At 36.4% G+C, this 57671-nt stretch carries 45 protein-coding genes and 1 pseudogene (2 of these 46 cut by a window edge); 21 read left to right on the forward strand and 25 right to left on the reverse strand.

Annotation, left to right across the window (positions count from 1 at the left end; genetic code table 11):
* A protein-coding gene (gene rfbB, locus APB85_RS11280; RefSeq protein WP_057481621.1) for a dTDP-glucose 4,6-dehydratase crosses the window boundary here: on the reverse strand, positions 1–648 show its 5' portion. The gene continues 417 nt to the left of window position 1, outside the view; 648 of the gene's 1065 nt are visible here — the first part of the coding sequence; its start codon is at positions 646–648; its stop codon lies off the left edge, out of view.
* Between the two features lie 72 nt (positions 649–720).
* A complete protein-coding gene (locus APB85_RS11285; protein WP_057481620.1) occupies positions 721–1728 on the reverse strand; it encodes a LacI family DNA-binding transcriptional regulator in 1008 nt (335 codons plus the stop codon).
* 413 nt (positions 1729–2141) lie between these two features.
* On the opposite strand from APB85_RS11285, the gene APB85_RS17345 reads away from it, so the two are divergent.
* The 4 genes from APB85_RS17345 (at position 2142) to APB85_RS11300 (ending at position 4252) form a co-directional block, all read left to right on the forward strand.
* On the forward strand, positions 2142–2291 hold the full coding sequence (locus APB85_RS17345; protein ID WP_169929158.1) for a hypothetical protein: 150 nt from the start codon (positions 2142–2144) through the stop codon (positions 2289–2291).
* Between the two features lie 158 nt (positions 2292–2449).
* Positions 2450–2770 carry a hypothetical protein gene (locus tag APB85_RS11290; protein ID WP_057481619.1) on the forward strand — a complete coding sequence of 107 codons (321 nt, stop codon included), beginning with the start codon at positions 2450–2452 and terminating at the stop codon, positions 2768–2770.
* 98 nt (positions 2771–2868) lie between these two features.
* Entirely contained in the window at positions 2869–3360 is a 492-nt protein-coding gene (locus APB85_RS11295; RefSeq protein WP_057481618.1) for a Dps family protein, read from the forward strand.
* A gap of 10 nt (positions 3361–3370) precedes the next feature.
* Positions 3371–4252 (forward strand): mechanosensitive ion channel family protein, encoded by an 882-nt coding sequence (locus APB85_RS11300; protein ID WP_057481617.1) that lies wholly within the window; start codon positions 3371–3373, stop codon positions 4250–4252.
* Positions 4253–4647: 395 nt separating this feature from the next.
* Here APB85_RS11300 and APB85_RS11305 read toward each other — a convergent pair whose 3' ends face one another.
* The gene (locus APB85_RS11305) at positions 4648–8367 is read right to left on the reverse strand and encodes a metallophosphoesterase (RefSeq protein ID WP_057481616.1); all 3720 of its coding nucleotides are present in this window, start codon (positions 8365–8367) and stop codon (positions 4648–4650) included.
* A gap of 54 nt (positions 8368–8421) precedes the next feature.
* On the opposite strand from APB85_RS11305, the gene APB85_RS11310 reads away from it, so the two are divergent.
* Positions 8422–9606, forward strand: coding sequence for a Pycsar system effector family protein (locus tag APB85_RS11310; protein ID WP_057481615.1), 1185 nt, complete (start codon positions 8422–8424; stop codon positions 9604–9606).
* On the opposite strand, the gene APB85_RS11315 is transcribed toward APB85_RS11310, so the two are convergent.
* Positions 9598–11967 carry a GAF domain-containing protein gene (locus tag APB85_RS11315; RefSeq protein ID WP_057481614.1) on the reverse strand — a complete coding sequence of 790 codons (2370 nt, stop codon included), beginning with the start codon at positions 11965–11967 and terminating at the stop codon, positions 9598–9600. The genes APB85_RS11310 and APB85_RS11315 overlap by 9 nt on opposite strands.
* A gap of 136 nt (positions 11968–12103) precedes the next feature.
* On the opposite strand from APB85_RS11315, the gene APB85_RS11320 reads away from it, so the two are divergent.
* On the forward strand, positions 12104–13225 hold the full coding sequence (locus APB85_RS11320; RefSeq protein ID WP_057481852.1) for a TlpA disulfide reductase family protein: 1122 nt from the start codon (positions 12104–12106) through the stop codon (positions 13223–13225).
* 68 nt (positions 13226–13293) lie between these two features.
* On the opposite strand, the gene APB85_RS11325 is transcribed toward APB85_RS11320, so the two are convergent.
* Together APB85_RS11325 and APB85_RS11330 are read right to left on the reverse strand one after the other, a co-directional pair.
* Complete coding sequence (locus tag APB85_RS11325) at positions 13294–13986, reverse strand: SIMPL domain-containing protein (RefSeq protein ID WP_057481613.1); 693 nt, start codon at positions 13984–13986, stop codon at positions 13294–13296.
* 51 nt (positions 13987–14037) lie between these two features.
* Positions 14038–14685, reverse strand: a complete 648-nt coding sequence (locus APB85_RS11330) for a rhomboid family intramembrane serine protease (RefSeq protein WP_057481612.1) — start codon at positions 14683–14685, stop codon at positions 14038–14040.
* A 52-nt stretch (positions 14686–14737) separates the two neighbouring features.
* Here APB85_RS11330 and APB85_RS11335 point away from each other — a divergent pair, with 52 nt between their 5' ends.
* Positions 14738–15640 carry a lysophospholipid acyltransferase family protein gene (locus APB85_RS11335; RefSeq protein WP_057481611.1) on the forward strand — a complete coding sequence of 301 codons (903 nt, stop codon included), beginning with the start codon at positions 14738–14740 and terminating at the stop codon, positions 15638–15640.
* Here the strand turns inward: APB85_RS11335 and glmM are convergent.
* The gene (gene glmM, locus APB85_RS11340) at positions 15637–17022 is read right to left on the reverse strand and encodes a phosphoglucosamine mutase (protein WP_057481610.1); all 1386 of its coding nucleotides are present in this window, start codon (positions 17020–17022) and stop codon (positions 15637–15639) included. The genes APB85_RS11335 and glmM overlap by 4 nt on opposite strands.
* Before the next feature lie 132 nt (positions 17023–17154).
* Here glmM and APB85_RS11345 point away from each other — a divergent pair, with 132 nt between their 5' ends.
* A complete protein-coding gene (locus APB85_RS11345) occupies positions 17155–17748 on the forward strand; it encodes an acyl carrier protein phosphodiesterase (RefSeq protein ID WP_057481609.1) in 594 nt (197 codons plus the stop codon).
* A 136-nt stretch (positions 17749–17884) separates the two neighbouring features.
* On the opposite strand, the gene APB85_RS11350 is transcribed toward APB85_RS11345, so the two are convergent.
* From APB85_RS11350 to APB85_RS11370, 5 genes are all read right to left on the reverse strand, one after another.
* Positions 17885–18907 carry a M12 family metallopeptidase gene (locus APB85_RS11350; protein WP_057481608.1) on the reverse strand — a complete coding sequence of 341 codons (1023 nt, stop codon included), beginning with the start codon at positions 18905–18907 and terminating at the stop codon, positions 17885–17887.
* Between the two features lie 420 nt (positions 18908–19327).
* Positions 19328–20887: a thrombospondin type 3 repeat-containing protein gene (locus APB85_RS17670; RefSeq protein WP_057481607.1), complete on the reverse strand. Its 1560-nt coding sequence runs from the start codon at positions 20885–20887 to the stop codon at positions 19328–19330.
* Positions 20888–20976: 89 nt separating this feature from the next.
* A complete protein-coding gene (locus APB85_RS17630; RefSeq protein ID WP_057481606.1) occupies positions 20977–22713 on the reverse strand; it encodes a thrombospondin type 3 repeat-containing protein in 1737 nt (578 codons plus the stop codon).
* A gap of 69 nt (positions 22714–22782) precedes the next feature.
* Positions 22783–24147: a hypothetical protein gene (locus APB85_RS11365; RefSeq protein ID WP_057481605.1), complete on the reverse strand. Its 1365-nt coding sequence runs from the start codon at positions 24145–24147 to the stop codon at positions 22783–22785.
* A gap of 228 nt (positions 24148–24375) precedes the next feature.
* Positions 24376–25395: a response regulator transcription factor gene (locus APB85_RS11370; RefSeq protein ID WP_057481604.1), complete on the reverse strand. Its 1020-nt coding sequence runs from the start codon at positions 25393–25395 to the stop codon at positions 24376–24378.
* 493 nt (positions 25396–25888) lie between these two features.
* Between APB85_RS11370 and uvrA the strand changes: the two genes are divergently transcribed.
* The 4 genes from uvrA to APB85_RS11390 all read left to right on the forward strand — a co-directional run bounded on the left by uvrA (position 25889) and on the right by APB85_RS11390 (position 35018).
* Complete coding sequence (uvrA, locus tag APB85_RS11375; RefSeq protein WP_057481603.1) at positions 25889–28720, forward strand: excinuclease ABC subunit UvrA; 2832 nt, start codon at positions 25889–25891, stop codon at positions 28718–28720.
* A gap of 17 nt (positions 28721–28737) precedes the next feature.
* Positions 28738–29427, forward strand: coding sequence for an LOG family protein (locus APB85_RS11380; RefSeq protein ID WP_057481602.1), 690 nt, complete (start codon positions 28738–28740; stop codon positions 29425–29427).
* A 75-nt stretch (positions 29428–29502) separates the two neighbouring features.
* Positions 29503–32316, forward strand: coding sequence for a gluzincin family metallopeptidase (locus tag APB85_RS11385; protein WP_057481601.1), 2814 nt, complete (start codon positions 29503–29505; stop codon positions 32314–32316).
* 299 nt (positions 32317–32615) lie between these two features.
* A complete protein-coding gene (locus APB85_RS11390) occupies positions 32616–35018 on the forward strand; it encodes an alpha-ketoacid dehydrogenase subunit alpha/beta (protein WP_057481851.1) in 2403 nt (800 codons plus the stop codon).
* A gap of 121 nt (positions 35019–35139) precedes the next feature.
* Here the strand turns inward: APB85_RS11390 and APB85_RS11395 are convergent, their stop codons facing one another.
* The 4 genes from APB85_RS11395 to APB85_RS11410 all read right to left on the reverse strand — a co-directional run bounded on the left by APB85_RS11395 (position 35140) and on the right by APB85_RS11410 (position 38647).
* Complete coding sequence (locus APB85_RS11395; RefSeq protein ID WP_057481600.1) at positions 35140–35688, reverse strand: hypothetical protein; 549 nt, start codon at positions 35686–35688, stop codon at positions 35140–35142.
* A gap of 97 nt (positions 35689–35785) precedes the next feature.
* Entirely contained in the window at positions 35786–37303 is a 1518-nt protein-coding gene (locus tag APB85_RS11400; RefSeq protein ID WP_057481599.1) for a PH domain-containing protein, read from the reverse strand.
* On the reverse strand, positions 37293–37820 hold the full coding sequence (locus APB85_RS11405) for a PH domain-containing protein (protein ID WP_057481598.1): 528 nt from the start codon (positions 37818–37820) through the stop codon (positions 37293–37295). Before APB85_RS11405 ends, APB85_RS11400 begins: the two co-directional genes overlap by 11 nt.
* The gene (locus APB85_RS11410) at positions 37808–38647 is read right to left on the reverse strand and encodes a 1,4-dihydroxy-2-naphthoyl-CoA synthase (RefSeq protein WP_057481597.1); all 840 of its coding nucleotides are present in this window, start codon (positions 38645–38647) and stop codon (positions 37808–37810) included. The genes APB85_RS11405 and APB85_RS11410 overlap by 13 nt, the downstream gene beginning before the upstream one ends.
* Positions 38648–38753: 106 nt before the next feature.
* Here APB85_RS11410 and APB85_RS11415 point away from each other — a divergent pair, with 106 nt between their 5' ends.
* Complete coding sequence (locus APB85_RS11415) at positions 38754–39242, forward strand: hypothetical protein (RefSeq protein ID WP_057481596.1); 489 nt, start codon at positions 38754–38756, stop codon at positions 39240–39242.
* On the opposite strand, the gene APB85_RS11420 is transcribed toward APB85_RS11415, so the two are convergent.
* From APB85_RS11420 to APB85_RS11445, 6 genes are all read right to left on the reverse strand, one after another.
* Positions 39239–40078 (reverse strand): CvfB family protein, encoded by an 840-nt coding sequence (locus tag APB85_RS11420; RefSeq protein ID WP_057481595.1) that lies wholly within the window; start codon positions 40076–40078, stop codon positions 39239–39241. The genes APB85_RS11415 and APB85_RS11420 overlap by 4 nt on opposite strands.
* A 112-nt stretch (positions 40079–40190) precedes the next feature.
* A complete protein-coding gene (locus tag APB85_RS11425) occupies positions 40191–40535 on the reverse strand; it encodes a DUF2853 family protein (protein WP_057481594.1) in 345 nt (114 codons plus the stop codon).
* Between the two features lie 67 nt (positions 40536–40602).
* Positions 40603–42336 (reverse strand): 2-succinyl-5-enolpyruvyl-6-hydroxy-3-cyclohexene-1-carboxylic-acid synthase, encoded by a 1734-nt coding sequence (gene menD, locus APB85_RS11430; RefSeq protein ID WP_057481593.1) that lies wholly within the window; start codon positions 42334–42336, stop codon positions 40603–40605.
* 236 nt (positions 42337–42572) lie between these two features.
* Positions 42573–43718 (reverse strand): chorismate-binding protein, encoded by a 1146-nt coding sequence (locus APB85_RS11435; RefSeq protein WP_057481592.1) that lies wholly within the window; start codon positions 43716–43718, stop codon positions 42573–42575.
* Between the two features lie 3 nt (positions 43719–43721).
* Positions 43722–44141 carry a PaaI family thioesterase gene (locus APB85_RS11440; RefSeq protein ID WP_057481591.1) on the reverse strand — a complete coding sequence of 140 codons (420 nt, stop codon included), beginning with the start codon at positions 44139–44141 and terminating at the stop codon, positions 43722–43724.
* 130 nt (positions 44142–44271) lie between these two features.
* A complete protein-coding gene (locus APB85_RS11445; protein ID WP_057481590.1) occupies positions 44272–46122 on the reverse strand; it encodes a motility-associated ABC transporter substrate-binding family protein in 1851 nt (616 codons plus the stop codon).
* A gap of 314 nt (positions 46123–46436) precedes the next feature.
* Between APB85_RS11445 and APB85_RS11450 the strand changes: the two genes are divergently transcribed.
* Positions 46437–47072 carry an alpha/beta hydrolase gene (locus APB85_RS11450; protein WP_057481589.1) on the forward strand — a complete coding sequence of 212 codons (636 nt, stop codon included), beginning with the start codon at positions 46437–46439 and terminating at the stop codon, positions 47070–47072.
* Between the two features lie 45 nt (positions 47073–47117).
* Positions 47118–48389 (forward strand): NRAMP family divalent metal transporter, encoded by a 1272-nt coding sequence (locus tag APB85_RS11455; protein ID WP_057481588.1) that lies wholly within the window; start codon positions 47118–47120, stop codon positions 48387–48389.
* 42 nt (positions 48390–48431) lie between these two features.
* On the opposite strand, the gene APB85_RS11460 is transcribed toward APB85_RS11455, so the two are convergent.
* Entirely contained in the window at positions 48432–48821 is a 390-nt protein-coding gene (locus APB85_RS11460) for a hypothetical protein (RefSeq protein WP_057481587.1), read from the reverse strand.
* A gap of 193 nt (positions 48822–49014) precedes the next feature.
* Positions 49015–50943: a molecular chaperone DnaK gene (gene dnaK, locus APB85_RS11465; RefSeq protein ID WP_057481586.1), complete on the reverse strand. Its 1929-nt coding sequence runs from the start codon at positions 50941–50943 to the stop codon at positions 49015–49017.
* Between the two features lie 250 nt (positions 50944–51193).
* Here dnaK and APB85_RS11470 point away from each other — a divergent pair, with 250 nt between their 5' ends.
* The 4 genes and pseudogenes from APB85_RS11470 (at position 51194) to APB85_RS11485 (ending at position 55904) form a co-directional block, all read left to right on the forward strand.
* On the forward strand, positions 51194–52627 hold the full coding sequence (locus tag APB85_RS11470; protein WP_057481585.1) for an L-serine ammonia-lyase: 1434 nt from the start codon (positions 51194–51196) through the stop codon (positions 52625–52627).
* A gap of 299 nt (positions 52628–52926) precedes the next feature.
* Positions 52927–53547: a CPBP family glutamic-type intramembrane protease gene (locus APB85_RS11475; protein WP_057481584.1), complete on the forward strand. Its 621-nt coding sequence runs from the start codon at positions 52927–52929 to the stop codon at positions 53545–53547.
* A 73-nt stretch (positions 53548–53620) separates the two neighbouring features.
* Positions 53621–54625 carry an alcohol dehydrogenase gene (locus APB85_RS11480; RefSeq protein ID WP_057481583.1) on the forward strand — a complete coding sequence of 335 codons (1005 nt, stop codon included), beginning with the start codon at positions 53621–53623 and terminating at the stop codon, positions 54623–54625.
* A gap of 394 nt (positions 54626–55019) precedes the next feature.
* Positions 55020–55904: pseudogene (locus tag APB85_RS11485) on the forward strand (formylglycine-generating enzyme family protein).
* 4 nt (positions 55905–55908) lie between these two features.
* Here APB85_RS11485 and APB85_RS11490 read toward each other — a convergent pair.
* Complete coding sequence (locus APB85_RS11490; protein ID WP_057481580.1) at positions 55909–56367, reverse strand: nuclear transport factor 2 family protein; 459 nt, start codon at positions 56365–56367, stop codon at positions 55909–55911.
* Positions 56368–56429: 62 nt separating this feature from the next.
* Between APB85_RS11490 and APB85_RS11495 the strand changes: the two genes are divergently transcribed.
* Positions 56430–57560 (forward strand): glycoside hydrolase family 18 protein, encoded by a 1131-nt coding sequence (locus APB85_RS11495; RefSeq protein ID WP_057481579.1) that lies wholly within the window; start codon positions 56430–56432, stop codon positions 57558–57560.
* A gap of 60 nt (positions 57561–57620) precedes the next feature.
* Positions 57621–57671, forward strand: partial view of a 3-methyl-2-oxobutanoate hydroxymethyltransferase gene (gene panB / locus APB85_RS11500; protein WP_057481578.1) — the start only. It continues 768 nt past the right edge of the window; only the first 51 of its 819 coding nucleotides appear in the window; its start codon is at positions 57621–57623; its stop codon lies off the right edge, out of view.

A 57671-nucleotide genomic window follows, 5' to 3' on the forward strand; every position in this document is an offset into this window, starting at 1 on the left:
AAGATCTTTATTCTCTATTATATTATTGATAAAAAGAGGAATCAATTTTTCAGGAAATTGATTTGGACCGTAGTTATTCGAACAATTAGAAATTACATATGGTAACTTATAAGTTTCACCGTAAGCTCTTACAAAATGATTCGAAGCTGCTTTTGAAGCCGAATAAGGGGAGTTAGGTGCATAAGAAGTAGTTTCGGTAAACAATCCCGTTTCTCCCAACGTGCCATACACTTCGTCTGTACTAATATGGTAGAATAATTTATTCTCAAAATTACCCCGCCACGTTTCCAGGGCCGCCTCCATTAAATTAAGCGTACCGGTCACATTGGTGTCTACAAAAATTTTGGGATTAGAAATAGAACGATCTACATGAGACTCTGCAGCAAGATGGATAACACTATCAAACTGATGCTTTTGAAATAAAGTTTTTATTGTTTTAGCATCGGTAATATCAGCTTTTAAAAAATGATAATTCGGAGCGTTTTCAATATCTTTAATATTTTCAAGGTTGCCAGCATAGGTTAATGCGTCTAAATTGAATATCTTATAATTTGGATATTTATTTACAAAAAGTCGGATCACGTGAGATCCAATAAACCCAGCACCGCCGGTAATAAGTATGTTTTTTTCTGAAGGATTATCTTTCATTTACAAAATATAAAATACCTTTCAAAGATAGTTTTTCTAGTTATTTCTGGAAAAAATCTGAAATTTTTAAATTTAAAACCCTGTAGATTCCATATGAATCAGCTTAGTACGTATGGTCTTGTTAATCGGAGGTTTTCCTGCGACTCTATTTTCTATGCGGTCTACTAATAGTTCAACGGCTTCTTCTCCAATCTCTCCCGGAAACTGCTCCACATAACTTATTGAAGGAGTTAAATAACGAGCCACATCACCATTTATAAAACCGATAACTTTCAGATCATCGGGAATCTTGATTTTATTCTCATAAGCCATTCGGTAAACCAACATTGTACTTTCAAAATCTGAGCAAAGAATGGCTTCTACTTTATCCTCCACCAGAAGTTTCCTGGTTTTTTCTCTTAAAGTATCAGGCTTTGAAGAGTTGGCAATATAAAAGTCCTTTTCATCTTTCAACGCATTCCTGTAACCGGTAATCCTAAGTTTCCCGACCCCTAAATGATGAATTGAGGTTGCAATTCCTATTTTTTCTATGCCACGGGTTTGCAATAAACGAGTAGCATCTTCAAAACTATGTTCATCGTCTATTCCAATTTTATCAACGGGAAGATCCAGGTTAACCCTATCGTAAAGCACCACCGGAATATCATAATCTACCAAATTAAAAAGATGTTCATATTCTTTTTTACGCTGGGTTTCTTCTGAAATAGCTATAAGTACACCATCAACAAAGCCCGAAGTTAACATTTCGGTAATTTGTTGCTCTCGTGCTAAACTTTCATTAGAAATATAAGTGATAACCTGCAATCCTGCTTTTTGCGCCCTGGCCTCAATTCCTGATAAAACGTTGGCAAAAAAAGTGTTAGCGATATTTGGTATAATTACACCAATAGTTCCACTTTTGCTACTCTTTAAATTCACCGCTACAGGGTTTGGGCGGTATTTATGTAGCTTTGCCAGTTCCTTAACCCTTTCCACAGTTTTGGGGCTTATTTCGGGACTATCGTGCAGCGCCTTGGAAACTGTAGAAACCGATACATTAAGCAATTTCGCCAGTTCCTTTAAAGTGATTTTGTTTTTCATCTATTTATTATTTAATCCTGCCCGGGGAATTTATGGCAGACTTATAATCATCTCCTTTTTGTTAGCATTTATTGCGCTCCGCACTACGCTTGTTTCAATTACTGAATTGTTAGAAATTAATTATTTCCCCATTAATTTCTCTTAGAAAAATCGCTAATCTGCAAATATCCAATAAATTCGTGAGCTTTTAAACCCTCGAATTCATAAATCTTATTTAGAAAGCTAAGGATTAAAAATATAATTATAGACTAATTAAAACTTCAAAACTCACCTCCGCAAGTTAACTTTCTCAAGGATAAAAGCTTTTTTTTAAACTGAAAACTCAATCAAAATCTCCCCGATAATTGTTTCAGATTTATTATAATAAAAGTCTATTTTATTAAGTTTGCATCTAGTTTTCAATTTATCAAACAATGAAATTTCATACCTCTTACTGGTTTTATTTTATTGCTGCAATTATTACAATTATTGGATTAGTTACAGGATGGTATTTTTTCTTTTTACTCGTTTTTCCTCTCGGACTTTTCAACCTGGGAAAGAATAAAAATGACGAGGATAATTAAGTCTATTTTCTGCTTTTTAAAAACAATTAAAATCCTTGTGAGCCTTTTAAAAACGCGGCTTCTTTTAGGAGTTAAACTTATCCTAAACAGGTTTTATTATTTGCATATCAGGGCATGGCAACGTAATTTAACATTATTAATCAGTCAAACAATTTAAAATGAAAGATTACGGAACGCTTTCTCAAGCGATAAACAAATTAAAATTAGAAGAAGGTTATGAACACGACTTCAACCTTCTGGATGAAGAAATAGAGCTTAAAGCTGAAAATGAAACCTTTGGGGTTGAAGATTTTGATGTTGATAAAGTTCTTAGATTTGAAGGAATGAGTAATCCCGATGATAATGCTATTCTTTATGCTATTACCACTTCTAAAGGTTACAAAGGCGTATTAGTTGATGGCTACGGTGTTTCCAGTGGTCAGGTTTCAAAAGAAATGATCAAAAAGCTTGATTTAAAAGACAATCGTCCTATTAATTAAGCTTCGTTAAACTTCTATTAAATCAGCTGAATTTATTGGCTGAATCAGGAAACTATCATATTTTTGTATTGAATTTCAAAAAACAATAAAATAAAACTATGAGCTATTTAGGACTCGATAAAGAAAAGACAGGTAAAACCGTAGACGAATTGAACGTTCTTCTTGCAGATTACCACTTGTATTATCAAAAACTTAGAAATTTTCACTGGAATGTAATCGGTAAGAATTTCTTTGATCTACACGAAAAATTTGAGGAATTATATGATGAAGCCAAATTAAAAGTAGATGAAATTGCGGAGCGTATTCTTACTCTAAGATACACTCCTATTAGTAATCTAACCGATTATTTAGAGGCTTCAAACCTTAAAGAATCTAAGGCAGATTTAACCGATTATGAAATGATCGAAACCCTGCTTGAAGACCACGGAACATTACTAAAACAAATGCGTTCTGTAGTAGAAACTGCAGATAAAGCTGGAGATGAAGGTACCATAGACCTTATTGGAGCTTATATTAGAGAACTTGAAAAAACCAGTTGGATGCTAGATGCCTGGAAAATGAAAACAACAGATTCTCATAAACCCAGCTAAAATATAAGTATTGGAAGAAGAATTTAACCTAAAAGAATCCCTGGAGGGAATTAGCACTAAATTAATAAGTTGGCTTGATTCATTGATATTGAATTTGCCAAACTTCTTATTAGCTATTCTTGTTTTTGTAATTTTTGTATTTCTCGCGAAATACATCGGACAATTACTTAACAAACTTCTGGGAAAAAGGGTAAAGCAGGATTCCATTAGACAAATAACCGTTAAGGTGAGCAAGGCAATTGTGATCCTTATCGGTTTTTTTATTGCCCTTGGTATTCTAGATCTTAATAAGGTACTCACCTCTGTGCTTGCCGGTGCGGGTGTAGTTGGTTTGGCTATAGGTCTAGCACTACAAGGAACTTTAAATAACACTTTTTCAGGAATTATCTTAAGTTTTCTACCCGAACTTCAAATTGGAGATTGGATAGAAACGAATTCCTATGCAGGAGAAGTTACCGAAATTAATCTTCGAAATATTGTTGTAAAACAATCTGACAATAACTACGTGGTAATTCCCAATTCTAAAATTGTGGAAGAGCCTTTCAAAAATTTTTCCAGGACTACCCGGTCCCGGGTGATGTTAAATTGCGGTGTAGGTTACTCTTCCAACCTTGAAAAGGTTAAAGAAATGACTATTGAAACCATTTCTGAACATTTCCCTTCCCGTGGAAACGAAGAGGTAGAATTTATGTTCACCGAATTTGGTGATAGTTCTATCAATTTTGTAGTGCGCTTCTGGGCTGATGCTACTAAGAACAGGGATCTACTAATCGCTAGAGATATCGCTATTATTGAAATCAAGAAAACTTTCGACAAGAATGGTATCAACATCCCATTCCCTATTCGAACTATCGATTTCTCGAACACTCTTAATATGAAGAAGCCAGACTAGGCCGAATTATTCAGCATTTCATTTTTACTTTGAATTGATTTTCCTTTAGCATCCTAGTTTGAGACTAACTTTTATTCGACTTTTTAATCAAGATAAAGTCCTTCTTGTACGATCTAAATTTAGCGATTGCGATTGGCAGATAAATAGCTCCCATTAAACCTAAGCTTTTTTTATTATCAACTTCAGCAGTAATGTTTTGGTATTATAATCTATTCCAGGGAGTCAATTTAAAACTAAATAACCTTAAAAGATTGGATAGAAATACAGGAAGTGAGGAATAAGACCATTCGAAATCAAAAGAAATAAAACTCTACTGGAGTTACTGAAAAATAAAAAAGCTCCTAGCAAAAGAAATTCCCAGGAGCTTTTTTTAAATGTATATTTCTTATTATCTATTAAAATTCAAATCCGAAACCAAAGGAAAATCTATAGCCTTCGCTTCCTTTAAATAAACTGAAAGTTCCATTCACAGCTTCTGCACTATTTACCCAAAATCCTACACCATAGCTATCGTGCCATTTACTACTGTCCTCAAAATCGTTCCAGACTCTACCTAAATCGTAACCGGTAAAAACACCAATTTGTAATGGCAGGAATCTGGTGGTAAATTGGTCGAAACCATACCTTAGATCGGCACCTGTGGCAAAAGCACTTTTACCGGTGAAACGTTGCAAACGATAACCTCTTAAGCCGGTATTTCCTCCTAGCTGAGCAGCCTGGTAAAACTCATAATCATCTCCCATATTTAAATGAGCCTGTACGCGAGTTTTTAAAACCAGTTTTCTATTCCTGGTTAGCGCATTATAAAAGCCCCAATAAGGTTTAAAATATCCATAAACCTGTGAAGTTTCAGCGGTATTCATCTGTCCTCCCAGGTTCAATTCAAACTTCATTCCCCTACTCGGGTTTAGGCTATTATCATAACTTTCATAACGATATAAAGCATCTAAGCCGGCAAAATATTTTCTGTCAAAGAATTCCTGATCATCGGTGGTAAAATCTTCAGTAATAAACCTTCCATCGGTAGGGTCAACTTGGTTTCCTTCAAAACTAGCCATATACCTAAACATACTACCAAATGGCGTTTGGTTTTCAAAACCTGCTTTTACCCCAAAACGACTAATTTTCACCCTATTGTAATCAAAGTCCAGAGTTTCGTCAAAATTTGAAGTTTCATTACCGTAGCCAAAAAAGTTACTCGCAAAATTAGGACTGGCATAATTAGCTCCAACTTTTAGATTATACTCCCCAAGGATAAGTGCAAATTCACCTTCATAATATAAATCAAAACCGTTGGTGGCAAAATAATACCCACCACCAAAGGTATGTTGTGTAGTAAACGGATTTCTTTTAAAAGCATTTTTTGTGGTAACCATCTCCAGGCCAATCTTAAACCCGTCGTCTGGATTAAAACCAAAGGCCGGCACAATGGCCCCGCCGGTAAAGATCTTCTTATCTTTATCGTAAGTATTTATCTCATAATTATCCCGTAATCTAAATTTAGCATCTCCGGCTTCTTTTACAGTATTGGGTTTGGATTTATGATCGTATATCTTTAGCCTGTTGCCATTTTTAATAGTATAGACATCATTATTCTGTCCACCAATTATTCTAAGGAAAATATAATCATCACCTTCTCCTTCAACCAAAATTTCATCATCATCATCTAGCGCGTATAGCCAGATTTCATCCGTTTCATCTTTATGGTAAACTTTTTCGCTTACCACCTCGCCTCTCTCACCATCTTTATTCCTGCTGATTTTAATTTTAGTCTTCCCGCCTTTCATTCGGGTAACATCTACAAAATCGTCTTTATCTGTTCCAGTAATAATAGCAAGATCTGCAAAGTGATCGTAATACCTTAAAGCGATATCTACAATATTATCTCTTCTTGCTTTTACTTTTTCAATTAATTCTTCTGTTGTTTCATTATAAGTTTCCGGGGGAAGTTTTTGGAAAGCTTTTTCAATAACCTCATCGGTCATATTTTCTTTAATGAATTCGGCCTGTTCCTTCCAGGTTTCTTTTCCTACATTTTGAAGTAGTGAACGGTCTAAACCGGTTGCCGAAACATTAAACCACTCTACATCATTAATATCATCATCGTAGACGGCAAATTGCGAGGCAAAACCTGTTAGAGCTCTTAAAGTTCCGAAAAATGCACCATCAAAATTTGAAAATACCTGGTCTCTATCTCTCGGAATTGGCTCGAATGTGCGATTACCTTCTTCATCTTCAATTTCAGCCCAACGCCATTGATCCTGGTGCCTGTCCCAGTCACCAATGAGCATATCAAATATCCTGGCTTTAACATAAGCAGGTTCATCTAAAGAATACTTCTCATCCCGGCGCAAACGATCAAACATTCCAGCAGTACTTTGAATATCGTGATTAGGAGAGCCAAAGCTTTCTGCTCCCAACCAATGATCTTCAGGTCTTTCCTCTATCATATAGATAGCATCTCCATGCTCTTCGTTGTATTTCCCTAACTTAGGTTGTTTGGGCAAATAATAGATTTCTGGATTGGTATGATAAACCCCAATAGCATCTGCCATAGTTGGAATGGCTAAAAAAGCATAAGGGTGGGCAGCAGTATAAAAATCTGATATAATATCTTCAGCTACCGTATTTTCCAGTTGCGTCTCTATTGGTGTATCCTTAAATGCCACCGTTTGTAAAAATTGAACAGCCTTCTTTTTAATCCTTCTAATGTTATACTCTCTATTTAAACTGTCTTTTAACCTAATAGAAATTGTTTGGTGACCACCACCGGCACGCATTGGAGTAAGCCCACCATAAAGCGTATCAAGATCTGCGATTTTCACCTTAATATCTGTCCCGTAAAGTTCTCGATATCTTTGTCCCCAAACAGTTCGATGTACCGTTCCTTTTTCGGTTTCATCTTTTGGGTAAACTGAGGTTGTAATTTTTTCATCAAATTCCTCCTTGAAATCTGAAACATCATATTCCTTTGGTGCTTTAAAAATTTCTTTCTGATATAGTAGTTTTGGTTTATTGTTTTCATTTCCATAAAAACTGGCCCAGGAAGAACCATCTTTAAACACATCATAAACTACAAATCCCTGCTCGGGATAAGCAAAAAGGCCATCGTTGCTTAAGGTTGCGTAAGTTGCTTTAGAAGCAGAGCCCGAAACAATTTGATTTATTTTGCCGTGCTGAATATATTGTAAAGAATGTTCGTGACCACTCACAAAAAGTAAACGATCTGAATCCTGTCCCAAAGTTTCCAGACGTTTAACCAGGGATTTATACCGCTCGTTTTGCGCATCCTGGATAGAAACGCCACCGGTGGTTCTAATTAGTGTGGCTAGAGATCCTAAAATTGGTATTGGAATTTTCTTTTGTGAAGGATAAATATGACTATCAAAATTATATTGCCCTCCGTGAATTCCATTAGTAAATAATGGATGGTGAAGTGCTACGATAACCGTTTTGTTCTGGCTTTTCTTAAGTTCGGTTTCAACTTCAAGAAACATTGCCTCACGCGTTTTAATTTCAGCGCAGTTATCATTTATTGTTGGATTATTATTCCAATCTTCAAGATACCATTGAGAGTCTATTACAATTAAAGTAATTTCTTCACCAATATCCATAATTTCCAATCCGCAACCTGTTTTTGGACTCCAGATCAAATCTTCACCAAACTTTTCCTTTAAATACTCCTCTTCCCGCTCGAGTCCGTCAATACGTTCACTATACCAATCGTGGTTTCCGGGGATAAAGAGTACATTGCCGTCATAATCTTCAATAGCATCTAATTGTGCGTCTATTCTATATTCCGCAGCTTCTCTATCTGGAGAATCCTTTTTAGGCATTCCATCGGGATAAATATTGTCGCCAAGAAAAATAGTGTAATTTCCTGGTTGTTTTACCGAATCTAAATAGCTTTTAAACGCGATAAGACCATCGGAACTTCCTCCAATAGGAGAATAGCCACCGTCTCCCAGTAGGTAGAAAGACTTCTCTATTTCTTTGTTTTCAGGATATCCAAAATTGGAAGTAGGCTCACCTTCGCGATATTTTGGATCTGTAGATACACACGAAAAAATCACTAACAGGGCAGTTAGTGATATAAAGATGTTAGTTTTTTTCATAAGGGGTATTGAACATTTTTTGTACTTTGGCTCAACAAAAACAAGCTAAAATATATGAATAATCTCATTGAGAAAGCAGATGATTTTGTTTTAAATCTTTTTAAGGAAAAATTACCGAACACGTATATATACCACAACTATAAGCATACGCAACGCGTCGTTAAAAGTACTAAAGAATTAATATCCAAATCTGAAATTAATGTTAAACAAGAGGAAGCACTATTGCTTGCCGCCTGGTTACACGATACTGGCTACACTCGCACTTTTAATGGACACGAAGAGGAAAGTGTAAATATTGCCAGAGATTTCTTGAAGCAGAATAATGCCACTCCAGAATTAATTGAAGACGTAGTAAAAAATATTAAAGCTACCAAGTTTGATTCTGTACCAGAGACAATTTCTGAGAAAATTATAAAAGATGCAGATTCTTCTCATTTTGCAAAAGATTACTTTGAAGAAACCAGTGAGCTTTTAAGGCAGGAATTGGAACTTCATAATATTAAGAATTTTACTACTGCAGAGTGGATACAGGAAAACATAAGAATGTTTACCGAAGAACATCGATTTTACACAGATTATGCAATCGAGGAATGGGGACCGGCAAAAGAAGAAAATTTGCTGGAACTTATTGAAGATAAAAATAAACAACAGAAAAAACTTAAGAAAGAGGAAGCTAAAGCGCGAATGAAGGCGCGTTATAAAAACGATAATCCCGAGAGAAGTATCCAAACTCTTTTTCGGGTAACGCTTAGAAATCACATAAAGCTAAGTGATATTGCCGATACTAAAGCCAACATATTGCTTTCGGTAAACGCTATTATTATTTCACTGGCGCTTGCCAACATGATTCCAAAACTGGATGCTGCCAGTAATAAGCATTTATTGATCCCAACTCTAATCCTAATTTTATTTAGTGTAGCTTCAATTATTCTTTCAGTATTATCAACACGACCACAGGTTACCAGTGGGGAGTTTACAAAAGAGCAGGTAAAAAATCGGGAAGTAAACCTTTTATTCTTTGGAAATAGCCATAAAATGCCGTTTGAGCAGTTTAAATGGGGAATGAAAGAAATAATAAAAGATAAAGATTACGTTTACGAATCCTTAATGCTAGACCTCCATTTACTCGGTAAGGTGCTGCATAAAAAATACAAAATACTTAGGATAACTTACACGGTATTTATGATAGGAATCATTATTTCAGTAATCGCATTTGTAGGCGCATTTTACTTAATGTAATTCTTCCATTAAATTTTCATAATTAATAGTTCTATCGGGTTCATTGCTATTTGGCGTATATAAAACTTCTACCCTAATAGCTTTGAGCCCAACTACTCCCTGAACATCTTCAAGATCTAACAATTCCACCTCTTCTCCAACATAGTTTTTGGTCTGTAAATATTTAATATATCTTAAATACTCTTTTTCATCGGCTCGCTGGCTATAGACTATTGCGATTTTACCTTTTTGAGTCACACGCTCCTCAGTTCCTTTTATAAACGATTTATCTATACGCTTTTTGATAATTTCGTAACGCGCATTATAAGTACCATCTACATCAAACTTCTTTTCGTCCATTCGGTATCGAATAGACATCGTGGAATTATAAACCAAAATTAGAGAAGCGGCGTCTAGCTTAATAGGTGTAGTTTGTTGCAGCTGGTAAAAACGGTTTTCCATTTCACACATTGTACTCAACTGCCAAAGCCTTAAGTTATAAAGATAAACCTTATTGAAAGGTCTATCCTTTACCATAGAAGCACCAATGTAAATATTGTGGTCTACCCCATCTGTCTTATAGCGTTCAAAATAATGAGGATATATCTTTTGTGCATCAATCTGCTTCCTATCTAAAAAACGTGACATCGTACGGTTTATCTGTTGTACGGTTTTGTCGTAATCTTTACGATGATTATAGATTATTCCTGTTTCTGGATTGAGCTTATTTTGATATTCTTCTACGAGATCTTTTAACTCTGAAGACTGCTTCCTTAAATGGCTCATTATGGGATTTACTTCCTTCTGAAGTAGATTAAATACCTTCTGTTCACTGGAAGCATTCAGGCTACTTTCCAGGTCTTCCATAAAATCGGAAATTCTAAATTTTACCTGTTCATAAATGGGAAGCTCTTCCAGTTTATAGGCTTTATCAATTATAGATTGAATTTCTTGCAATTGATGTAACAAATCTTTTTGAATCGCCTCGTTTCTGGCATCTGAAGAAGCCACCACATCTATTTGTCCGTAAAGCGGATAAATATCTTTAAAAACAATATCTTTAAAAGAAGCGAGCCCGTCTTCATCATAGTCTCTAATATATTTTTTCGCTTCCTTCTCAAATACCCATAAAACGCTAGGATGTATAGAGGTACACTCACTTTGGATAACAGCTTTCACCCTATTTTCAAAATCGCTTCTATTTCTATCTACCGCAGTGGCGATATATGGTAAAATTTCATCTAACTTAATGGTATTAATACTGTTAAGTTGATTTTTCTTCTTTGCTACCAATTCTAAAACCCCCAATAAACGATTGTTTTTTACCACCGGGGCCAGGATACAACTTTTCACATCACTTTCCTTTAACCGTCGGGAAAGAATATTATTTTTAGTTTTTTTGGCATATTCTTCAACATTAGCAATACTAAAGAAACTATAATCTTTAAAAATATTATTGAAACCTTCTTCACAAACCCCTTCCCTGCACTCGCTCACCAATTCATCATTAAGAATATAACTATTAGCATCTTTATATTCCATTTTTTCAAACATCTCATCCTGCGGATTGTAAACGGTAAAGCCTACTCTTAGGTCGGGAATTTTATAAATAGATCGGAAGATTTCTTCGAGTTTTAAGAGTTCATCCTCTTCAGAAGATTTTTCGAAAAGTAAGGCAGTTTTCAATTCAGATATTGCATCATCCATAGTAACATCAGTAAGATTTACTATGGTAAAGCCTTTAAAAACCCAGCTCTGAGGCGGAAATTTTTCTTTCCACAAATCTATATTCTCAACATTCTGCAATAATTCATCTACATCGTCATCAGTGATCTCTTTGGCTTTATCTTTAGGAAAAATATCTATAAAATCACCATTCAATGCAATACGATAACGCCTTATTATGCCCTGCTCATCGGGAATATCGAAATATAAAGGCCTGGAATAATCAATATCATACCCGTAATAATCGTTTAGGATATTAATGCATTCCTGTACATAAATAGTTTTATTATCCAGGTTTCTTATTTCCAGTTCAAAATTCTCTGGAGTGGCCTCCATTATTTTTTTTAAACGCTTAGATCTATTAAATAAGAAATTTTGAAAAGGTATAGACGCAGCTTTTATTTCGTTATTGGTAAGCACACTGGGAAAAAGATCGTCCAGTAAAACCCTTACCGGTTCTTTGTATTTTTTGAGCTCATCAAAATTCTTAACTCCTTCGGTTAATGCAGGAAAAGATTTTACATGCTCTAAGATGCTTTTTATATAATTGCGAGCAACCTCACTTTCTTCATGCTCCAGTTGCTTCTTATATTGTTCAACAACTTTATGAAAACTAATCTGGATTTCAAAAGGTAAATCTTCTTTCTGTTCTGTCATAAAAGCTAATATCAGTTAAAATTACATAATCCCCAATGCTTACAAATTAACAGGGTTGAAATTAACAATTTTTTATAAAATTACGGCGGTATTGCAAGGCCAGATGCTTATTTTTGCCTTAAACAAAATAAATTTTATGCGTAAATTAATAATTATGCTTGCTGTTGCAGCAGCGTTTACTTCCTGCCAGGAAGATAAAGGTTATTCTATCTCGGGTGAGGCTCCTAAAATGGAAGACGGTAAAATGGTGTATATTTCTGAAATTGATGAAAATACCAACCGTCCAAACCGGGTAGACTCTACTAAAATTAAAGACGGGCATTTTGAACTGGACATGGAAGATCCTAAGACTCCTAATTTAAGCTTTCTTGAATTTGAAGGAACCCAGGGAAATGTAATTTTTATTTCTGAAAATAAAGAAATAAACTTTACCGTTTACAAAGATAGTTTGCGTGCTTCTGAAGTAAGCGGCGGAAAGGAAAACCGTTTATTACAGGAATATTTAGGCCACTTAACAAAGGTAAATGAAAAAGTGATGAAAGGCCGTACCGCTATGCGCTCTGCTTTTCAACAAAAAGACAGCACTAAACTTACCAACTTACAGGAAACCGAAAAAGAAATCATAGATAACGATAAGGTTTTTAAGAAAAAAGTAGTTCAGGAAAATCCAGATTCTTTTGTATCTGTAATGGTGATAAGCGATTTGCTTAGAATGAAATCTTACCCGGTAAACGAGATCAAGGAAATGTTTGATGGACTTTCTGAAGAAGTAAAGAATACTGCTATAGGAAAACAAATCGCTAAAAACCTTGAAAAAGAAAATAAAGTAGCCGTTGGTAGCAAAGCTCCAAACTTTACTGCCCCTACTCCAGATGGTGATAAGCTTGCTTTAAAAGATGCTATGGGAAAAGTTACGGTAATCGACTTTTGGGCGGCCTGGTGTAAGCCCTGCCGCGTTGAAAATCCAAACCTCGTAAAAACATATAATAAATACAAAGACGATGGTTTAAGCATAATTGGTGTTTCTTTAGATCGTCCCGGGCAAAAGGATCGTTGGATAGAAGCTATTGAAGAAGATGGTTTGCCCTGGCACCAGGTATCTAACCTTCAATTCTGGCAAGATCCTGTTGCACAGCTCTACGGAATTAAAGCCATCCCAGCCGCTTTTGTACTAGATGAAGATGGTACTATTGTAGCACGCGATCTTAGAGGAGATGCTTTGGATAACAAAATTGGAGAATTACTTAATAAGGGTTAGATATTCTGATTTTTCAATAAATAAAAAAAAGCGCCTATCTGGCGCTTTTTTTATTTATTAGCTATTTTCTACTCCATAAGTAACTGGAAAGCAACGTTCACTTTTATATTAACCTCCATTTCCCCCGGAGCAATAGTCTCCTGGTTTGAAGCCTGGTCCGAAGAAGCTTTCATCTCCATAGCACGATAAACAGGTTGATAATTGCTACTACTGCCCTCGCTTATCATAAAAGCCTTTCCAACGGTTTGACCTAAAGGTTCGGCTAAAGCTTCAGCTTTTGTTTTAGCATTCAATACTGCCCTTTTTCTAGCTTCTGCTTTATGCTTTTCTATTTCTGAAGATTCAAATTCAATTCCACTAATTCCGTTAAGGCCATTTTCCAATAGGCCTCTCATGATTAATTCGTATTTGCTAATATCCTCAAGTGTAATAGAAATAGCCTGGCTAGCTACATAAGTATAGGTTTTATCATTATAATTATATCTTTTATTTAAATTGATATAATCGGTATTAATGTTTTTTTCAGCTACACCTTCAGATTTCAGGAATTTAATCACTTTATCTACCACCTCATCGTTTTGAGATTTCACCGAAGTAGCGCTCTGACCTTCGTGTTCAATCCTGGAATTTATAGTCACCTTATCTGGGGTTACTTTTACAATTCCTTCTCCTGTAACGTGAATACCGGGATTACTATTATCGTTTTGAGCTTGCATTCCAAGCCCAGCAACTAGAGCAAAAAGTAAAATTATCTTTTTCATGTTTTGTGTTATATTATTGATCTATTACCAGTAAACAAGAAGAGTACCAATTTATATTTTTCCCATTTTTTGTAACACAAATAAAACTAGAATTGGAAGAGCTAAAAGAATTACCATCAGTAAATGTTCTTCAAAGACCCAGCTAGCAAGCAACAAGGTTAACAGATAGCCGCCTACCGCACCACCAAAATGGGCATCGTGACCAATATTTCCTAACTGGCGTTTCATCCCATAAATAGTGTAAAATAAATAGCCTATTCCAAAAATATAAGCCGGCACCGGAATAATAAAAAACAGGCCCAGCATCATATCAGGCCTCAGTAAAATTGCAGAATAAAGCACACCCATTACCGCACCACTTGCTCCTACAGCCGTATAATGCATATCTTTTTTATGAAAATAATAAGATAGCAGATTCCCTAAAACCAAACTGGCAAGGTAAACTAAAATGAATCCCAAAGTTCCCAGAAAAAAGATTACTGAATTCGCAAAAAAGTAAAGCGTAAGCATATTTACCAAAAGGTGCGTGGTATTTACGTGCAGAAACCCGGAAGTAAGGATTTGATATTTAGCACCCCGATTAATATCGGCGATATTAAATTTATATTTCTGAAAAAAAGAATCGTCTTTAAATCCTTTGAATGAAATCAATACATTTACAGCAATAATTATAAGGGTTACCAGGTTTAATTCTCCCATAGCAGCTTTAGTTTAGTGCCAAATATACCATATATTTGCTGAAAATTATTTTATGCAGGCTGTAGTTTTTTGGTTGATTTATCCCTTGCTTTGGCTTATTTCCATTCTACCTTTTTGGCTTTTTTACCGCGTTTCAGATGTGGTTTATTTTATAGTTTATCATCTTGTTGGGTATAGAAAGGAAACCGTTACCCATAATTTAAAACTGGTTTTTCCCGAAAAGTCTTCCGAAGAAATTATTAAAATAAGGAAAAAGTTTTATGCTCACATGTGTGATATGTTTCTGGAAATGGTAAAGAGTATTTCAATTTCTGAAGAAGAACTAAAGAAACGTTTTGTATTTACTAATTTAGAAGAGCTTAGAAGAATAGAAAAGCTAGATAAAAGTATTATGCTCATGTGTGGACACTACGCCAGTTTTGAGTGGCTTTTTGCTTTACAACTCAACAACCTAAACCATAAAGCTTATGGTATTTATAAGAAAATTAGGAATCCCGGTTTTGATAAGTTAATTAATGATATAAGAAGACGCTTTGGCGCAGAACTTATACAGAATTCTAAATCTACTTTACGAATAGCGCATAATCAAAAAGAAGGCATACGTGGTGCTTACGCCATGATAGCCGACCAATCACCAAAATCGCCCAATTATAAATTCTGGACTGATTTTATGGGTAAAAAGGTTCCTTTCTATACGGGTTCTGAAAGAATGGCCAAAGAATTTGATATGGCAGTCATTTACCTACATGTAGATAAAGTAAAAAGAGGCTATTATAAAGCATCTTTAATTAATATTGCTGATAATCCCACTGAAACTGAAAACAACCAAATTACTCTAGATTACATACAGCATTTGGAAAAACAAATTCGGGAAAAACCAGAACTTTACCTATGGACCCATAAACGCTGGAAGCATCTTGGGAAAGAAATTCCCAAGAATGCCATAGTGCGTTAACCCACTATCTTTTTAATTTCTTTAATCATATCCTGGGCAAGATCATCTGCTTTATCCTGAGATTTTGCTTCGGTATAAATTCTAATAATAGGCTCGGTATTCGATTTTCTTAAATGTACCCAGTTTTCGGCGAAATCTATTTTAACTCCATCTACTGTAGAGATTTCTTCGTTTTTATACTTTTCTTCCATCGCCTTTAAAATCTCGTCTACATCAATTTCAGGAGTCAACTGGATTTTATTTTTACTCATATAATAAGCCGGATACTCTTTTCTTAGTTCAGATACACTAATATTCTTTTCAGCTAAATGCGTTAAAAATAATCCCACACCAACAAGACTGTCACGCCCGTAATGCGAATCTGGATAAATAATCCCGCCATTTCCTTCTCCTCCAATAACAGCATTAGCATCTTTCATAAGCTGTACTACATTAACTTCACCTACCGCGCTGGCCTTATATTCTCCACCATGTTTTTTGGTAACATCATTAAGGGCTCTGGAAGAAGATAAGTTACTTACGGTATTTCCGGGAGTTTTTGAAAGCACATAATCGGCACAAGCCACAAGTGTATATTCTTCCCCAAACATTTCTCCGTTTTCGTCAATAAAAGCAAGTCTATCAACATCTGGATCTACCACTATCCCAAAATCTGCTTTCTCCTTTTTTACCAATTCGCAAATGTCGGTAAGATGCTCTTTTAGAGGCTCAGGATTATGCGGAAAATGACCGTTTGGCTCACAATACAATTCTACAACCTCAACTCCCATTTTCTCAAGAAGTTTAGGAATAGCTATACCGCCGGTAGAATTCACTCCATCTACAACAACTTTAAAGCCGGCCTTTTTAATCTTATCGGCATCTATAAGCTTAAGTTTTAAAACCTCTTCTATGTGAATATCTATATAATTATCTATTCTGGTAATTGTTCCCAGATCATCAACTTCAGAAAAATCAAAATTATCCTGTTCTGCGTATTCCAAAATTTTCGCGCCTGCTGCTCCGTCAAGAAACTCTCCTTTTTTATTTAATAATTTCAGCGCATTCCATTGTTTTGGGTTGTGGCTGGCAGTAAGAATAATTCCGCCATCAGCTTTTTCCAACGGCACAGCTATCTCTACAGTTGGGGTAGTAGAAAGATCTATATCAATAACATTAATTCCTAAACCGGTTAAGGTATTCATAGTTAATTCCTGAACCATTTTTCCTGAAATCCGGGCGTCCCGGCCAACAACCACGGTCAACTTTTTATCTTCTGAATTATCTTTTAACCAGGTACCATAAGCGGCTGCAAATTTCACAGTATCTATTGGTGTAAGGTTGTCTCCTGTTTTACCTCCAATAGTACCGCGTATACCTGAAATTGATTTTATTAAACTCATAAGTTTATTTTATAATGAATAAATCTATTTTCTAAAATTAAAATTTTAACAAATATACAAGGAGCAGGCAGCTAGCGCCAAAACTTAACAAAAATTAAACAGGAAACAACCGGATTTACGTAACTTTCAAGAATGAATTTCTTGGCACATATATATCTTTCAGGCGACAACGAAGAGTTGAAAATCGGAAACTTTATAGCCGATTCGGTTAAAGGCAAGCAATATCTAGAATATCCTCCGGGAATTATAGATGGAATAGTATTGCATCGTGCTATCGATACTTTTACCGATACACATCATATAGTAAGTAGAAGTGTGGAACGTTTATTTGAACGCTATGGCCATTACAGCAGGGTAATCGTAGACATTTTATATGATCATTTTCTTGCAGCAAATTGGAAAGATTATAGTGATATTCCTTTAAAGATTTATACTGAAGATTTTTATAAACTCCTGCAGGATAATTTTAAAATTCTTCCTAAACAAGTTCAAAATTTTCTACCGTATATGGTTGCCGACAATTGGCTTTATAACTACCGAAAAATTGAAGGAATTGAAAAAATTCTTTTTCAAATGAATAGAAGAATTAAGTACCGTGCTAAAATGCACCTGGCTGTAGAAGAACTGCGCGAATTTTATGAGGAATTTGAAGATGAGTTCACTAGATTCTTTGAAGAGCTTAGAGCATATGTTAAAGTTGAGATTAATTCAAAGAAAAATTACTAGGTATATTTATTTGTTTTTTAGCCTTAAAATCATGTGAAAAATATACCCAATCTGTAGAAAATTATTTTCCCAATTCCCCATAAAAAAGCCCGGACAAAATTGTCCGGGCTATTACCATTTATTTGAAGTTTTGTCATTAAACCCAATACCAACGGCCATTTTTCAATTCAACTCTTTTGAATCCGTATTTAGTCCAGAAATACCAAAGATCATTCGCTCTAAGTACAGTAACCCCACTAATAGTATAATATTCGCCATTAGTATAAGATGGAGCACCTCCATCTCCCGGGTACATTGCTTCAATTCCTTTAATATCTCCAGAAGAAAGTCCAGATCTTTGAACCTGATAAGTACTACCATTATTTCTGGTAATAGTAGGCTCGCCATTCTTAGAGAAAGAATAAGCACTATACATCATTATAGATCCAAAATCTAAGCTGGTAGTATATTCATCACCATCAAAACCACTGGTTTCATAGGTATGAAAATTATGTTCTGTACCACTTCGAACATTATCGAAATTAACATTAATATAGTTATTACGATCTACTCTACTTTGCTCATGCCAAAGCCCAACCGCGTGGCCAATCTCGTGAATAGTATTACCTGTGGTACAAGCACTTGCCAATGTTATATTTTGACGACCTCCAATCATTCCAACATAAGAAGAACAGCCGGAACCAGGGGTGAAATAAATATAATTAGACTGACCAGATCTTTGAACAAACTTAAGGGATGTATTAGATTCCCAATGATCTATGGCATCGTATACACGATTTTTATCAGACAAATTATTATCTATAGCATAATAAACAGTATTTTCAGGCCACATTCCACTTGTTCTCCCAGTACTTTTCTGAGGAGTTGCATCCTGATCTAGTATAAGACTTTGCGGGGATTTACTAGTTTGATTTGCAGGGATCATAATATCTCCCTGGTAAATATAATTACCGTTATGTTCCTCTACAGGCATAAGTTGCCCTCCATAATAAATCTCGGAGACTGGGCCTAGCTCATCGGGATATGCCACTTCGGTAAGTTGCTCGGTAATTTCTTCAGGTTTTAATTGCGTTTCTGATTCTTCATTTTCTACAATGGGATCTTTACTACAAGCCAAAATCGCTAGAACAGGTAGTAACAAAAATTTGCTTTTTTTCATAAGTAGGGTACTCTTTTTTAAATTAAATAATTAGAAATTTTTGTTTTGATTTACAAAGGTCATTCCAAAAAAATAGCCTCGGAAGGCGCTTAACAATTTAATAGTCAGATTCCTACAAATACTCCTAAGTCTATTGATTAAATACAATTTTCAATTAATTTGATCCTGAAAAAATACTTTTTAATTCATTGTTGAAAGCTTCTATTTTACTGTTGTTCCGAAGTATTTACGATGAAAATCATCTAAATAAATCCAAAAATTATTGGCTAAACTTATAGAATTCTTTTTGGCTCCCTAAATTTTATAAAAAGAAAAGCTGTGCGGAAAATCCGCACAGCCTCTTTTTACATCTCTCAAGAAAGAGGGAAGTAAAAACTACTCAGCTTCTTAGTCACCCCCCGGTAAAAATTAGCTGAGATTTTATTCTCCTGACACATCGCAGATATTTGCTCTTACACTTATGGAAAGTGGCAAATCACCTTCTGTAATACCAGGTATTGTAACAGAACCTCCTTCATCTGGAACGGTTACAGTTTCACAAGTAGCACTTTCGAGTACTACTACTTCTATATCTGAAATTTCGAATGGGATTATAGGCGTAACACCAACGAACAATTCACCATCCACAATTTGCACTGTCCAATCTCCATATGAAACATTAGTAATACTAGGACCGGCATTATCAAGATTAATGTTTAGCGCATCCGTAGATTGACATCCATCTGGTGCTTCAGGTAAACAAGGTTCTACACCTGTTTCACCACATTCTGGATCTGGATTTCTAATACAACCTTCATTTTCATCAACATTAAGGATTCCGTCTCCATCAATATCTGTATCACAAGCATCACCAATTCCGTCTTCGTCTAAATCACCCTGATCTGCATTAGCCGTTTCAGGACAATTATCTTGACCATTCGGAATAGTATCACCATCACAGTCATCAGCTGGGTTTTGAGGATCACATTCACCATTTCCATTTCCACCATCATCTTCGCAATTAAAGAATATATGCCAGTAATCCATGTTGTCACCATCTACAAAGAAACTCTGTACTTCGTTCCAGCTTAAATCTGCAGAAATAGGATCTACAGCGCCTGGTGCAGGATAATTAGCATCCCAATTGGCCAGGGTAGCAGTAACTCTAATGTAATCAGTATCGCGTCCCTCTCCATATATAGGAGCTGGAATAGCTAAACATAAAGGATCGGCATACCAGTCGCCTGAATCGTCATCTTCTGTATTTCCTGTCATTGGCATTTCGCCGGTATATAACGGTATATTGTTATCATCACCTATATAAGTTATATCAAACGTATAATTTGCGGTAAAGTGTCTTCCTGCATCGTTACAGTAATTAGCGAATACGCAGAATTCATGAATTTCTACAGGTACAATATCAAAGAATTGGTAGCCATACAAATTCACATCACGGTCATCAAAGCATAGCACTTCAATATCTACATATTTTTTTGAGCCAGCACGAATCGCAAAATCGAAAGGAAGCCCCTGACTAACTAAACTGCCATAATCACTTGCGGTGGTTGGAGTGGCCCAAATTAAGGTTGAAGCTTCATCCTCTGGATCCCCATCGTAAACCAAGAATGTTGTTAAGGATACCATAGCTGTATTAGTTTCACTATTCGCAACTGGTATTTTTAAACCTTCATCATAATCAGTATAATAAGCTCCATCTTCTTCCAGTATGGGAACGTTTATCTCTATAGTTCCTTCTAGTTCCGTACCCATATTATGAGTAAGTTCAACGTGAGCATAAGCCGGCGCTTCTGAAGAACACTCAGGAAGGCTTTGCTTTACAGCTGTTCTGTTCACAAGACTATTTAAGCTTGCGCCTAAACTAAGTTCTGCAAAATTTTCAGATGCTGGATCATCTGTTAGATTGTTTTCCTCCTTGGTACAGGAAGAAAATACGAGTGAGAATACAGCAATGACTGCCATATACTTTTTTAATAATTTCATAATTAAAGTTTTTTGGATTAAATATTTAGAATGGTTAAAAAATAGTTACTGTAATCATTGAAAATTAGAAGTAGCTATATTGGTTATTGTTAATCATCTACCTCATCTACACCACAAACATCTGCATGAACGATTATAAAAAAGCTTCCGCTTTCATTATCAGTTCTATCAAAGATGTATTCTTTTCCTGAAGCTGGATTTTCATCTGTATTACCATATTGTCCAGGAGCTGATTTAGTAGGAGAATACTCACTGTAGTAAATATGACTGGTATTTATACTAACTCCATTAGCAAGATTTATGACCACCTTCACATTATTATCAGTTACAGTAACTTCTACTGAACCAACGTTTGTAGCGTTATTTAGGTTTTCCTGGCCGGCACCGGCATATAGCGTCTGTACATAAGTACCATTTGCTCCATCAAAATAATCTGCCCAACCCCATCGATTGCTATTAAAATTCAAATCATTAATAAAGGAAATGTCTCCAAATCTAAATGCTGTTTCGCAACCTTCAAGCGGTGGTGTATCCTGATCACACGCATCACCTATTTCATTTCCATCACTATCCTCCTGATAAGGGTTCGAAACGTTAGGACAGTTATCGCAAACGTCGCCAACTCCATCTCCATCTGAGTCCAATTGATTTTCATTAGATTCTAAAGGACAATTGTCACAAGCATCACCCAGACTATCGCCATCACTATTAGTTTGATCATTTGCATCTTCTGGACAATTATCACAAACATCACCAAATCCATCCGAATCCGTATCTGTTTGATCTGGGTTATAATCTGAAGGACAATTATCAGTGGGATCATCAAAACCGTCACAGTCAGCATCTGTTTGCGGATCACATTCTGTTTCCTCACAGTTGAAGAAAACATGTTCAAAATCTATTGTATTATCAGGTCCAAAATATGATTGAACATCGTTCCAGTTTAATTCAATAATCTCTGAAAATTCATTCACTGGATCTCCATAATTGTCTTCCCAGGCAGTTAAAGTAACGGTAACACTTAGATAAATATCAGTATCCGATTCCCCGTACAATGGTGCAGGAATAGCTAAACACAATGGATCTGCATACCAGTCTCCTGAATCATCATCTTCTGTGTTTCCTGTTACGGGAGATTTTCCCTGATAAAGATTAATCACTTCTTCCCCAAATAGATAATCGATATCTAGATTGTAGTTTGCTGTGAAATGTCTACCTGTATCGGTACAATAGTTAGCGAAAAGACAGAATTCGTATAGCTTTACTGGTACAAGATCAAAGAATTGATATCCATATAAGTTCACCTCTCTGTCATCAAAACAAAGTACTTCAACTGGTACATACTTTTTAGAGCCTGCACGAAGATCAAATACGATAGGTAATGGATCATTGACAAAATTTTCGTAATCACTACCTTCTTTAGGAGCTACCCAAATTGGCAATACTCCTTCATTTGGTTCCTCCGCATATACCATAAAATCTGTGAGACTAACTTCTGTAGTAGTTTCCCCATCTGGAACTGGAATAGCCAGCTCTTCATCATACTCTGTAAACAAACCTGAATCATCAGCCAGGATAGGAACTACTACATCTACACTACCCAATTCATGAGTTAACATTATTCGGGCAAAGGTGGGTACTTCATCAGAACATGCAGGAATATCCCCCTCCATTTGTCTATTTAATAAATCATTTAAAATTGGTCCTATTTCAATTACCGCCAGATTATCACCAAATTCTTCCTTTCCTATCGGTTCATCTTGAGTACAGGAGAAAAAGAGAATGAGAGCCAAAGAGGGCATTAAAATTTTTAATAGTGATTTCATTAAGTATATTTTTAAAGAATTAAAACTTAAAAAAGGTGCCCCCTATCTGGAGGCACCATATAATTAATTCTAATAACTATCGTATTCTCCACAAGAGATTACAGGTAAGCCCTCTACATTTTCATGTAAATTAATTGTTCGATTTGATGCATCTCCTAATGCGCTTACTTGTGCATTAGTTAAGCTCCAGGTTCTTGTGTAATAGAGTTCTCCATTGGCATCAGATGTAGGATAATCTCCTCCCACTAGATCAAGCGGCCATACAACTCCACCGGCATCGTCACAAGATGCATTTTCATGAATATGTTGAGGTGTTGTTGCGTTAGGCTCCATAAATGGCACCCAGGTTTTCGCAGTTAACTCGTTACCAATTAGGCTTAGGTAAGCAAATCCAAATGCATCAGAATCACCTACTTCTTTTAAACAAGCCTTATACCTCTTCTCGGTTACAGTAGGATCGGTAAATGGTGGAGGGTTATCGTCACCACATCCATAGCTAAAGTGGTAATAATCCATAGCTCCTGTTTCCTCATCGTAGAATAATTTGATTTCATCATCTGTAATTGCACCTGAAAGAATTATTTCACCCGCATTATCAGCATCATATTCATCAGTATTTTCTATACTAATTTCAAAATAGTAAGTATCAACGCCTTCAGTGTCTGGAAGGAAGAAACATAAAGGATCTGAGAAGTAATCTCCGGTTTCATCATCCATCATAACTTCATTACCAACTTCTGTATAAAGTGGATCTCCTGTATTATCATCACCTGACCAAACGTTTACACTATAACCGGCCACATAGTGTCTACCATCTTCTGAAGGACAGAAGTTTCCGAATAAACAAAATTTAATAAGTGGTATTGGCACCAGATCAAAGAATTGGTATCCGTAAAGGTTTACCTCTCTATCATCAAAACATAATACCTCTACATCTACATACTTTTTAGAACCTGCACGCAAGTCAAAATTTAGCGGCAATGCATCGTTCACAAAATTTTCAAAATCACTGCCTTCTTTTGGTGCCATCCATATTGGCATGATACCTTCTCCTGGTTCTTCAGCATAAATCCAGAAATCGGTTAGACTAACAGCAGTGGTGGTTTCTCCCTCAGGAATAGGAATTGCTAAATCCTCATCATAATCGGTAAAATAGGTAGTACCATCAAAGTTGATAGGAACTACTACATCTTCTTCTCCAAGTTCATGAGTAAGTACTACTCTTGCATACATTGGAGCGTCATCAGAACATTCAGGTATGCTTTGTTTCGATACATCCTGATTCCTGATAAAATCATTTAAAACCGCTCCCAATGAGATAGTAGCCATCTCATCACCTACTTTGGGCTCACCAGCATTTTCATCTTTGCTACAGGAAGCAAAAAGCATCGCTACTATCGCTACACCCATAAAGTAATTTTTAAAAATTTTCATAACTCTAAAGTTTTTTAGTTAATAATATTTAAGAATGGTTAATAATATATATACACGGTTCTATTTCTAGAACAATTGCATTCAAGAACAAGATTAAATAAGATTGGGGGCAAAAAAAGTAGAGAAGTGGGGTGACTACTTTTAGATAATTTTTCTAGTCTAAATGTAGGTCAATTCTTTCCTATGAAGCTATGGGGGTTTTCTTCTATTTTTAACCCCAAATAGAAGTTACTGCACTTTTTGATAATCTATTAGATCATGACTTATGGCGTATATGATACTTTCTAATATGGTATCAGAGTTTGTTCGCTTTATAATATTTGATCGATGCTTCTCGATTGTTTTTGGGGAAATAAATAAAGCTTCAGAGATGTCTTTTGTTTTGTAGCCTTTTATTAAAAGTTCAATAATCTCTTTCTCTCTGTTCGTAAATTTAAATTCCGTTAGCTGGCTATTCTGCCTAAAGCAATTTTCTACCTCTTCAGAGGAAGTGCCAATGTTATCATTGATTTCTTCATTTTTCTCAACAAAATCTATAAACATCACAAATTGATGTCCAAAATTCTTATTCAACTTTGAAAAATTAATACGTGCATTTCTTAGCTTTTCATTTCTTAGTAATAAGGTGGTCTTTGTCGCGGCTTTAATATGTTTACCTCTTGCAAAATTTCGTAAACTATCTTTTACCTTCTGTACGTTTTCGCATTTAACAAAATCAGTGAGTTTTAAACCTTTAGTATTTTTTACTCTAAAACTTTGTTTAAAGGCATCATTCATTGCAATTATTTCATTTTGATCTAATAACAAAACAGGTTTTGAAATAAGATTAAACATTCCCATAAATGCATCTTTCCAGAAATTAGAAAGAGAACGATTAGCATAAACCATTTTAATTATTTTCCCACAAAGGGCTTCCATAGTAGGAGAATACACAAATTCGTCTACTACTTTTCTAAACCTACTTTCGGCCTCGGCTCTAAAGCGATCTTCAGCATAAACTATAAGCCAGGCTTTAGTTAGAAAATGATTTGATTTAAAATTGGCTATATTTTTAAAATTTCTACCAGATCTAAAAGAAGAGTAATCTAAAAGTATCACATCGGGTAACAAGTTGAGGGCAATATTAAAACCGATGTGTAATGAATTAGCCTGTGTTAGCTCAAAATGCATACTTACCCCCTCCTGTACGCAGTCTACCATACTTTGCTTATTCGTAATAAGCAGTAATTGCTTTTTATCCGAAATCATATTACAATTTTTTGGCTATTAGCCGGTTAGTAAAAACCTGGGAATAGGGCCCAAGACATTAAGTTTAAAAGACAGAACATTTCGTTTTTAAAAATCGATTTGTTTAAATCTTACTTAGCTAGTAAAAATTAAATAGAGGCAAAATGTATTGGGGCTAATAAATAAACCTATAAGTAGGTTTTAAGTTTCCGGGGGGTGGAAAAATTTAAATTATGAAGATCTGGTATTTCAAATATAGGGGAATAACCTTAATTATTGCAAAAATTTATCGTAATATTATACTGACAATCAGCATGATAAAGCAACGACAAAAGTTATTACTAAGCCGATAAATTCAATTACTTTTTTCTTTCAGGATTAAATCTTTACAAAGTAAACTTCCAATCTTAACTTCAGTCTTTCTTAAACTTTAAACCATAATTAACACTAGCCGAATCTTGCTTTCTTTTTAGTTAGCAACACTTTAAGTACCTTTGGCCCCTTGATAAAAAATATGGCTAAAACCGAAGAAAATATAGAAGTATTAGGGGCTCGCGTCCATAATCTCAAAAATATAGATGTTAATATTCCCAGAGAAAAACTGGTAGTAATTACCGGTCTTTCGGGATCAGGAAAGTCTTCACTTGCTTTTGATACTATTTACGCTGAAGGTCAGCGGCGATATATTGAAACATTCTCTGCGTATGCCCGGCAATTTTTAGGTGGCCTCGAGCGTCCCGATGTAGATAAAATTGAAGGCCTCTCCCCTGTTATTGCTATAGAACAAAAAACTACCAGTAAAAACCCTAGAAGTACGGTTGGAACGATTACCGAAATTTACGATTTCCTACGTCTGCTTTTTGCTCGTGCTGGCGATGCCTATAGTTATGAGACCGGTGAGAAAATGGTTAGCTATACCGATAGCCAGATAAAAGATCTTATTTTAAAAGATTTTAAAGGAAAAAAAGTGAGCGTACTTGCTCCAGTTATTAAATCCAGAAAAGGGCATTATCGTGAACTATTTGAGCAAATAGCCAAGCAGGGATTTTTAAAAGCGCGTGTAGACGGCGAAGTACGTGACCTTGTAAAAGGTATGAAATTAGATCGTTACAAAACCCACGATATTGAAATTGTAATTGACAGGTTAAAAATCGACGATAAGACCGATGCCCAAAAACGCCTGGACGAGAGTATAAAAACTGCAATGTACCACGGTAGTGATACACTTATGATCTTAGACCAGGAAACCGAAAAGGTGCGTTACTTCAGTAGAAACTTGATGTGTCCTACTACCGGTATTTCCTATCCAAACCCAGAACCTAACACATTTTCATTTAACTCACCTAAAGGTGCCTGTCCCAGCTGTAACGGTATTGGCACATTATACCAGGTGAATATTGATAAAATTATTCCAGATTATTCTAAATCGATCAAAAATGGAGCTTTGGCTCCACACGGTCCTCAAAAGAAAAATTGGGTATTTTCTCAACTGGAGTTAATTGCAGAAAGATGGGATTTTAAATTAACAGACCCTGTTTCAAAAATTCCAGAAGTTGCCATGAAGTTTATTCTGCATGGTGGGAAAGAAACCTTTACCAAAGAATCTAAAAGCCTTGGGGTAAACCGGGAGTTTAAGATAAATTTTGAAGGCGTGGCTACTTTTATTGAAAACACCTTTAATAATAACGATTCTACTTCATTAAGGCGTTGGGCCAAAGAATATATGGACAAGGTTGATTGCCCGGTTTGTGAAGGAAAAAGACTTAGAAAGGAATCGCTCTACTTTAAAATTTACGACAAAAATATAGCCGAACTTTCTTTAATGGATATTGAGGATTTGGCTAAATGGTTTGTTGGTTTGGAGAAAAAACTAAGCGAGAAACAAAACCAGATTGCTGCCGAAGTTATTAAAGAAATAAGAACAAGAATTGGTTTTCTTGTAGATGTGGGGCTAACTTATTTATCTCTTAATCGCGGTTCCAAATCACTTTCTGGTGGGGAAGCGCAAAGAATAAGGCTGGCAACTCAAATTGGTTCACAGCTGGTTGGTGTTCTTTACATTTTAGATGAACCAAGTATTGGTTTACATCAACGAGACAACGAAAAACTAATCAATTCACTAATTTCTCTGCGTGACATTGGCAATTCTGTTATAGTGGTAGAACACGATAAAGATATGATAGAACGTGCCGATTATGTGATAGACATTGGCCCCCGTGCCGGAAAACACGGTGGAGAAATTATTAGCGAAGGGCCACCTTCAGAATTAAAAAAACACGATACCCTTACCGCATCCTATTTAAACGGAAAAAAAGAAATTGAAATTCCGAAGGAAAGAAGAAAAGGAAACGGGAAAAATATTGAACTTAAAGGAGCTAGCGGAAATAATCTAAAAAATGTTTCTATTAAAATTCCTTTAGGAAAAATGATCGCAGTTACTGGCGTTTCGGGAAGTGGGAAGTCTACTTTAATAAACGAGACCCTCTACCCTATTATGAATGCGCATTATTTTAATGGGGTAAAAGAACCAAAACCTTATAAAACAATCAAGGGACTGGATAATGCCGATAAGGTAATAGACATTAACCAGACGCCAATTGGTAGAACTCCAAGATCTAACCCGGCTACTTATACCGGCGTGTTTTCAGAAATTAGAAGTTTATTTGCTAAAACACCTGAAGCCCTTATCCGCGGATATAAACCCGGAAGATTTAGTTTCAATGTTAAAGGCGGAAGATGTGAAACCTGCAGGGGTGGCGGACTTAGAGTTATAGAGATGAACTTTCTTCCCGATGTGTATGTAGAATGTGAAACCTGCCAGGGAAAACGTTTCAATAGAGAAACTTTAGAAATTCGGTATAAGGGAAAATCTATAGCCGATGTTCTGGAAATGACGATTAATGAAGCGACCACCTTTTTTGAGCCAATTCCGAAAATTTATAGAAAATTAAAAACTATTAAAGATGTTGGCTTAGGCTATGTTACTTTAGGACAACAAAGTACAACGCTTTCTGGTGGAGAAGCACAACGTATTAAACTTGCTACAGAGCTTTCAAAGCGCGATACCGGAAATACTTTTTATATATTAGACGAACCAACTACCGGTTTACACTTTGAAGACATTCGGGTTTTAATGGATGTTTTAAATAAATTAACCAATAAAGGAAATACCGTCCTTATTATAGAACATAATATGGATGTTATAAAAATGGCCGATTACATATTCGATATTGGGCCCGAAGGTGGAAAAAATGGCGGAAAAGTGATCGCTAAAGGCACACCCGAGGAAGTAGCGAAATCGAAGAAAAGTTATACAGCTGAATTCCTTAAAAAAGAATTACACTAACAATACTAATAAATAATATGAGGACTAACCTTCAGAATAAAGCCTGGAATGAAATAAAAACAAACGATTCCTGGGCTATCTTTAAAATAATGGGCGAATTTGTAAATGGCTACGAAAAGCTAAGTCAAATTGGGCCTTGTGTTTCAATATTTGGTTCAGCGAGAACCAAACCAGATCAAAAATATTATAAACTGGCCGAAAAGATCTCCAAAAAGATCGTGGAAAACGGCTATGGAGTGATTACCGGTGGAGGCCCGGGAATTATGGAAGCCGGTAATAAAGGTGCTCACCTTGGCGGAGGAACTTCTGTAGGCCTAAATATAGATTTACCTTTTGAGCAACATGACAATCCTTATATAGACAATGACAAAAGCCTGGATTTCGATTATTTCTTTGTAAGAAAAGTAATGTTCGTAAAATATTCTCAAGGTTTTGTAGTGATGCCCGGTGGCTTTGGAACTTTAGATGAATTATTTGAAGCTATTACTCTTATTCAAACACATAAAATAGACAAATTTCCTATTATATTGGTTGGAAGTGAATTTTGGAGTGGTTTGGTAGATTGGGTGCAAAAAACCCTTCTGGATACTTTTCAAAATATAAGCGCGCCAGATATGGATTTGGTACAGGTTGTAGATACAGAAGATGAAGTTATTGAAATTCTAAACGAATTCTACGGCGAATATAATCTTAGCCCTAACTTTTAATCAATTCTTAAGGAGGGATAAAAACTTTGAGTATATTTAGCTCAAATTCTGTGTGACGCTAAAAAATTTTCCCCCTTGAGATTTTATCTATTTTATTTACTTTTTATTGTGGGAATTGGATGGAGTTTTGCGCAAAACTCCATCTCCTTAAACGCTCACTTAAACGATAGTACGCACATATTCACTATAGAGCAGGAATTGGTCTACACCAACTCCAGCAAAGATACGCTCACCCAAATTTATCTTAATGATTGGGCAAACGCCTTTAGTGCGAAAAACACCCCGCTGGCAAAACGTTTTGCCGAAGAATTTGCCAGACGATTTAGATTTGCCAAACCTCAGGAACGCGGGGCTACTTATATTGGAAGTATCACGAATTCTAGAAATGACAGCTTAATATGGGAACGGCCTGAAGATGCTCAGGATCTTATTAGGATCAAACTTTACAAACCTTTACTTCCCGGCCAGAGCTTTACTATAAACCTTGATTATAAGGTTAAAATTCCTATAGATAAATTCACGCGTTTCGGGGTAGATTCAGATAACAATTATAAGCTAAGGTATTGGTACATCACTCCAGGGGTTTACAAAAATGGTGAATGGCAGGTTTACAGTCATAAAAATTTGGGAGATCAGTATAATGCTCTTTATGATGTTCAAATAGAACTTACCACTCCACCACAATATTATGTAGGCTCTGCTCTTAACTTTAAAGGTGTTAGCACAAGCAATGGTGCTAAAACGGTTAAACTTGCAGGGAAAGATCAATTAGATAGTAAGCTTTACCTTACTAACTCTTTTATTTTTGAATCCTTACCAACCGATGATCACGAAATAATTACCAATGTAGCTGACGATGAACTTCAGCCTGAAATAAAAAGAATTTTACTAAATCGTATCCTAAAATATTACCAGGAGCGAGTAGGCGAATATCCGCATCAGAAAATTTTTGTGACCCGGGATGACTATTTGAACAGCCCTATTTATGGCTTAAACCAGTTACCCGGTTTTATTCGTCCTTTTCCCGATGGTTTTCAATATGATATTAAGCAATTTAAGACTATCACTAATTATTTACTGGAAAACTCTATACACATCAATCCAAGGAAAGAACAATGGGTGCACGATGCTATCCTGGTTTCTTTGATGATAGATTATGTGAATGAGTATTATCCTAAAATGAAACTATTGGGAAATCTTAGCGATATTATTGGGATAAGATGGTTTCACGCTGCAGATCTAGAATTCAACGATCAATATCAGTTTCTTTATATGAATATGGCGCGAATGAACTTAGACCAACCTTTAAGTGCAGCGCAGGATTCCCTGGTAAAATTCAACAAAAATATCGCAAATGCATACAAAGCAGGGGTAGGATTAAAATATGTTGAAGATTACCTCGGAAATGATACTATAAAAGAAGCTGTAAAAAACTTTTATTCCCGGCATAAAATGCAGCCCACTTCGGCTGAAGATTTTGAGCAAATTTTACGAAAATATGCTACAAAAGATATTTCCTGGTTTTTTAAGGATTACGTAAACTCAAATCAAAAGATAGATTTTACTATTGATAATTTATACAAAACCCGTGATTCACTTCGGGTCACTATAAAGAATAAAGAAAAAAACGATTTTCCTATTTCATTATATGGTTTAAAAGATGGGGAAATAGTTTTTAAAAAGTGGGTGGAAAATATAGATAAAACAAAAACTATAGAAATTGCCAGGCAGGAGGTAGATCGGCTTGCGCTAAATTATGAGCAGAAAATTCCCGAATTTAATCAGCGAGATAATTATAAAGCAGTAACTAAACTTTTCAACAAACCACTTCAGCTTAGATTATTACAGGATATAGAAGATCCTAAATATTCACAATTATTCTTTATGCCCGAGTTTAATTATAATCTATATGACGGAATTGCAATAGGGCCAAAATTGTATAACAAGACAGTATTATCCAAAACCTTTAATTTTAGCATCTCCCCAAAATATGGTTTTAATAGTGAAACCATAGTTGGTTCAGCTTCGGTAACAAATAAACACCAGTTTGCAAATAAAGAGCTTTATGCCATAACCTACGGGATTGGAGGAACTCGCTACTCTTATGGTTACAATTTGTTCTATGAAAAATACACCCCTTTTATAAATTTTTCTTTTAGAAATAAATATTTACGGGATAACGAACGCCAAAATCTTTTAATTAGGAATGTAAACGTGAGACGGGATATTGATCCTAATCAGAATTTAGAGCAACCTAATTATAATGTTTTCAATATAAATTACCGCTACAGTAAACCGCATTTAGTAGATTACTATTCGGCTTCGTTTGACTTTCAACTGGCAGAAAAGTTCAGTAAAATATCTATGAGCCTGGAGTATAGAAAACTGTTTAGGAACAACCGTCAAATCAATCTTCGCTTTTTTACGGGAACTTTTCTATACAGTGATGATATGGAATCAGATTATTTCAGTTTTGCCTTAGATAGACCTACAGATTATCTTTTCGATTATAATTACTACGGAAGAAGCCAGGGCTCAGGTTTATTCAGTCAACAAATAATTGTTGCCGAAGGTGGTTTTAAATCTCAATTACAACCAGAGTATGCCAACCAGTGGTTAACTACTTTAAATGCCAGTACTAATCTATATAAATGGTTTTTTGTTTATGGCGATGTAGGTTTGGTAAAAAACCAGCACGAAAACGCGCAATTTTTATATGATTCCGGGATTAGATTAAGCCTGGTTGACGATTACTTTGAGCTATTTTTCCCTGTTTATTCCAATTTAGGTTGGGAAGTAGCCCAGGAAAATTATGATCAAAAAATAAGATTTATCGTTTCTCTAGACATAAATACCCTGATCAAGCTTTTTACCAGACGGTGGTATTAACAAAGTTTTAATCTGGTTAGCTAATTCTTAGCTTTCCTCGCATGAATTACATAAAACGCAGTAATTCCTATAATTTTAAAGATTTCATTTCAGTAAAAACAATAAAAATAATTTAAAATACACTTTTCTTAAAATATTTTGATTTTAATGAATTGTGTACAATCTAAGTTTTCGTTATATTTGTTTTAATCAATAACCTTAGGGCAGTCCCCAAAGGTGTGAATTTAGATAAATACATTTTAAGTTCGAGGCACGCCTCGGAAAATAAAACCCTCACTGGGGGATTCAAAATAACGTTCATGCAAAGCGAAACACAAATTAAAGATTCAATTTCATTTGAGGATTTCAAGGCCCAGGTAATGGCAGATTATAAAATAGCCGTTACCAGCCGGGAATGCAGCCTTCTGGGAAGACGCGAAGTTCTTACCGGAAAAGCTAAATTCGGGATTTTTGGCGATGGAAAAGAAGTGCCACAACTCGCAATGGCCAAAGCTTTTAAAAATGGTGATTTTAGATCTGGTTACTATCGTGATCAAACTTTTATGATGGCCATTAATCAGTTTAGCATAGAACATTTCTTTGCCGGTTTATACGCAGATTCTAACCTGGAAAACGAACCAATGTCTGGCGGGAGGCAAATGGGAGGTCACTTTACCACCCACAGTCTTAACGAAGATGGTAGCTGGAAAAACCTGATGGAGCAAAAAAACTCCAGTGCAGATATCTCTCCTACCGCGGGCCAAATGCCAAGGCTTTTAGGCCTGGCACAGGCTTCAAAAATATATAGGAACGTAGAAGGAATTTCATCTGAAAATTTTTCAGAAGACGGAAATGAGATCGCCTGGGGAACCATTGGTAACGCCAGCACAAGTGAAGGTCATTTTTGGGAAACCCTTAATGCCGCAGGTGTCTTACAGGTACCTATGATACTAAGTGTATGGGACGACGAATATGGAATTTCGGTTCACGCAAAACATCAAACAACAAAAGAAAATATTTCTGAGATCGTAAAAGGTTTTCAGAGAGATGAAGAAAATAAAGGTTACGAGATCATTGTGGTTAATGGCTGGGATTATGTAGCCTTAATTGAAGCTTATGAAAAAGCTGAAAAAATAGCCCGAAAAGAACATTGCCCGGTTCTTATTCACGTGGTAGAACTTACGCAGCCTCAAGGGCACTCCACTTCTGGATCCCACGAACGTTACAAAGATGAAAAACGTTTGTCCTGGGAACGAGAATACGATTGTAATGTGAAGCTTAGGGAATGGATTATTGAGAATAATATTAGCACCGATGAGGAGCTGGAAGAAATTGAAAAAGAAATAAAACGCGAAGTTAGGGAAGGTAAAAAAACTGCCTGGGAGAAATACCTGCAACCTACTAAAGCAAAGCAAAAAGAACTACTTTCTGTACTTTCTAAATTGGCTAAAAACACCGAAGAAAAAGAAACGGTGGTTAAATTAGCTAAAGAATTAAACGGAAATAAAGAGCCTCTTAAAAAAGATCTGGCTATTACCGCAAGAAAAACTTTAAGAGCGATTAGAAAAGAAGATTCTGAAGAAAAATCCAAGCTTATTGATTGGCTGAACGATTTTGATAAAGATATGGCTGATGATTACAACAGCCATCTATATATAGAATCTAATGGGCTTGAAGCCGAAGTTTTACCAGAATACAATGAAGATTCGGCTGAAGTAGATGGAAGAATCATTTTACGTGATAATTTCGATCAAATATTCGGAAATAAACCTGAAACCTTGATTTTTGGAGAAGATGCCGGTGAAATTGGGGATGTAAATCAGGGATTAGAAGGGCTTCAGGATAAATATGGCAAACTACGTGTAGCCGATGTTGGTATTCGCGAAGCCACTATTCTTGGCCAGGGAATTGGAATGGCAATGAGAGGATTAAGACCTATTGCCGAGATTCAATACCTTGATTACGTGATGTATGCTTTACAGGGAATGAGTGATGATCTTGCTACCCTTCAGTATAGAACTAAAGGAAAACAAAAAGCACCACTAATTATTAGAACTCGAGGTCACCGTTTAGAAGGAATTTGGCACAGTGGTTCCCAAATGGGCGGAATCTTAAATTTGGTACGCGGTATGTATGTTCTAGTACCTAGAAACATGACTAAAGCTGCAGGATTCTATAATACTCTATTAGAACAAGATACCCCCGCTTTATTAGTAGAATGTTTAAATGGATATCGCCTAAAAGAGAAAAAACCAAGTAACCTGCCCGAACTTAGAACCCCAATTGGGAAAGTTGAAACCATAAGGGAAGGAAGCGATATCACGTTGATTTCTTACGGTTCTACTTTAAGAATTGTGGCTCAAACGGCAGAGGAATTAAGTGAATTCGGCATTAATGCTGAAGTAATTGACGTACAATCTTTGCTGCCATTTGATCTGGATCACGATATCGTGAAAAGTGTAAAAAAAACCAACCGACTACTGGTTATAGACGAAGATGTTCCGGGTGGAGCTTCTGCATTTATTCTGGATAAAGTTTTAAATGAACAAAACGCCTGGAGATATTTGGACAGTAAGCCACAAACACTTACGGCCAAAGAACACCGTCCCGCTTACGGAACTGATGGAGATTACTTTAGTAAACCTTCAGCAGAAGATATTTTTGAAAAGGTTTATTCAATTTTTAATGAGGTTAATCCAGAAGAATATCCAGCGATAAGATAAATCCTGTTAATGATTTTAAATAAAAATCCCCGATCTAGATTTAGATTGGGAATTTTTTATTTCTTGTTTTTTCAACCTAATAGATCCTGAAATAAATTCAGGATGACCTTTTATTCCAGGTTTAGAGCCATTGAAATTCACTGATTCTAAAGCCGATAAAACAATCATCTACGCAACCTTTTTCAACAAAACCGCAATTAGAAATAATTCCAGCTTCATTTGTATTAAAGTAAACATCATTCTCACCGGTATTTACGATTAGATATTCTGAAATGCAGGTTTCATATAATTCATCTATAAGCAAAGGATCAAAACCTTCAGAGTGACTACCGATTTCCTCTCCGGTTTCTGTGTAAGATTCAATTTCTACTTCTTCCCGTTCACTCTCCTCGTTAAGTACCTGTTCAAAATAAAGATATTCTCTTTTGCTAACAACGCCATCTTTTATAGTAATGGTAGTTCTACTGCCAAATCCCGACCAGGAAATAAAACTCGCGGTGTAGCTATAGGTTTCATCATTCTGTGCTTTTAGTTCCTTCCACATTTTTTTACTATCGCTGTAACTGATGCCACTTTCGCCGGTAATTTCATCTCTATCATTATCACTAGTGGAGCAAGATAAAAGAGTAATACAAAATAAAAATAGGATAAAACAGTTTGAAATCTTCATAGTCTCAGTTTTAAATGACTATTTATAAGATGCAGAAAAGTATATTTGGTTGCGTGCCATTTACAAACTATTTGAGAAGAAAGTTTTTATTTGACTTTTACATCCAGTTTCGCTTACTAACTTCAGCTTTGTACAGAACATAATTTATATACCGTAAAACATCATTACTAACCGCGTAAAACTTAAGATCACCTCCGGCGGTATGAAAAACTATATTCACTAAATTTCGCCTGCGGTACCAAATTGGTTGCTTCAAACTTATAGATTGTATTTTGTATAACTCAAGCGTTTCTTCGGTTTTATTCCACAAACCTCTTTTCTTTTGTAAAAAATCTTCTGTAAATATTAATTTTCGAGCCTTAAAAGAAAATATTTGTACTGCTATTGCGGCAAAAACATACAACCCAGCAAAAACTAAAACCGCCCACAATTGTAAACTTATTAAAGCTGTAAAATACCACAGAATCAGAAAAATTAATGCCGGGACCATTGCCAGTGAAATTTTACGGAAGAGTAATAATTTATCTGGTCTAAAGGTGGTTCTAAATTGAGTTTCTGAAGATTCGCTGTATAGAAAAGACTTTATCTTTTTTACAATTTCCTTTCCCAGGCCGGGAATCTTAATTTTGTTTTTCTGAAGTTCGTTTTCACTGCTGGATAATGAAATTTGAGCTTCGTATAGATTAAATCGTTTCTGAACCGGGTTTGTACTAATTCGCATTAACTGAAGCCTTCTGGGTTGAAGCGAAACCTTGGTATTGGTCTTTAATCCCATTTCTACTTCAAGCTTGTCTTTAGTCTGCTGAATTTTTAAGCCATAATATTTTATAAAAACTTCAATAATGGTAATGCTTATACTTAGCAATAAAAGCACTACAAAAAGTAGCGCTAAATATCCAATGGACTGCAGCACCCCAGAAAATTGACTAAAATAAATTTCAACATCCTCAATCCTGTCTTTAAAATAAGTATTAATCCTGTTGTAAATACTCACCACGAAAGCAAAAACAAGAGATAAACCGCGCAGGTAATTTGTACTTATTCCAATTTTAAGCAGGGTAAGAAAATCAACTTGATGCGTCCAAACTTCATGATCTTCGGCCTCTACCCTTTCTTCTTCTAGTTGATTTTCTTCTACTTTTTCAGATTTAACTTTTAAAAGAATTTCTGAAAGCCTATTCGCATCATTTTCTGATATAGCCTTTATTTCTACTTCTTTTTGGTTGCTTCCGGCGGTATCTATAACCAGGCTATAGACATTGATTACCCGCTGAAGGATAGAACGTTTAAAATAAACCTGCTGAATCTTATCAAAAGGAATCGCTGAATTTTCAGTAGAAAAAATTCCCTTTTCCAATACGAATTCCTCACGTTCATAATCAATATAGAAAATGAATTTAAGGTAATAGACATAACTGTAGATTAAGGTTAATCCAGTCACTACCATCAGGCCCAGGGCTGTATAAATTAAAGTAGTTTTACTGGGGCCACTCAATAATAAGTAAGCACCCATAGCCCAAAATATCTTAACCAGTTTATATAGGCTGGAAATGAAGATGAGTAGGATTCCTGCTATAGATTGACGTTGAGCGGTGTCGTATGCTTTAGAATTCATCTTTTGAGATCTTAACCGCTATGGCTTCTTTTAATCGCACTGCCATTTCAGGATCTAAACCGGGAATAGTGATATCGCTACCACTTCCACCCGCGGTAAAAATGTTTAGACTGGAAATACCTAAAAGCTTATCCCAAACTCCTCTTGAAATCGAGGCGTGCTGCACCCTATTAAATGGAATTATTGTTGTTTTATTGAAGATAAAACCTCTTTTGTAAACCACATCTTTATCCCTTACAGCATAACCCAGGCTTTGTAGCAGTTTATAATTATTCCAAAACCTAAATATAAAAGCTACTGAAATAATCGCTAAGATAATTCCCGCTTGTAATTGATTTAATTGAAGAAACCACAAAACTCCAAGCGTAATAAACAAGACGAGCATTAAAATGCCCGTCTGAATATTCATTTTTATAAGATATTTAGACGAAACTGATGAAAAAGCTACCGACTCATATTTCGGTAAGGAAGCTAAATCAAGCTGTTCGTTGCTAAATTCTTTGGCTATGGGATCCATTTTTTATCAAAATTTGGTTTTCTCTTTTCCAGAAAGGCATCACGACCTTCTTTGGCTTCATCGGTCATATAAGCGAGGCGAGTAACTTCTCCGGCAAAGACCTGCTGACCAACCATTCCGTCATCAGTCATATTCATGGCGTATTTCAACATTTTTATAGACGTTGGGGATTTAGCCATAATTTCCTGAGCCCATTCATAAGCGGTATCTTCTAACTCATCATGCGGAATTACTGCGTTTACCATGCCCATTTCATAAGCTTCCTGGGCTGAATAGTTTCTTCCGAGGAAAAAGATTTCCCTGGCTCTCTTCTGCCCTACCATTTTTGCTAAATAAGCTGAGCCATAACCGGCATCAAAACTGGTAACATCGGCATCGGTTTGTTTAAAAATAGCATTTTCTTTACTGGCAAGCGTAAGGTCACAAACTACGTGTAAACTATGGCCACCGCCTACCGCCCAGCCTGGCACCACACAAATTACGGCTTTAGGCATAAACCGAATTAACCGTTGAACTTCTAAAATATTTAATCTATGGTAGCCGTCTTCGCCTACATAGCCCTGGCGGCCACGAGCTTTTTGATCGCCACCACTACAAAACGCCCATTTCCCATCCTTAGTAGAAGGTCCTTCGGCAGAAAGTAAAACACAACCAATTGAAGTGTCTTCATGCGCATCGTGAAAGGCATCTAAAAGCTCTGAAGTAGTTTTAGGTCTAAAAGCATTCCGAACATCTGGCCGGTTAAAGGCAATTCGCGCTACACCATTGCATTTTTTATAAGTTATGTCTTCGTATTCTTTTGCAATTTTCCAGTTAATTTCACTCATAAGTCTTTATTTTACTCAAAAATAAGCTTTTCAATTTATCTTAATATCTTTGTACTGTAAATAGATTTGCATTGTTTTTGCTATATTAAAAACAAAAGCCTTGATAATGAAATTTCGTCTCCTGTTAATAAGCTTATTTTTGTTTAGCATAACTCCTGCTTCTGCCCAGGAATATTGGGATATGGCTGATTTTGAAATTAGCAATTACAGTATAGAACCCGCCTGGAGCGACCTTAGTTTTGGCCAGCAATTTTTTAAAGGAAGTTTTGATCTTCCCAGTGGAGATTTTCTAAATGTAGACGAAAATAAACGTACTACGGTAGATATGGTTGGTATTCTTGAGCAACAACGCAATATGAAAAAACGCACTGTAGATATTGGTACGCCTTTACCTACAACTACTCAAAAGAAAAAAGCTTTTGAGATTTCTAATAATTACAGGATTAGAGATAATGATGAAGTGTATAACGATGCGCTTAACTCCAATCCTTATTACCAGAATCAACGAATCTATCAAAACGCGTTACACAGGCAAACCCAACGAAGAATGTATTATGGGTCTTCCTATTACGTGCCAAGAGGTAATTATTACTAAGCCTCCTCTTTAAGATAGAGTCCGTCGTCTTTAATATCTATTTTTCTTTGCTTATAAAGGTTTCCGGCAGCACGTTTAAAACTCTTTTTGCTAATCCCCAACTGGCCGTGAATTGCTTCAGGCGAAGATTTATCGGTAAGGTTTAAGTAGCCTTCGTTTTGCTTCAATTTATCAAGAATAAGATCAGCATTTGGTTCAATACTTCTGTAACCGGGCCTTTGTAAACTCACATCAATTTTACCATCGGGACGTGTTTTGGTAATAAAACCTCGCATTTCATCACCTACATTTATTTCCTGGAAAACATCGTCGTGATAGATCAGGCCTAAGTGCAATTGATTAATAATCACATTATAACCTAAATCACTTTTGTTACTTATTATTAAATCTACCTCTTCGAAAGGTTCTATGGTTAATTCTGAATTATCTAAAAAAGCATGTACTTTACTGGAAGCTACCAAACGATCGGTTTCTTCATCTAAATAGCAAAAAATAAGATAACGGCCGCCCTTTTTCATAGGATAAGCCTGTTCTTTAAACGGCACAAACAAATGCTTTTCAAGACCCCAATCGAGAAAAGCGCCAAATTCAGTGGTCTCTACACATTTTAGAAATGCAAATTCATCCAACTTCACCAAGGGTTCTAATGTAGTGGCAACCGGTCTTTCTTCGTGGTCCAGATACACAAAAACCTCTATCTCGTCTCCAAGTTCAAAAGTTTCAGGAATATATTTATTTGGAAGTAAAACTTCATTTCCTTCAGCATCGGTTAAAAAGAGTCCGGGTTCGGTTTCCCTTACAATATTAAGCGTATGATTTTCGCCAATTCTAAGCATAATCTATATTTTGAGTGCAAAGATACTTTATATTTTGCGGCTTTTCCATAAAACAAAAAAATCCGTTTTTACAATGGAAAAACGGATCCTAACATAATTTAAAAATCGAAATCTATTTAAAAACACTTTCTTTTTTAAAGTGTTTAGTAAGCAGGTAATACACTACTGCACGATATTTATTACGGTTAGATTTCCCATATTTTTCCATCACAGCATTTAATCCCACATCTAGCTTTTCATCATCTTTTAGCCCTAATTTTTTAATGAGAAAATTACGTTTTACGGTTTCCAATTCAGATTCTGAAGAACTGGAAACAGTTTCGGCATCACTTCTAAAGATACTTGGCCCACAAGATTTGGTTACCTTTCGCAACAAATCTACATCGGGTTCATCTCCAGTTTTGTCTTTAACATCCTGGATGTATTTGCCTACTTTTTCATCGGTTTTTGTACTCATATTTAAGTTTTTTTTGTTTTATGCTCAACAAGTTACTTAAATGAATAATTTTTCACAATTAAATTTCTTAAGATTTCATAAAATTAAAATACTCAAGGAGTACCTCGTCGTTAATTTTTCTGGGAGTAAAAATCTCCAGGAGTTTTGGTTTTTCTGAATTGCTAAAGAACTCTTCTAAATGTGTTTCTATCTCAACGGAAGTTTTAGCCGAGTAATATTGAAATCCATACATTTCACTTAAAGATTTCGCCTGAAGTTGATGCGTGGTTTCAAAATAAGTCTCAAAATTCTCTGTATTCTTATTTCCCGGAAGGATTCTAAAAATTCCTCCACCATTATTATTTAAAATAATTATCCTAAAATTTTTAGGAATATAATTATTCCACAGCGCATTGCTATCATAGAAAAAACTGAGATCCCCGGAAATCATCAAAGTAGGTTCGCCATATACGCAAGCAGCACCCACTGAGGTAGAAATACTCCCGTCTATTCCGCTCGTACCGCGGTTACAAAAAATACGTAGACTCTCTTTCCATTTAAATAATTGCGCATACCTGATAGTAGAACTATTTCCCAGGTGGACAATATAATTCTCGGGAATAGTTGGAACAATTTCCTGCATTGCTTTTAAGTCAGAATACGGGATTTCATCCATATATTCTTCGTGACGAACCTGCCGTTTACTTTTAATTTCTTTCCAATAAGTTCCATAATCACTCTGGAGTGTTTCAGTAAGCGGAAAAAAATGGGTGAAAAAAGAGTTTACCGTAGTTTCAAAATGTTTATTGAGGCAGAAAAAAGTGTTGTAAGCTTTTTTTGGATCAATATGCCAATGTTGCTGTGGCTGGTGGTTCCTTAAAAATGCCTTGATCTTTTTAGAAACGACCATTCCTCCAAAAGTGAGCAGAATTTCAGGCTGAAGCTTTTTAAACAATTCTGCGCTGTTTTCATCTTTTTCAATTGGACCAATTAAGGTATCGATACGCGTAAAGAATTCAGGATGATTTAAATTAGAAGTAGTTTCAGTAAGTACAATAACCGATTTATCCCGGGCTAACTTTTCTAAAAATTCCTGTTCAACAATATTAGGTTGGGCAACCCCAACTATTATCATTTTTCGCTTCGCTTTATTCCAAAGCTCGGCATAAGCTTGCAGCTGATTTTCTGTATAGGTGCGTTCTTTAATTTCCGGTAAGATCTGCAATGGGTTTACGTCCACATTTTCTACCAAATCATACAAAGGCTCATAAAAAGGCACATTGATATGTACCGGCCCCTTCCCTTCTATCGCTTTATTGAGCGCAAGGTTTACTTCTCTCTCATTATGCTTTTGTGACTCAAACTGCTTTTGCTGAAGTTTTTTATCAATCGCTTCAGAATCTAACACAAGTTCAGAATGTAAATTGGCTGAATATAAAATATGATTTTCAAAAACGTTTTTCTGCCTAATGGTTTGCCCATCGCCAATGTCTATTCGCTCTACAGGTCGATCTGCCGAAATAATTACTAACGGAATATCGCTATAATAAGCTTCTGCAATTGCAGGATAATAATTTAGCAAAGCCGAGCCCGACGTACAAACCAGGGCTACCGGTTTTTGCAGCTGCTGCGCCATTCCCAACGCGTAAAAAGCCGCGCATCGCTCATCTACAATACTGTAAGGCTTAATATCTGGATGATGTGTAAACCCAATGGTTAGGGGAGCATTTCTTGAACCGGGAGAAATTACTACGTGGTTTATATTTTTAGCAACGCATAGCGCTACAATAGATCTGGCAACAGGTATTTTGGAGTATTTCACAAAGTTTATTTTTCAAACCAGACCTCACAGTTATAATATTTATTCATGTAAAATTTGTTAGGTCTGCTTCCAAGTCTATAATTTTTACTCGTCATTGCGATCCCGAGAAATCGGGAGAAGCAATCTGTAAATAATGGATAACCAATGAAAAGATTACTTCACTTCGTTCGTAATGACACTTTTTATTCTCACTCAAAATTACAATTTCAAAAGTATTTCAAGCGCAGGTTTTACCCTTATTTAACAAGCACCGATTTTATGGTATGCGATTTATTTACTGTTTCCTGCCATTCGTCTGCAGGATTGGAATCTTTGGTAATTCCGCCTCCAATAAATAGTCTGGCCTTTCCGGCTTCAAGCTTCATACAACGTAGGTTTACAAATAAAGAAGTTTGCTTTAAAATACTCGCATAAGCTTGGTTTTCCTGGTTTCTACGGTTACTATTCCGCTTTATTTCCTTTTTCATATTCATTTCTCCCAGAAATCCAGAATAGAATTCACGATCGTAACCTTCATTCTTTAAAATGAATTCTTTCGCATTTTTCTTTGGAAGTCCGCATACTGCAGGAGTTGGGTGTAAGGCTAAAATCAAACTTTTAAGGTTCGATTTTTCTGAATCTAATATGCCCTGAATGTCTGTTTGTAAATGCAGTAGATTTCCTGCTTTAGTAGTGTATGGTTCCGATCTATGAATAGTGCCAGAAACTTTATCTTGTAGATTTTCTAAAATAGAATCAGTCACTATTTGCTGTTCTTCAATTTCTTTTTCTCCCCAATTCACGTTGCTGGTTCCCTGGAACGACTGCGTACCGGCTAGAGACATAGTTTTAAATTTATCGCGTTCTACCTTTAAAAGTGTTTCTGGCGTGGCACCAAGCCAAATTCCGGTTTCCGGATGAAACCAGTAATACACAAAAGCAGTTTCATATTTTTTAAGTAAATTCTTAAAGATACCAAGCGCTTCTAGTTGAGTCTGAACATCTTCATTTCGTGATAAGACCACTTTTTTAAATTCTCCTTTTTGAATGGCTTTAATACCTTGCTGTACTAGCTTTTCGTGTTGTATTTTCGCTTCAGCATTGGTATACGCTGGTGGAAAATCCTGATTTTCTTTTTTGACTTCAGAATCCTTATCGGCCGCATATTTCGTGGTAATACTTTCTGCATTTTCGGAAGGAATAAAAAACGCATTATTTTCATCTTCAAAAGGAGCAAAAACAAATCCGCTTTCATTAAAGACACAGGTTCTGTAAACTTTATCCGAATCCTGAAGAAAGGCTTTGGTTAGTCCGTTTTTGTCGTTAGGGTTTCTATAAGCCACAAATGGATTTCCATTCTGGATTTGCGTTTCTAATTTTGTAAAAAAATCTTCGCTATTCATTTTCTAATTCTTTTTAGGCAACGCTATGGTGGTAAGTTTTACGATAGAAATAAGATTTTGGTCTTCATCGGTAATTCTAATTTCAAAAAGTTGGGTAGTTCGGCCTTTATGAATAAACGAAGCCCTGGCAAAAACAACACCTTCTGATATGCTTTTTAAATGATTTGCCGAAATTTCAATCCCCCGAATATAAAATTTTTCAGTATCCAGAAAAACATAACTTGCCATACTTCCAACACTTTCTGCCAAAGCCACACTCGCGCCGCCATGCAATACACCATCGGGCTGATGCACTCTGGATGTCACCGGCATTTTCGCGATTAAATAATCGTCTCCTATTTCTGTGAATTCAATTTCAAGAGTTTCCATCAAGGTATTTTTACATACTTTTTTGGAAAGCTCGAGCATTTCTTCTTTCGTCATCCTTTAAAAGATTGGTTACTTTGTAAAAGTACAAAACCGGGTGAGAATAAGCGAAATGAAAGTTATTCCTGCTAAAATTCTATAAAAAAAGCCGCTTTAGAGCGGCTTTGTAAAATTTGAAAATGATTTATTAATATCCAGTTGACGAAGAAGGATTAGGCAATTTAGTATTAGAGTGTCTAATTTTCGATCTTTCAACCTGCGCTAGCTCAGTAATTGGAGCTGTATCAATTTTTGCAACCCCGCCTAATACTAGTTCATTTGTTGAATCGTAAAATAAAGGAAAATCTCCTTCTCCAGGTTCTATTACAGATGCACAAGCAATAGTTAAGTCATCTATATCTGCCATAATAGGATGATCTCTGTTTGAGGTTGAGGGCAATACAGTATAACCACAATCAACCTGGCCACCAGTATTAGTTAATACGGCGCCCATACTTATCAAAAATTGGTTTTCAATTGCGATCCCAGATGCGCCGTAGAAGCCCTCATGTTCACCCATAAAGATGATTCTGCCTCCTTCTGAAGCAAATTGTTTTAAGGTATTGATCTCTTCAACTGTATATTGAACATTAGGAGTCACAAGCATGATGATTTTTACTTCCTCAGGAATATTGGTAAGCGTACCGCTAGACGAGCTTATATCAGAAATTGTGAAACCTTCGGTCTGGATTAAATCACGCATCGTACTCCATGGAACACACAAGTTACAACTGGAATTCCTACCAAAATCAAACATAAAGGTAGTTCCGTCGTTTCTCTCACCAGTAGTGGTAAAATTGATCAGGTTCTTAACAAACTGAACATTGTCTGAATCCTCCATCGCACCATTATCAAAAATATTAACGTCATTTAAAACAACTACATCTCTTCCTGGCACCTGAATACTTTCGCAACCAACTTCATCCACTTCTACTCCAGGATCTGTACCAGGACATTCATCAATATCATTAGGTACTCCATCCTCATCATCGTCTGAGCCGTTTTGACCACCATCATCATCTCCGCAATTAAAGAATATATGCCAGTAATCCATGTTGTCATCATCTACAAAGAAACTTTGTACCTCGTTCCAGCTTAAATCAGCAGAAATAGGATCTACAGCGCCTGGTGCAGGATAATTAGCATCCCAATTGGCCAGGGTAGCCGTAACTCTAATATAATCAGTATCGGGTCCCTCTCCATATATAGGAGCTGGAATAGCTAAACATAAAGGATCGGCATACCAGTCGCCTGAATCGTCATCTTCTGTATTTCCTGCCATTGGCATCTCGCCGGTATATAACGGAATATTGTTATCATCACCTATATAAGTTATATCAAAAGTATAATTAGCGGTAAAATGTCTTCCTGCATCGTTACAGTAATTTGCAAATACACAGAATTCATAAATTTCGACAGGTATAATATCAAAGAATTGATAACCATACAGATTCACCTCCCGGTCATCAAAGCACAATACCTCAACATCAGTATAGGTTTTGGATCCCGCTCTCAAATCCCAACTAAAAGGAAGGGATTGAGAAACGATGCCTCCAAAATCGCTTCCAGTCTTGGGAGCTGCCCATATTACTTCTCCTGGAGCACCTCCATCGTCATTCCATACAAGAAAATCGTTTAAGGTAACAGACACTGTAGTTTCGCCTGACGCCACAGGAATTTCCAGAGCTTCATCATAAGCTGTAAACAAATCATTTCCATCCATTATTATGGGCACAATAACATCTACAGGAGTATCTGCATCACCATATACCAAAGAAATTTGTGCATAAGCTGGTGCATCATCTGAACATTCAGGAAGGTCGGCCTCTTGTTTTTGGAGAGCTTTTCTTATCTCAGCATTAAGCACTGGACCTAAGTACAGCTCGGCTACTTCATCTGAAACTTGTTGCTCGACTCCTGAGTTCTCATCCTTACTACAAGAAGTGAAAATAAGGGCAAAAAGCGCCAAAATCATCACGTTGAATTTAAAATTTTTCATATTTAAATTATTTAAATGGTTAATAAATATTCTGTTCTTAGTCCCCTCACGTACTAAAAATAAGAGGGATAAAATCTTAATTAATGAAACAGTACTTTATAAAAAGTAAAACCTGCAAAACAATATCGAGGCAAGATGTAAAGTGTTTAAATACAGGGCAGTAAAAACTATAATAAATGTAGATTGATTTAGAAGAAAATCATATACGGGTTTCCCCCAAATTTCAAGAAGCTTTAAAAATTATATAGATGATAATATCAGTCGCTTGCCTATATTGGCAAAAATGATTTTTTTTATAAAAACTAACTACCAGAATGAGCACCGAAAAGCAGCTTTCTTATCAAATCACCAACACCTACAGCGTTTTAAACAATTTTACTGAAAAAACAAAAACGGTATGGTTGGTTTGCCACGGAATTGGTTATTTGAGCAGGTATTTTTTAAGGCATTTTAATCATCTAAATACCGAAGAAAATTATATTATCGCTCCGCAAGCGCAGTCTAAATATTACCTAAAAAACGAGTACAAACATGTGGGCGCCTCCTGGCTAACTAAAGAGCGTACTGAAGCCGAAACAGAAAATGTTCTTAACTATCTGGACGAAGTTTATAAGGCTGAAGATCTAAAAAATGCACCAAGATTAATAATTTTAGGCTACTCCCAGGGCGTTTCGGTGGCAACACGTTGGATTGCCAAACGAAAGATTAATTGTGACGAATTAATTATGCATTCGGGAAAAGTTCCTGCGGAATTAGAGAGGGAAAACTTTCAATTTTTAAAAAATACAAACTTCACCTTTATCTATGGAACTGAAGATGAATACCTAAAAAAAGGAATTATCGAAGTGGAGGAAAAAAGACTAAAAGAATTATTTCCTAATAATTTTGAAATAAAAACATTTAACGGCGGGCACGAAGTTAATACAGAAATAATTGCGGAATTTACATAAATCTTTTCCTCAGCTGCCCCCATTTGTAACGGTTTAATATTCTAAATGAAACAGAAAAATACTTCTTCTAAAACTTCCATCTTAAAAAGTATTGGCCCTGGTTTTTTATTAGCTGGAGCAGCTATTGGAGTTTCTCATTTGGTACAAGCCACCCGAGCAGGGGCAGATTATGGATTTATTTTAATTTGGGTTTTGATTATAGCCTGCATTTCAAAATATCCTTTTTTGGAATTTGGCCCCAGGCTTGCCGCCGGTACCGGAAATCACCTAATTACCGGATATAAAAAACTGGGTAAATTCCCATACTGGATTTATATATTGATTACGATAGGAAATATGTTTATTATACAGGCCGCAGTGACCATTGTTACCGCAGGTTTAGCCGAGCGACTATTCAATTTTGGCTGGTCCCCTTTTCTTTGGAGTGGGATTATTCTTATTGCGTGTATCGCTTTACTTTTAATAGGAAAATATCCCGGCCTGGATAAAAGTATGAAGGTGATCGTCACTTTATTGACTTTTGCCACTCTTGCTGCTGTAATTATGGCTTTTGGGGCGGGAACAGTGAATGATGCACTAACTACCGAATCGCCTTCGCTATGGACTACTGCTAGTTTAGGTTTTATAATTGCTTTTATGGGATGGATGCCTATACCTTTAGATGCTTCGGTTTGGCACTCCATTTGGACCAAAGAAAAGGCGGTTCAGAATAAACAGAAGATTTCAGTAAAAGGTGCTTTTGCCGATTTTAACGTGGGCTATCTTTCGGCTGCTTTTATTGGATTATTATTCTTTTTGCTAGGCGTTTTAGTCATGTTTGGCAGCGGTACTTCGTTTTCCAGCAACAGTGTAGAATTCTCGAGCCAGTTGGTGGAACTGTACGGAAAAACTCTTGGGGAATGGAGCAAGCCTTTGATCTCTGTAGCAGCTTTTGTTACCATGTTAAGTACAGTTCTAACAGTTACTGATGCTTACCCGAGAGTAATTTCTGAATTAAAAAACCCAGAAAAAGAAAAACCTGAAGACAAAAAAGAGAAATGGAAAATTTACCGAATTTCCATTTTCATTATCCCGGTTCTTTCGCTTTCTATTTTGTATTTTCTTTCTGGTTCTTTTACCATTTTGGTAGATTTCGCCGCCGGACTTTCATTTCTATCTGCACCATTTCTAGCCTGGTTTAATTATAAATTAGTTACAGGAAAGCAAATGCCTGAAAAACACCGCCCGGGAAAGAATTACAGAGTTTTCAGCTTGATTTGTTTCGCTCTTTTAGTGGTGTTTAATTTCGTGTATTTGTATTATACATTTTTGAGTTAAAACACAATTCTTGCAAATTTGGGTTTCTTAAGATTTAATCATCTATCCATTACAACTAAAGATTTCCTCAACTTCGCGTTCTACGTTATTTGAAAACGCCCGGCTTTCTTCGTCTGTAAACTCTTTTACCTTTTTGCCAAAACAGTTATAAAGGTGCCTAACGCCTACAGAATTACACCTCGGGTCGTTTACTAGAGTATAAAAAACTGTTTCACCTTCATATTCACTTTTTAAAATAGCAACCTTACAGGCATATTCTCCACAATTTAATTCCGTAATTAAATCTTGCATCCATTCTAATTCTAATGGGTTTTCTGCAGTGCAAGCGTTTTGAACTTCTAGTTGTGAATCTGCAATTACTTCATCATCATTATTGGTACAAGAAATTATCGTTGCTGAAAAGAATAATGTTAATAGAATAAATTTCTTCATAATTGTTGATATTTATATAGTAGATGTAAAAATGACCAAATGGTTGCGTGTAAAAACGAAAAAAGCGCAATCAAATGAATGATTGCGCTTTTTATATTGCTCAAATTTGAGTTGTAAAATCCCGACTTTTATCGGGATTAGCGATTCGCACATTTTTCTTTAGCGCAAAGCGCTATGAAAAATGGCTCTCTGCTTACTTCACCTCCTCAAAATCTACATCTTCTACGTCGTCTCCGCTTTTAGAATCTCCTCCAGCTTGCTGTCCGCCTTCAGCTCCGGTAGCACCCTGTTGTGGTCCACCTTGTCCGCCTTGTGCTTCAGCTTGTGCTTTATACATTTCTTCAGAAGCTGTTTTCCAGGCTTCGTTCAATTTGTCTAAAGCAGGAGTGATTTGATCAAGCTCCTTAGTTTCGTAAGCTTTCTTCAATTCTTCTAAAGCTTCCTCTACCGGCTTTTTCTTATCTTCAGAAATCTTATCGCCAAATTCTTTCAACTGCTTTTCAGTTTGGAAGATCATAGCATCAGCTTCGTTAAGCTTATCTACTTTTTCTTTGGCTTGCTTATCGGCATCAGCATTTGCTTCAGCTTCTTTCTTCATTTTCTCGATTTCTTCTTCTGTTAATCCTGAAGAAGCCTCGATTCGGATATCCTGAGATTTTCCAGTTGCTTTATCGGTAGCACTTACTTTAATGATACCATTGGCATCAATATCAAAAGTCACTTCAATTTGAGGAGTTCCTCTTGGCGCTGGTGGAATTCCGTCCAAGTGGAATCTACCAATTGTTTTATTATCTGCTGCCATTGGACGCTCACCCTGCAACACGTGGATTTCTACTGAAGGCTGATTATCGGCCGCGGTAGAGAATGTTTGTGATTTCTTGGTTGGAATCGTTGTGTTAGATTCAATCAACTTAGTGTTAACTCCTCCCATAGTTTCAATACCTAAAGAAAGTGGAGTAACATCAAGTAGCAATACATCTTTTACATCTCCGGTTAATACACCACCCTGGATAGCTGCACCAATAGCAACAACCTCATCTGGGTTTACACCTTTAGAAGGTTTTTTACCAAAGAATGCCTCTACTTCTTCCTGAATTTTAGGAATACGGGTAGAACCACCAACAAGAATTACCTCATCGATATCACTTTTTGAAAGACCTGCATCGCTAAGTGCTTTCTTAACCGGCTCCATAGAACGGGTTACCAATTCTGAAGCTAACTGCTCAAATTTAGAACGGCTAATAGTTTCTACAAGGTGTTTTGGTCCGCTTGAAGTTGCCGTTACATAAGGTAAATTAATTTCAGTTTGACTTGAAGAAGACAACTCAATTTTAGCTTTTTCAGCAGCTTCTTTTAAACGCTGAAGTGCCATTGGGTCTTTTCTTAGATCAATATCTTCAGCCTTTTGGAAAGTATCTGCAAGATAATCGATTAGAACTTCATCAAAATCATCACCACCAAGGTGCGTATCACCATTTGTAGACAATACTTCAAATACACCATCACCTAATTCCAGGATAGAGATATCAAAAGTACCACCACCAAGGTCATAAACTGCGATCTTTTGGTCCTGAGATTTTTTATCAAGTCCGTAAGCTAATGCTGCTGCAGTAGGCTCGTTTATAATACGGCTTACTTTTAAACCAGCGATCTCACCAGCTTCTTTTGTAGCCTGTCGCTGAGAATCGTTAAAGTATGCAGGTACGGTAATTACCGCCTCTGTTACATCCTGTCCAAGATAATCTTCTGCGGTTTTCTTCATTTTTTGAAGTACCATTGCAGAAAGTTCCTGCGGAGTATATTTTCTTCCATCCACATCTACACGTGGCGTATCATTATCACCTTTTACTACTTTATAAGGAACTCTTCCTGCTTCTTTAGAAGATTCAGAATATTTGTTCCCCATAAAACGTTTAATAGACGAAATAGTTTTTTCTGGGTTAGTTACTGCCTGACGCTTAGCCGGGTCACCAACTTTTATTTCGCCACCTTCTACAAATGCGATTACAGAAGGTGTAGTTCTTTTTCCTTCGGCATTAGGTATTACCGTAGGCTCGTTACCTTCCATTACGGCAACGCAAGAGTTGGTAGTACCTAAGTCAATTCCAATTATTTTACTCATAACTTTATACGTTGAATTTTATATTATTGATTTCAATTCTTCGATGTGTTAAAGTCAATCATTATGCCAGCAGAAAACTTATGACAGGTTGTCATTTATTCCTGAAAGTACTTGCCAAATCTGCGCTTTATAAGAGAATCGCTGACTCGTTTCGCATTTTGCTCGCTACGAAATCGTTTTAATCTTTTTTCAATTCATTCTGCTTCATACTAACAAATCCTTATTTTTGCAGCAAAATAGGAGTTATACGATGCGAAAAATTGAATGTATTAGCGTTTTTGATATGTTGAAGGTTGGCGTAGGCCCTTCCAGTTCTCATACTTTAGGCCCCTGGCGTGCAGCACAACGCTGGATTGCAGAATTAAAGCAAAAAGGCACTTTTGATGACGTAGAACAAATACATATAGATCTCTATGGCTCTCTTTCCCTTACCGGAATAGGTCACGCTACAGATATTGCTACTGTTTTAGGACTTTGTGGTCACGATCCCGTAACTATGGATATTTCGGTAATTGATCCCGAAATTCAGAAGATCAGGGAAACAAAAAAACTTCAGTTTAACGGGGAAAAAGAGATCAATTTTAGCATTGAGAATGATGTTAAGTTTAATAAGAAATTCCTTGAATTTCATCCTAACGGAATGACATTTCGGGCTAAACTGAAAAACGGTAAAAAAACCTCTTCTTCTTTTTATTCTATCGGTGGCGGATTCGTTGTAAAGAAAGAACGTAAAAACGCCAGCAAGAAGATGAAAAAATTTATGGAGTTCCCTTACCCCATAGAAAAAGCTACAGAACTCCTCGCCTATTGCAAAGCTGAAAACAAACCTATTTCTGAAATAGTTCTGGAAAACGAGAAATCCCTTAGAACCGAAGAAGAAATAAATGCCGGCTTAAAACAAATTTGGGATGTGATGCTCGAATCGATGTTCATTGGCTGTCATACCGAAGGAACCCTTCCCGGCGGACTCAATGTGAAACGCCGTTCTTTTGAAATGCACCAGCGCCTTATTGGCGAAGAAAAATATGATTCGCCCGAAGATTGGATAACTGCTATTAGAAGAACTGAGGTAAAGTTCAGGCAAATCCTTAAATGGGTGAGCTGTTTTGCCATTAGTGTAAACGAGGTAAATGCATCTTTGGGTCGTGTAGTTACTGCCCCAACAAATGGTAGTGCCGGCACCGTACCTTCAGTAATGATGTATTATATGGTCATAGAAAATCACAAGGCGACTTTTGAAGATATGAAACGCTTTATGCTGGTTGCCGGTGAAATTGGCAGTCTCTTTAAAAAAGGGGCAACGATTTCTGCCGCTATGGGCGGTTGCCAGGCAGAGATTGGCGTATCCTCGGCAATGGCTGCCGGCGGATTAACAGAATTGCTTGGTGGCACACCGGAACAAGTGCTAATGGCCGCAGAGATCGCTATGGAGCATCATCTTGGATTAACCTGCGATCCTATCGCAGGTTTGGTACAGGTACCTTGTATTGAAAGAAATGCAATGGGCGCCATAAAAGCCATTAACGCTGCTGAGATCGCCCTGGAAAGTGATGCTACCAAAGCAAAAGTTCCATTGGATAAAGTGATTGAAACAATGTGGGACACGGCAAAAGATATGAATTCAAAATATAAAGAAACCTCAGAAGGCGGGCTTGCTGTAAAGGTGAGTTTAAGTGATTGTTAATTACCCGTTCTCTGTTGTGGGTTCTCAGTTATGGGTCCCAGTTGTGGGTTTTAAATTTGGCGTTTTTCGTTCGTGGTTTATTTTTTTAAAAGTCCGCTGAGACTTTAAACTGCTTGCTGAGTTTATCCTGTTCTCTCTTCCCGGCATTGCGAAGTAGTAAAATTTTTTCAATAAAAATTTCGTGAATTCGTGGCTTAAAACAAAGACAGTTTTAAATTGCAGTAATATTTAAAATAAAAATCTTGCAGTTCCCTAAAATTCCGCCTAAAGTCAGCAATCTCTTGCGCAATTACTGGCTAATGATTGGGACCTATTTTCTGTTTTTCTTTTTACTGGGATTTTTAAATACATTTTTACCAGAATTAGACCTCGAGAAATACCAGCAAACTGAACTATTCAATTTAATGGATGAAAGTCCTTTGGCATTTATTCTTATGGCGGTTGTTATAGCGCCCATTTTAGAAGAAAGTATGTTTAGGACACTGATTAAACCTTCTTTTACCGAAATCTATATTTTTATTTGTGCGGTACTTGCCTTTGTAGGCCTGGGTTTTATTCCGCAGGAAGCGCATTCTTTACTTAAATATGGCCTGGTAATTTTATCGGCTATTATCATTTTTCTTTTTTTGCAATCTCTTAAACCTTCAAGATTTCTTAGAGTATTCCGTATAATTCTATACCGAAATTATAGATTTATATGGCTACTTACCGCTGCTCTTTTTGGTTTGGTTCATATTTGGAATTACGTTGAAGGCTGGCAATTTGACCTGATTTTATTCCTTTTAATTTTCCCAAGAATTATCGCCGGGTATTTCTTCGGAAAAGTAAAAGTCGAAAACGGAAATCTCCTCTGGCCCATCACAATGCACGCCATGAATAACGGAATTGTAGTATTCTTCCTGCTTCCAAAGCTTTTATAAGCTTATTTAACAAAGACTTAAAACAGAAGCTTTTAAGCTTTTTGTAACTTCAATGTCCAACTAAAAAAATGTTATGAAAGCTGTACAGGTAAAAGAAAAAGGCGGTGATTTTCACGTTGTTGAAATAGACAAACCATCACCAGAAGAGAACGAAGTTTTAATTAAAGTAGAAGCCTGTGGCATTTGCCACAGCGATGCTTTTGTAAAAGATGGTGCTTTTCCGGGGATCGAATATCCTCGTGTTCCCGGCCACGAAGTTGTAGGAATCGTTGAGGAAGTTGGTTCTCGTGTAAACAACTGGAAAAAAGGCCAGCGCGTTGGCGTTGGATGGCACGGCGGGCATTGTTTTGAGTGTGAACCCTGTCGACGTGGCGATTTTATAAGCTGCGAAAACGCAAAAATAAGCGGGATCTCTTACGATGGTGGTTACGCTGAATTTATGACTGCGCCACAGGAAGCGGTAGTCAGTATTCCGGAAGACCTATCTTCTGCTGAAGCTGCTCCCCTGCTCTGTGCGGGGATTACGGTTTTTAATGCCTTGAGAAATTCAGGAATTACCGCTGGCGACACCGTTGCCGTTCAGGGAATTGGCGGTTTGGGCCATTTGGCCATTCAGTATGCTGCTAAAATGGGAATGCGCACCGTAGCCATTTCTACCAGTGACAGCAAAAAAGAACTAGCTGAAGAATTAGGCGCACATCATTTTATAAATGCAAAACAGAAAGATGCGGCCAAGGAATTACAAAATATGGGCGGTGCTAAACTCATTTTGGCCACTGCACCCAATAGCGAAGCAATCACCTCTGTAATTGGTGGCCTGGGAATAGACGGTAAACTATTAATGGTAGCAGCAACCGGAGATCCTATTGAAGTTTCGCCAATGGAACTTCTAATGGGAAGAAAATCTGTTGCGGGTTGGCCAAGTGGTACCGCTATGGATTCTGAAGATACTTTAAAGTTTAGCGCCATGACGGGTACAAAACCAAAAATAGAAGAATTTCCGCTGGATAAAGTAAGCGAAGCCTACGATAAAATGATCAATAATAAAGCGCGGTTTAGAGTGGTTTTAAAACCATAATAAGCTTTGATTTTATAAAATTACCACGGAATTTTCAAATACTAATCTTGAATTTCGTGGTTTTTTATTTTTACAATTTTGCCACGAATTCACAAATAATAATTTTATAAAGCTCTTTTCTGAAATGAAATTAGTGCATTCGTGGATTTATTAATTTTCATCATTTCTATTCACTTATTTATCTTTAGCCGAAAATCTACTAATGCGTTTCTCCTTTCTAAAATATTTCATCGTCACCTGTCTCTTCTGTTCATTTTTCAGCTGTAAAAATCAGGAAAAAGAGAAGGTTAAAACTTCCGCAGAAAAGATTGAAAGAACTGAAAAATCTTATCACGAAAAATATCTGGAAGAAATTGCAGCGATAGAAGAACGCGATTCAGTTTCAACCTCCGGAATGCTAAAAATAGAAGGAGGGGAATATATGATGGGTGGAAATTCGCCACAAACAAGGCGCGATGAATTTCCGCAGCATAAAGAAACAATTGAAACAATTTGGGTAGATAAAACCGAGGTGACTAATGCTGAGTTCAGAAAATTTGTTTAAGAAACCGGCTACGTAACAACCGCCGAGCGCAGTTTTGAAATTAAAGGGGAGAGCTTTCCTCCCGGTGCCATGGTTTTTGATGCCGAAAATCCGCAGGTCTGGTGGAAGTTTAAAGAAGGTGCCAACTGGAAACATCCGCAGGTCTGGTGGAAGTTTAAAGAAGGTGCCAACTGGAAACATCCGCAAGGTCCCGAGAGCAATATTAAAGGTAAAGAAGATCATCCCGTAGTGCAGGTTTCCTGGTATGATGCTATGGCTTATGCGAAATGGGCGGGCAAACGCTTACCCACCGAAGCAGAATTTGAATACCTGGCTCGAGGAGGAAAAGAAAATCAAATTTATCACTGGGGAAATAACTTTGAAAAAGCTACCGAGTTTGTTAATTTTCATCAGGGTGATTTCCCTAGTCTCAATGAAGTAAAAGACAATTTTGAAAAAACTTCCCCGGTAAAAAGCTTTCCTCCTAATGCTTTCGGACTTTTTGAAGTTTCGGGAAATGTTTGGGAATGGGTTTTAGACACTTATTATCCCAATGCCTATTCAAAACTGGAACAACGCTCCGATGGTTATTTCAAGGAATATTTTAATGAAGAGCAGCAAAAAGTTATTCGCGGAGGTTCTTTTTTATGCAGCGAATCTTACTGTACCGGCTATAGAAACGCAGCCCGAATGAGCTCTACACCCGAAAGTGGCCTGGAACATTTAGGCTTCAGATGTGTAAAAGATGTAGAATAAAATTTTATTTACATCCTAATTTACTGCGAGTGTCTACCAGGTAAATAATTTTCCACTTGCCCTCAGACTTCATCAATTGGAAAGTGTTTACCCCGCAATGACTTAATTCATCATTTAAAAAGAATCTATATGGCGTACTTGCATTGGCGATCATTCCGTTAGTATTGATTTTAAAATCGGTCAATTCTTCTCTGAATTTTGTAGATTTTGGGATAGAAGCAATAGATTTTAAAAAACCAGAATAGTCTTCGGTAGATAAATTGGTATTTCCTTGGGCATCAATAGCCACCGATTGCATCTTAATTTCTGGATGAGCAAATTCTTTTAGCGCAGTAGAATCCTGGGCGTGAAAAGCTTCAAAAAAGTCTTCAATTAAAATCTTAATATCTTCTGTGTCTGTATTCTTTTGGCTCCAGGCCCCCTGGGAAATTAGGAATAGACCTATTAACAATAACTTCTTCATTAAATCTTCTTATTTAAACGCTAACTTAGTATTTCAAAATATCACTCTCAAGGTTTTAGATTATGAAAATTGTAAAAAACATCTTGGTTATCCTATCGGTAGGAATGATTCTCACTACCTGCCAATTACAAGCTCAGGAGCAAAATTCAAAGAAGATTGTAGGTTATATTGTTGCCGGAAATGTAGATGATAAATTCGATGAAATCTCTCCGGAAAAGCTTACGCACATCAACTACGCTTTTGCGAATATTAAAGACGGAAAAATTATAGAGGGAAATCCAAAAGATGTAGAACGCTTGAAGAAACTAAACACATTGAAGAAAGATAATCCTGAATTAAAAATCCTGATCTCGGTGGGAGGCTGGACCTGGTCTGGTGGTTTTTCTGAAGCAGTAGCTACAAAAAATGACAGGGAGCAATTTGCCAATAGTGGCATTTCTTTTCTTCAAAAACATAAAATTGACGGGATAGATCTAGACTGGGAATATCCGGGGCAACCGGGAGCAGGAAATATTCATTCTCCAAATGACAAAGAAAACTTTACCGCTATCTTAAAGCTTTTTAGGAAAAAGTTAGACTCGGTCGGCGAAATCGATAATAGAAATTACCTATTAACTATTGCAACCGCTGCAAATGAGGAATATTTAAAGCACGTTGAATTAAATAAGATTCATCCTCACCTGGATTTTATAAATATTATGAGCTACGATTACCAGGGAGGTTGGAACGATTCTACTTCGCATCATACCAATTTATTTATTTCAGAAACCAATCCTGATGATTATAAACAGAGTACTAAAACTGCGGTAAAAGAACATTTGGAGGCTGGCGCTCCTTCAAAAAAACTTGTTATAGGAATGGCTTTTTATGGGAGAGGTTGGCACGAAACTGAAAACCAAAACTCAGGTCTTCACCAAAAAGCTTTCGGAAATTCTTTTAGTATAAATTATCGGGAATTAAAAGACAGTTTAAAAACAAGTAATTACAGGCGTTTTTGGGATGAAACGGCTAAAGCACCGTATTTATGGCGCGAAGATACCGGCACCTTTATCACGTATGATGATCCCAGATCTATAAAGGAAAAAGTTCAGTTTATTGAAGAGAATGATCTTGGCGGAGCTATGTTTTGGCAATACCACGGAGACGATGGCGAATTATTAAAAACGCTTTATACTGAACTAAAAAAACAATAAAACCAGCTTCTTGCCTTAAAACCGAGTGTTTTTGTACTTTTACCTTCCAAAATTGAAAATATGTCTGTAGCTAAGAAAGAATATAAAAGAGTTACTACTAAGTCGCTCGTA

Origin of the sequence: Salegentibacter mishustinae (assembly GCF_002900095.1) — a bacterium.
GTDB lineage: Bacteria > Bacteroidota > Bacteroidia > Flavobacteriales > Flavobacteriaceae > Salegentibacter > Salegentibacter mishustinae.

What these genes read in the sequence shown, in the direction of transcription:
- APB85_RS17345 (WP_169929158.1), top strand. Translation starts at nt 2,142, where the DNA reads ATGAAATTTCATACCTCTTACTGGTTTTATTTTATTGCTGCAATTATT.
- APB85_RS11405 (WP_057481598.1), bottom strand. Translation starts at nt 37,820, where the DNA reads ATGGATCCCATAGCCAAAGAATTTAGCAACGAACAGCTTGATTTAGCT.
- APB85_RS11480 (WP_057481583.1), top strand. Translation starts at nt 53,621, where the DNA reads ATGAAAGCTGTACAGGTAAAAGAAAAAGGCGGTGATTTTCACGTTGTT.
- APB85_RS11350 (WP_057481608.1), bottom strand. Translation starts at nt 18,907, where the DNA reads ATGAAAAAAAGCAAATTTTTGTTACTACCTGTTCTAGCGATTTTGGCT.
- APB85_RS11425 (WP_057481594.1), bottom strand. Translation starts at nt 40,535, where the DNA reads ATGAGTACAAAAACCGATGAAAAAGTAGGCAAATACATCCAGGATGTT.
- APB85_RS11470 (WP_057481585.1), top strand. Translation starts at nt 51,194, where the DNA reads ATGCGAAAAATTGAATGTATTAGCGTTTTTGATATGTTGAAGGTTGGC.
- APB85_RS11345 (WP_057481609.1), top strand. Translation starts at nt 17,155, where the DNA reads ATGAATTTCTTGGCACATATATATCTTTCAGGCGACAACGAAGAGTTG.
- APB85_RS11490 (WP_057481580.1), bottom strand. Translation starts at nt 56,367, where the DNA reads ATGAAGAAGTTATTGTTAATAGGTCTATTCCTAATTTCCCAGGGGGCC.
- APB85_RS11290 (WP_057481619.1), top strand. Translation starts at nt 2,450, where the DNA reads ATGAAAGATTACGGAACGCTTTCTCAAGCGATAAACAAATTAAAATTA.
- glmM (WP_057481610.1), bottom strand. Translation starts at nt 17,022, where the DNA reads ATGAGTTTAATAAAATCAATTTCAGGTATACGCGGTACTATTGGAGGT.
- dnaK (WP_057481586.1), bottom strand. Translation starts at nt 50,943, where the DNA reads ATGAGTAAAATAATTGGAATTGACTTAGGTACTACCAACTCTTGCGTT.
- APB85_RS11325 (WP_057481613.1), bottom strand. Translation starts at nt 13,986, where the DNA reads ATGAAAAAGATAATTTTACTTTTTGCTCTAGTTGCTGGGCTTGGAATG.
- APB85_RS11285 (WP_057481620.1), bottom strand. Translation starts at nt 1,728, where the DNA reads ATGAAAAACAAAATCACTTTAAAGGAACTGGCGAAATTGCTTAATGTA.
- uvrA (WP_057481603.1), top strand. Translation starts at nt 25,889, where the DNA reads ATGGCTAAAACCGAAGAAAATATAGAAGTATTAGGGGCTCGCGTCCAT.
- APB85_RS11305 (WP_057481616.1), bottom strand. Translation starts at nt 8,367, where the DNA reads ATGAAAAAAACTAACATCTTTATATCACTAACTGCCCTGTTAGTGATT.
- APB85_RS11415 (WP_057481596.1), top strand. Translation starts at nt 38,754, where the DNA reads ATGAAATTTCGTCTCCTGTTAATAAGCTTATTTTTGTTTAGCATAACT.
- APB85_RS11450 (WP_057481589.1), top strand. Translation starts at nt 46,437, where the DNA reads ATGAGCACCGAAAAGCAGCTTTCTTATCAAATCACCAACACCTACAGC.
- APB85_RS11315 (WP_057481614.1), bottom strand. Translation starts at nt 11,967, where the DNA reads ATGACAGAACAGAAAGAAGATTTACCTTTTGAAATCCAGATTAGTTTT.
- APB85_RS11440 (WP_057481591.1), bottom strand. Translation starts at nt 44,141, where the DNA reads ATGACGAAAGAAGAAATGCTCGAGCTTTCCAAAAAAGTATGTAAAAAT.
- APB85_RS11380 (WP_057481602.1), top strand. Translation starts at nt 28,738, where the DNA reads ATGAGGACTAACCTTCAGAATAAAGCCTGGAATGAAATAAAAACAAAC.
- APB85_RS11445 (WP_057481590.1), bottom strand. Translation starts at nt 46,122, where the DNA reads ATGAAAAATTTTAAATTCAACGTGATGATTTTGGCGCTTTTTGCCCTT.
- APB85_RS11395 (WP_057481600.1), bottom strand. Translation starts at nt 35,688, where the DNA reads ATGAAGATTTCAAACTGTTTTATCCTATTTTTATTTTGTATTACTCTT.
- APB85_RS11365 (WP_057481605.1), bottom strand. Translation starts at nt 24,147, where the DNA reads ATGAAAATTTTTAAAAATTACTTTATGGGTGTAGCGATAGTAGCGATG.
- APB85_RS11420 (WP_057481595.1), bottom strand. Translation starts at nt 40,078, where the DNA reads ATGCTTAGAATTGGCGAAAATCATACGCTTAATATTGTAAGGGAAACC.
- APB85_RS17630 (WP_057481606.1), bottom strand. Translation starts at nt 22,713, where the DNA reads ATGAAATCACTATTAAAAATTTTAATGCCCTCTTTGGCTCTCATTCTC.
- APB85_RS11370 (WP_057481604.1), bottom strand. Translation starts at nt 25,395, where the DNA reads ATGATTTCGGATAAAAAGCAATTACTGCTTATTACGAATAAGCAAAGT.
- APB85_RS11330 (WP_057481612.1), bottom strand. Translation starts at nt 14,685, where the DNA reads ATGGGAGAATTAAACCTGGTAACCCTTATAATTATTGCTGTAAATGTA.
- APB85_RS17670 (WP_057481607.1), bottom strand. Translation starts at nt 20,887, where the DNA reads ATGAAATTATTAAAAAAGTATATGGCAGTCATTGCTGTATTCTCACTC.
- APB85_RS11335 (WP_057481611.1), top strand. Translation starts at nt 14,738, where the DNA reads ATGCAGGCTGTAGTTTTTTGGTTGATTTATCCCTTGCTTTGGCTTATT.
- APB85_RS11390 (WP_057481851.1), top strand. Translation starts at nt 32,616, where the DNA reads ATGCAAAGCGAAACACAAATTAAAGATTCAATTTCATTTGAGGATTTC.
- APB85_RS11475 (WP_057481584.1), top strand. Translation starts at nt 52,927, where the DNA reads ATGATTGGGACCTATTTTCTGTTTTTCTTTTTACTGGGATTTTTAAAT.
- APB85_RS11495 (WP_057481579.1), top strand. Translation starts at nt 56,430, where the DNA reads ATGAAAATTGTAAAAAACATCTTGGTTATCCTATCGGTAGGAATGATT.
- APB85_RS11400 (WP_057481599.1), bottom strand. Translation starts at nt 37,303, where the DNA reads ATGAATTCTAAAGCATACGACACCGCTCAACGTCAATCTATAGCAGGA.
- APB85_RS11460 (WP_057481587.1), bottom strand. Translation starts at nt 48,821, where the DNA reads ATGAAGAAATTTATTCTATTAACATTATTCTTTTCAGCAACGATAATT.
- APB85_RS11320 (WP_057481852.1), top strand. Translation starts at nt 12,104, where the DNA reads ATGCGTAAATTAATAATTATGCTTGCTGTTGCAGCAGCGTTTACTTCC.
- APB85_RS11435 (WP_057481592.1), bottom strand. Translation starts at nt 43,718, where the DNA reads ATGAATAGCGAAGATTTTTTTACAAAATTAGAAACGCAAATCCAGAAT.
- APB85_RS11295 (WP_057481618.1), top strand. Translation starts at nt 2,869, where the DNA reads ATGAGCTATTTAGGACTCGATAAAGAAAAGACAGGTAAAACCGTAGAC.
- APB85_RS11310 (WP_057481615.1), top strand. Translation starts at nt 8,422, where the DNA reads ATGAATAATCTCATTGAGAAAGCAGATGATTTTGTTTTAAATCTTTTT.
- APB85_RS11410 (WP_057481597.1), bottom strand. Translation starts at nt 38,647, where the DNA reads ATGAGTGAAATTAACTGGAAAATTGCAAAAGAATACGAAGACATAACT.
- APB85_RS11455 (WP_057481588.1), top strand. Translation starts at nt 47,118, where the DNA reads ATGAAACAGAAAAATACTTCTTCTAAAACTTCCATCTTAAAAAGTATT.